Here is a 51,001-nt window from a genome sequence, read left to right on the forward strand (position 1 = left end):
CTCATCCGTCTCCGGCTTGACCTGCCCAGGGCGTGGCATCTAGGCACCTCCTGGACGCCACGCTAACAGCCAGGAACCTTAAGTCACTGGTATTGTCTCTAACCTCGATCTTGCATGACGGTCCACCGACAGAGTCGGTGGACCGTTTTGCTTCGGTGGCTGATGGCGGGCATGGCGGCCCGGGTGTCGCGTCGGGTGGGCGCCGGGTTCCACTGCTCCGGGTGGGGTGGTGCTGGTCGTCGGGACGGGTGGACGGCTGGTCAGCCGGGGTTGGGGAGTTGAGCGAGCCGGTCGAGTGCTGCTGTGATCTCGTGGGTCCAGGGCCAGTGCGCCGCGAGGCAGAAGATCCGCCGGCGCCCGGTGGTGACGAGCTGTCCGGCCGTGGTGAACAGGCGGAGCCGCAGGCGGCGGGGTTCCCAGAGCCGGGCCTTGCCGGTCAAGGCGAGCATGGGCATCCAGGCCAGCAGGTCCAACGCGATCTGCGCGATCTCCAGCCAGATGCGGTTCTGGGCGGTGTCGTGCAGGGGCAGGTTGCGCAGGCCGGTGGCCCGGGCGGCCCGGATGCGGTCCTCCGCGCGGGCCCGCAGGCGGTGGCGGAGTTCGAGTGCGGCGATCGGCAGGTCGGTAGTGTTCGTCGCGAAGCACGTGAGCCGCATGCCGTCCGCGTCGGTGAGCCTCAATTGGGCCCCGGGGTGGGGTCTTTCCTTGCGGACGATGAGCCGCATACCTGTCGGCCAGCCGGCCAGGACATCGCCGGTGAGTTCGGCGACCCAGGCTCCGTCACGGATGTCGCCGTCCGCCTCGACGGCCGGTGTCCAGGCCGATGCGGGGGCCTTCAGCACGTGGTGGTGGATCGCGTCGGTGATCACCATGCCGACCGAGTACGACAGCCAGCGGCCTCGTTTCGCGAGCCAGGCGACGAAGTCGTGGGTGCCGCCCGCGCCGGTACTTTTTCGGTAGCTGGGTGAGCGCCAGGCGGGTGGTGGTGATGTGGTCGGAGGCGGTGTTCGAGCCCGCGTTGCCGGGTCTGAGCAGGGCTGCGACGGGTTCCCCGGTGCCGCCCGGGCCGTGGTGGTCGACGAAGGCCACCAGCGGGTGGTGGCCGTAGGTCCTCTTCCAAGTCGGGGCAGCATCCTGCTTGTCGGAGTGCGTGATCACCAGCACCCCGTCCAGGTCGACGGTCACCATCCCATCCGCGTCCGGGGCCTTGCGGCCCGCCAACCGCCAGACTCTTTCACGGACTTCGGCCCGGGCAGCGTGGATCGCTCGAAGGGCGGTGTCGCCGCAGGCGGCCAGAGTGTCGATCAGTCGGGAGACCGTCGGATCGGAGGCCACCGGCCCGAACACGGCTGGCTCGGCCCGCAGCATCCCGGCATCGGCCAGGCAGTCACCGCCCAGCGCGACCGCGAGCGCCACATCCAGCAGGATCTTCCCCGGATCGTGCACCGCCCTCGGCTTCCGCCATGGTGCCAGCGCCGCCGTTATCGCCTGGTCCAGGTCGGTCTTGCGGATCGTCTCGACCAGCAGCACACCACCGGCCTGGGAGACCACCCCGCGACCATCGCCCTCGGTACGGACACGCGGGTAGAACCAGATACGCTTCTTCACCTGGAGAGTGCTTCTTTCCTGTGACGACCTGGACCCTAGACAAGTCCCATCGTTGCAGGTCAGGAGCACTCTTCGCGTTTCTGATCACCCGCCGGACACAATATGGGGCGCGAACTCTGCCGCCCCCGAGCGTCACACCAGCAAGGGAGAATTCCCGCGATGACAGACGAACACGAACCTGACGGCGATCTCTATGTCCTGTGGCACGCGCGCCATCTCGCGGTGGAGCAGGACGAACGGGTCATCCATCTCGATGCGGACGGCACCATCCACCTGGACGAGGAGGAGTGGAGGATCATCGGCATCTACCCGGACCAGGCAGTCGCGGAGAGGCAGCGGGAGATCTCCAGGAAGCTTCCAGGGTTCCGGGACGAACCTGATTGTTTCGAGATCGCACCCGTGACGGTGGACGAGGATCTGTGGAACCAGGGGTTCGTCACGGTGCACCCCGAAGGGCTTAGGCGAGACTGATGGACCGGACGCTCTACCTCCTGGTGCACAGGCATCACTTCGCGGACGAGCCGGGTGCGCCCACCACCGTCGACTTCATGGAAGACAGCGAACCGCTCTTCTGGGACGACAGCGAGGACAGCTTCACGTTCCTCGGCCTGTACTGGAGCCAGCAACGGGCGGAACAACGCATCGAGCAGGCGCGCACTCTACCCGGATTCAGGGACCATCCCAACGGCTTCCACGTGCACGAGTACACCGTGGGTCAAACCCACTGGGCCGAAGGATTCCTCGTCGGCGAACAAACCGACGGCTGAGCAGGCACCACCGCCTCCAGCCACGATTCTTCTCAACGATCCGCCGACTCCATAGCAGGACCGACCCGGCCTGCGAGGCCATCTGGCGGCCGTCTCCCTGAACACGGACGCGCGGGCACTGCCCGGCAGGCTCTGTCACCTGGAAAGTGCTCTTTCCCCTGCAGTCGATAGGACCCTCAGCAAGTCCCATCGTTGCAGGTCAAGAGCACTTTCCGTTTCCTGATCAGCCCTCGGACAGCCTGTTTCGTGAAAGCGCGAGGCTAACCACTCACTGGTCTCGCCGGTGGACGCTGGTGACGGCGATCGCACATGCGACGCCCGCCCACACCATGTAGACGGTCCAGGCTCCGCCGGTGCTCCACGGGAAGGAAACCGGGGAGTAGTTGACATCGACGAGCCGGAGCCACGCACGGTAGGGCAGGGTGTGCCCAGCGACCGCCGACCAATGGCGGCCGTCGGTGAGGAACAGCGGCAGCACGAGGATGACCACCACCGAGGTGATCATGGTGGAGGCGGTGTGCCGAATGACGGCGCCGAGCGCGAGGCCGGCGAGCGCGCACACCGGCGCGAGGAGGACGGAGGCCAGGACGACACGGAAAGCTCCCGGGTCGCCGATGGAGACACCCGCATCCCGGCGATCGAGAATGGCCTGCGTCAGAGCGAACGAGACCCCGACGAGGACCGCGCCGAAGGCGGTCGTGACCACGGTGACGACGACCGCCTTGGCCGCTACCACCGAACGGCGGGCCGGGACGGCCGCAAATGTCGTCCGATGGGTTCCCGTGCTGTATTCCCCGAGGATCACCAGGGCGCCAATGACACCGAGGGCGAGGGCCATGAGCAGGGCGGCGTTCGCGGTGAACGCATGGTGCAGCGCCATCCCGTCACCGATGAAGGCTGCGCGGTCCTTCGAGACTTGCAGCGTCCAGTGGCTGTACGTGTCATAGGCGGTGCCCGCATTGAAGCCGATGACGGCCAGGGCGGTGGCCCCGTACGCGATCCAGGTCGAACGCAACGAACGGTGTTTGATCCACTCTGCGGCGACCAGGTCGCGGAACCGGGCACGGGGTTCACGGGCGGATCGTTCGCCGCCGGAAACAGCCGTTGTCGTAGTGGTGGTCACGGTCATCGAGGCTCTCCTCCGGAGAACTGGACACGGTCGGCGGTGAGCTCCATGAATGCCTCTTCCAGCGAGGCGGAGCGGGTACTGAGCTCGTGTAGCGGCAAACCGTGCCGTCGGACGATCTCACCGATGCGCACCGCAGTCAGACCGGTCACGGTGAGCTGCTCGCCCTCCACGCGCACGGCCGCGCCCTCGGCCGTCAGCAGGTCTCTCAGAGCGGGCGCAGCGGGCGTGGCCACGGTGACGCTCCGCCGGTCGCTGCGGGCTGAGAACTCCGCAAGGCTCTCCGCCGCGAGTAGTTCGCCACGGCCGATCACGATCAGCTGGTCGGCGGTGTGCTCCATCTCCGACATCAGATGGCTGGAGACGAACACGGTACGGCCCTCGGCGGCGAGCCGCCTGAACAGCTCACGCACCCACTTCACTCCCTCGGGGTCCAGGCCGTTGAGCGGCTCGTCGAAGAGCAGCACCGGTGGGTCGCCGAGCAGGGCGGATGCGATGCCGAGCCGTTGTTTCATGCCGAGCGAGAATCCGCCGATGCGGCGCCCCGCGACCTCGGCGAGACCGACCTCCTGCATTACCTCGTCCACCCGACGTCGGGGGATGCGGTTGCTGCGCGCCAGCGCCGACAGATGCGCCGCCGCGCTGCGTCCGCCGTGTACGTCGTGCGCGTCGAGGAGGGAGCCGACATGACGCAGGCCGCGAGGGCGGTCACGGAAGGGCCGACCTCCGATGGTGACCATGCCGCTGGTGGGCTCGTGCAGGCCGAGGATCACCCGGAGTGTGGTGCTCTTGCCGGAGCCGTTGGGCCCGAGGAATCCGGTCACCTGGCCGGGGCGCACGGTGAAGGTCAGGTCTTTGACGGCTGTCGTGCCGCCGTATCGCTTCGTGAGTTCGTTGACTTGGATCACGGCGCCCACGGTGTCGTTCGACGCCCCCGCTCGTCGTCGGACCGGTGCTGACAATCACCGGGCACAGTGTCGACCCTGGTTGTACGACCACAGGCCGATGCCCTGTGGCACGTACGCGCTTATGATCTCGGCATGCTCGCCTCACCGCCACCGCAGTTGCCGCTGCTCAAGCGCATACCGCCGGGCCTGTGGACGGCGCTGGTGTGGGTCGCGGCAACAGTGCAGCCCCTTGTCGAGTACGTCCTGATGCCGCCGCGGCATGAGTACTCCCTCAGCTATCTCCGGGACGGCCTTGACTCGCTCATGACTCAGGCGTTGCTCACCCTCGCCTTCCTGGTGGTCCTGACCGGCAGCGCGCTGCTGCGCCGCCGGACGGCGGTGGCGTACGGTCTGGTGATCGTCGGCACGATCATCTCGTCGGTGGCCTGGCGGCAGGACGAAGTTTCGCCCTTGCAGTTTCTGGGGGTGGATGTCGCCCTCTGCTACGTCGCGGCCACCCGGCCCCGGCGCACCGCGATCACCGCGACCGTCGGAACGCTGGGCGTGCTCGCTGGGTACCTCGTCCCGCGGTGGGCCGCGGGAGGGGAATCCGGCACCGCCTCCGAACCGTTCGTCGCCCTGACGGTCATCATCGCCTGGCTCATCGGCAACTCGGTGCACCAGGCTCGTGCCCACACCGCGGAGCTGCACGCCCGGGGCACCGCACAGGCGATCACCGCCGAACGGCTTCGCATCGCCCGCGAGATGCACGACACGGTCGCCCACAGCATCGGCATCATCGCCCTGCAAGCCGGAGCTGCAGTCCGAGTGGTGGAGACACAGCCGGCCAGGGCCCGCGAGGCGATGATCACCGTGGAACAGGTAGGGCGTGAGACGCTGGCGGGACTGCGGCGGATGCTGGGCGCACTGCGGCAGGCCGAACAGGGGCAGGGACCCGCCACCCGGGATCAGGAACCAAACGGCCACGACCAGGGGCATGCACGGGCTCCTCTGCGGCCGACCGTCGGTCTGGCGGATCTGGAACGGCTCGCCGCGACGACCACGGCCGCCGGCGTCCGCGTGGAGGTGTGGTGGCAGGGCAAACGCCACCCGCTCCCCGCGGACATAGACCTCGCGGCGTTCCGCATCGTCCAGGAGGCGGTGACCAACGTCGTACGACACGCGACTGTTGATCGCTGTCAGGTGAAAATCGAATACCGCGAGGACGAACTCGTCGTCGAAGTCGTCGATCGAGGGACGGGCAGCGGCACGAACACGACGAACACGCACACCGGATTCGGCCTGGTCGGCATGCGGGAGCGGATCGCCTTACTGGACGGTCGCTTCACCGCCGGGCCGCTTCCGGGGGGCGGCTTCCGAGTAGCCGCCCTGATACCGGTGCCGACAGCGGCAGGCGACGAACCCGTAGCGAAGGCTGGAACCAAATGACCATCCGGGTAGTACTCGCCGACGATCAGCCCCTGATCCGCGCCGCCCTGCAAATGGTCATCACCGACACCGCGGACGTCCAGGTCGTGGGCGAGGCCGGAGACGGCACCGAAGCGGTCCGGCTGACCCGGGAACTCACCCCCGACGTGGTGGTGATGGACATCCGGATGCCCGGCATGGACGGCATCGAAGCCACCCGCATGATCACCACGGGCACCAGCACCGCACGCGTTGTTGTCCTGACGACCTTCGACGACGACGACCACGTCTACGGAGCGCTGCGCGCCGGCGCGTCCGGGTTCCTGGTCAAGGACATGGCCTTGGACGACATCCTGGCCGCAGTCCGTACCGTGGCTGCCGGGGACGCCCTCATCGCGCCGAGCGTCACCCGCAGACTGATAAAGGAGTTCGCCGGCCGCCCTACAGCGACGCCGGCATCTCGGACGGAACTCGAGCGCATCACCAACCGGGAACGTGAAGTGCTCACCCTGGTCGGCAAGGGCCTGTCCAACTCCGAGATCGCCGACCAGCTCTCCATCAGCATCGCCACAGCCAAGACCTATCTGACCCGACTGCTCGCCAAGCTCGACGCACGTGACCGGGTACAACTCGTGATCCTCGCTTACGAAGCGGGTCTAGTGGCGCCGTCCTACTGAGGTTTTCTCAGTGAAATGATCCACGCGGGCTGGTGGAGTCCCGGTCGTGTTCCGTCGGGTGGCGTAGGCCGTGAACGTCTCTGCGGGGAGTCCGGTACGGCACACACTGGCGAAGCGGCCCTTCCGGCTCGCTCGGATCCTCGAAGTCGTCGGCCGGGTCTCGGGTCATGCCGATCCGGCGCATCACTGCCCGGGAACAGAGATTGTTGACGGTTGTCGACCCAAGGACCTCCGGCAGCGCGAGGGTCTCGAAGCCGAAGGCCAGGCAGGCCAGGGCGGCCTCGGTGGCGTAACCGTGCCCCCCACACCGAGCGCGTCAACCGCCACCCGATATCCACCCCCCGAGAACGGCACGTCATCGCCCACCTCGTCCAAACCTGCGCGGCCGATGAACTCACCGGTCTCCCGTGCTTCGAGCGCCCGCCACCCAAAACCTCGCGCGTCGAACACGGCCTGTGTGGATGCCACCGCGGCATCGCTTTGCTCCCGTGTCAGCAGGTCCCCCAGGTGTTCTCGGACTTCGGGATCGGCGTTCATCGCCGCCCACGGTCCGAGGTCGGACTCCCGCCACCGACGGAGCAGAATTCGAGCTCGACATCAGCAGGGCGGATCCCGCACGACGGTATGAGACGTCTTCGACCGCTCGGCAATGGCACGGACGCGGGTGAGGACCAGGGTGCCGTCGATGACGATGCAGTAGTTGTCCTCGGCCAGGCCGGTTCATGGCGTCGTACAGGCTCGGCGTCCAGGCCGCGAGGACGTTCAGGTTGTCGTCGGCGTAGCGTCGGGTCGTTGCGGTCGAAGCACCGAACTCAACCGCGAACTGGGCGAACGTCTCGTTCTTGCGGAGACGGGCCAGCCGGAGGAGGGCCCTCCGGAAGCAACGGAGCCAACAGAGCCCCGGGCTGTCGGCAGTGTCGAGTGGCATCAACACCGTCAACAACCAGGGGCTCTGTCACGTCACCAACCCAGTCGACCAGGCCTTGCAGTTCTCCATGGGCAGGATCGAACCGATTCGCCGGACCTTTCCGGGCTGGGCAGCACTGCCCGCGAGTCGGATGGTCCTGCGCAACGGCGGAGCTCCTGGTCGGCGGATTCTCGATCAAGATCACCCATGTCTGCCAGGGCTTCCTGCGCTTGCCCGCCCCTTCCTGAGCTCTCGGATTAGCTCGGGCAGGGGAGATTTCGCTCGAACGGTCCGTCCAGCCCCACCCGGCAGTTCCCGACCCGGTGCTTGAAAGCCGGACGACAGGGATCGGGACCCGGTACGACGCCTTCCCGCCCGGAGACAGGCCCTGCTCGTCCTGGCCCACCTGCGGTCCGGTGACGCCTCCGCCCGACTGGCCGCCGGGTTCGACATCGGGACCGCAACCGCCTACCGCTGCAGATGCAAGCCGGTCAGGGCTCCGCGCGCGCCACCCCGTCCCTGACCGAGGCAAGGATGATGATCCGGGAGAAAAGGTCCGTCGTTCCCGACGGCACCCTGCTGCCGACGGCGCGCATCGTTGCCGACACTCCCCACCACTCCGGGAAGCACAAACGGCGCGGCACGAACGCACAGGTCGACAGATGCGGTCATCAGCAGGTGACGGTCGTCTCCAGGCCCACCGGTCGCGGCGACCACGGGTAGCTCGTCACGGCGAAGCTCGCCTTCACGGTCGAGCCGCAGGCGATGGCCCCGGAGATACCTCTGACCTCGACGGTCGAGGAGTTGAAGATCACCCGCCGGTTCAGCGTCCCCGCCGGCGCCTCACTGGTCAGGGTGGTGAACAACTCCTGCCCGAGCGGAGACGGGCTGCCAGGGCTGGTCGGGCCAGCCAGCGACACCCGGCCGTACACCTCGACCTGTTCGCCGGTGATGTCGGCGCAGACGCGGGTGCTGAGACCGGCCTGCAGACCCGGCGCACCGCACACCGTGGTGGTGGCGGTGGAGGCTTGAGCCGATGCGGTAGCGGGCGCGGCGGCGATCAGCACGAGGCCAACGACACCGGCCGCGAACACGAACGTGCGAGACATGAAGAGAACCCTTCCCTAAAGACCTTGCATTTCCGGACCATCCGGCTGTGCAATGTCACACTGCAACCTTACAATGATCACCAGGTGACCGAACAGCCACGAAGCAACGCACACCACACGAACAAACCGGATAACCAGCCTCCGTCCGCTCCCCCGATGACGCTTCGACAGGCTCCTCATCTGGTCCCGTCAAGGACGCCGCCCGGCGGCCTCGTCCGGGTCAGGCCGGAGGCTGGCGTTCTTCACCTCTCAATGCTCTCCCCGACCCCACGCACACGAGACGGCTGCGCCGCTCGCGCCAACCCTTCGGAAGCGCTGGAGGATCGGTAGCCCGCAGCCCAGCCCAAGGGCCCCTGAAGGCCAGGGAGATCGTCCTTCCGTTGGGCTTGGAGCCAAGGTCGGCGAAGGTCGAGAGGCTGCGCTCGAAGGACCGGTGTCTGAAGGACAGGGGTTTCTCCTGCAAGAGCCGTCGGGGCATTCGGCGTCGGTCGGCGGCCCCTGACCGTGTCGGGCGCCGGCCCACCCGCGTGACCACCGACCACCGGATCATCGCCTCGTTGCCGGCCGACAACGTCTCGTAGCCCCGGGCCGGCAGGCGCGCATGCATCAGCCACGCGAACGTGCGCTCCGCACCCCGGTACCTGGGGAGCGCGCCACGGACCCCTGCATGTCGTCCGCGCGTTTGGCGATCAGTAGGGTCAGGGCGAGTTCGTCCCGGCAACAGTCCGCAAGGGGGCCGTTGTAGATGCCGTCGGCCCAGACCAGGGCCAGGCCTTGATGCGGGCGGCGAGGTACTGCAGCAGGATCGCGGCGTCGTCCCGGTCGCCGTTGCTCGCGGCGGTGACCGGGACGACGACCAGGAGGAAGCCGAGGCGGTCGGTCACGATGCACCGCTTGCAGCCCGGCGCCTCCTTCCCGGGGGCGTGGCCGCGTGAGGTAACCGGCGCCGGCGCCGTGACCCGCGCCGACTGCGCATCGATGATCCCCACCACGGACTCGGCCTCACCGTCCTTGCGCTTCCTCGCCCGTCCGCGCAGTCGTTCGTGGAACTCGGCGATCAGCCCGTGCTCGCGGCATGGCGTTGGTGCTCTCGGGATTGCTGATCTCCGGAGTTTCGGGTTGCGAGGCGGTGCAGGTCCACTGTGGAAGAACATGCACGGGGCATGGTCATCCGCCGGCCCCTCACGAGATCAGGTACGACAACGGTCTGATCGTCTCGACGTTTCCCGGCTAGTGGGAACAGGGCGGGAAACGGGTGACCTTCCGAGTGAACCCGGAGAACACGGGAGGATCCACCATTCCTGCCGGCCGGGTGGAGGTTCAACTGTTTGAGGGCAAGCGCGGCTTCACGTTGCGCAAGTCCACCCAACAGTTCCGCCTTGGGCGGACGCCGCTACCCGTTGTCGGCTCTGGTGAACGCCGCGGCGGCGAGTGTCCTGGCCGACATCCCGTCGCTTGGGCCGTCTCCTTGAGCCGCGGTCCGATCGCCACGCCACCCATGTCGCACACCGTGCACATCGCCTTCAGCTCCTCATCCACCACCGTGGGGAACTCATCGGTGTGCTTGCGGTCGGTGAGGCTGGTCTCGGATTTCATCCGGTGGCGGCATCTGGGTCGGGTCCTGCTGCCATCGGGCACCGGCCGTGGACGGACGGGCGCCGGACTGCGGGAGTGCCTCGCCGCAGCCCGGAGGGACGTGCGATGGCTGGGGTGGGTCGCTCCCGTCCGGCAGTGGGACGGATGACGTTCGCCGGGGGCCCGCTGCCCCCGGCGAACCGGCTCACTCGGACTGCGTGGAGAGGCTCACGCCGCTGAAGTCCTGCGCGGCAGCGAGGCTGAAGTAGACCCAGCCGGAGGGCGGGTTGTCGATCGTCAGGGTCTCGCCGTTCCCGACGTTGGTCGACTTCGCCTGGTAGCTGCCGGTGGTCGCCCAGCTGCCGCCACCGTAGTACAGGTCGGCGTTCCCGGTGCCGCCGCTGCTGGTGATCGTCAACTGCTTGACGTCGGCCGGCAGGTACACGAAGTGGTAGCTGTAGTTGCCGGCGGAGGCGGCGAGACCGTCCCGGCGGCAGTTCTGGTCGAACTGGCGCGGGTCGCTGAAGGTGCAGAGCGGCGCGGGCTCGGTGGTCGCGGCGTCAGGGAGCGGCCCGCAACCATCGGTGGCGCAGCTGGTCGTCAGCCAGCTCGCGAAGTCCGCGTCGTAGGTGGTGCCGATGGTCTGCTTCAGGAAGGTGCGGGCTCCGGCCCAGTCACCGGTACGGTAATCGCCGAGCACGGTCTGGACGTCGACGGGGTGCTTCTGCAGCATGTAGCGGACGGCGAGCCAGCCCCAGCGGTAGACCCGGTTCGAGTTGACCTCCGGGTCCTCGTCCTGGCCGTAGACGGTGTCGAAGAGCTCGCTGAGCCGGTACGTCTTCTTGCCGGCCTCGGCGATGGCGTCCGCGTTGCGCTCGCCCCGGTAGCCGTACGAGATGTTCTCGGCGATGCCCTCGACCCACCAGATGGTCGGCGTGGTCATGCCCGCCTCGAAGTCGCCGTACATGTTGTAGCGGCCGTCGAGGTAGTGGGTGTACTCGTGGTTGAGGTTCCAGATCTGGAAGTCCGGACGCAGCCAGCTGGCCTCGTGGGCGATGAAGCGGGCCTGGTTGCCGGGGGCGGCCGGGTCGCCCTCCTCGTACATGCCGCCGTTGTCGACGTCGATGTCGTAGATGGCCCAGGCGTACAGCGCGTACTGGGTGTAGTCGTCGAAGGCGACGACCTCCAGGTTCGTGTTCACGTCACCGGGGATCGCGCCCTTGTCGCCGATGATCCGGTGGAAGTACGCGTCCTGCTCGACCAGGCTCGTGCAGGTGCTCTCCAGCTGACCGGGCGACATGTCCTGGGCACGGATCTTCAGGCCGGGGGTGCACGTGTGCTGGATCGGAAGGACCACGGGGAGCACGCGCTGCCCCAGGTCGCAGATGGCGTAGGCCGCGCAGTTGCCCCGGTCGTACTGGCGGGTGGCCCAGCCCAGGTTCATGGTGAGCGGTGCGGTGGGGCCGACGTTCGGGTACCGGTTGATCAGGTCCTTCAACAGCGGCCGGACCCGTTCCTTGAGCTCGGGGACGTCGAGGGCGTGGCCCAGGAAGCGACCGACGTTGCTCACGACGTCCAGGCGGTTCAGCTGCGCGCCGTTGCGTGTGACGAAGCCGGCCCAGGTGTCGAGGATGGCGGGGTCCGCCTTGAGGGCGGCCCGCCAGCCGCGCTCGTCGTCCTTGGCCTTGAAGCCGTTCTCGACGACCCATTCGACGTGCTGCATGGCGAGGTTCATCTGGCCGGGCCAGGTGCCGTCGTAGGAGCCGAGCAACCATTTCACGACGGGGGCGTACCGGCCCGCCTCATGGGTGCTGTCGATCAGTGTGACGACCTCGTTGAGGATCTCGCCGTTGGCGTCGGTGACGTCCTTGCTGCGCGGGGAGGCGAAGAAGGCGTCGAGCGCGCCGCGTGCCGCGCCCGCCAGCGCCGGGCCATAGTCGCCGACGGCGTCCGCGTTGTTGTCCTGCACGTAGTAGCCGGCGCGCAGGAACATCACCAGCTGGCCGGTGGAGGTCCTGTTGTCACCCGCGTACGCGGTGGAGTCGTCGCGCAACGCGTTGGCGACGGTGACCATCTGCGTCTCGCGGAAGGCCTTCCGTGCGTTTTCCCCGGTGAGGTTGAACAACGGGTAGGTACAGGTGATCTGGGGGAGGTCCTTGAGCTGCTGGACCAGCGCGCCACCCGTGGCGTTGATGACGCCGGAAAGGTCGCCGCACGCGTCCGCGGCAGCGAGCGAGGACCGCTTGGTCGCCTTGGCGGTGGTGGGGGCGGACGCCGGGCCGGACTCCTCGGCGCCGTCTTGTGAGGAGAGCCGGAAGCGAGGGTTCTTGCTGATGGCGTGAGGCGATTTGGGGACCGGGATCGCCCGTGGCGCCGGGGCTGCGGTGTCGCGCGCTGCTCCATCGGCCGGAGCCGCCGCGCTGACCGGGGCGGCCTGGCTCTGCTGCGCGAAGAGGCCGAGCGTCAGGAAGACCGCCGCGCCGAGCACGGGAAGTCTTCGTGCGCGGGTCCTCGATATCCGGGAGGGGTGCATCTGTGGGGGCCTCCGGGGCCGTTGGGGCCTCGTGCGGGGAAGCACGAGCTACTGACATGTGACGTGTAAAATTTCACATGTCGCATTGTTTGAAAAGACCTCTGACCGGACCCATCGGTCGTCGCGGGGAAAAAACCGACTGCGAGGAGGCGGCGGCGAGTTGATGCGCTCTTCTGCCACGGCCCGAGCGACTGGTGAGCATGACGGCCGGGGCATGCGGCCGTCGCGTTCGCGCCCTGAGGATTCGCGGGCGGCGGTCACCAGACGGGCGAGGGCACTGAGCGGCCTGACAAGCCGTTCGCCAAGCTCCAGGCCAAGCACGGAACCGTAATCGTCGTGGTCGGCCAACCGGCCCCGATCGGCGCCCTGCCGCTCTCGGTCGCGAGGGACAGGGGCTGCCCGGTCACCTACCTGCCGGGGTTGACGATGCGGCGGATCGCCGACCTCTACCCGGGCGAGGCGAAGACCGACGCGAAGGACGCGTTCATCACCGCCGGACTGGAGACGATCGTCAGCTTCGACGACGACCTGGCCGGCGAGGCCACCCGCGTCGCGAACCGGCTCCACGGCCTGCTGCCCCGGATCCGTCCCTTGCTGGAACGGGTGCTGGGGTCGCGGCTGCAGCCCCCGGCCGTCCTCACTCTGCTGGAACGGTTCGGATCCCCGGCGCACAGATGCGCAAGGCCGGACGACGACGCCTGATCACGCTGCTGCGGCCGAAGGCACCGAGGATGACCGAGCTACTGGTCGAGGAGACCTTCGCCGCCTCGGACGAGCAGACCGTGACGCTCTCCGCGACCGAAGCGAGCGCGCTGATCATCCCCGGCCTGGCCGCCCCGCCGCCTACGCCGGACTCGCCCCGGCCACCCGGAGCCCGGGCTCCCCGATCCGCGGCGAACAGCCCCCAGGAGAGGAAACAAACAGCTCAAACGGGTCTTCTTCCTCTCCGTCTTCGCCGCTCCGGGCGCCCCGGCCTCCCGGGCCTACTGCGACAGGAGGATCACCCAGGGCAAGCACCACGCCCAGGACCTGTTCTGTCTCTCCCACCGCAAGGCCGACGCCCTCTTCGCCATGCTCCGCGACGGAACCTTCTACGAACCGCGACCGTCGGCCTCGGTCACCTGGCCTGCGGGCCTGCGAGGAGGACCACGCGGTCGGCCTCGACGTCGAAGCCGAGCACCGGATGGCCGTAGTCGCCCTCCGGATCCATCCGCACCGGCTTGCCCAGCCGCCGACCGATCTCTCGGAGGAAGACGCAGAACACCTCCCACCGCTGCTGGCCCTGCAACTCCCTCAGGTCGACGTCGAAGTCGACTTCATCGGCGGCATGGAAGCGGAAGATCAGCAATACATCGGCAGTCGGCCAGACACGCAGGGCCGGGCACTCGGCATCCGCCGGGCGGGACAGCACGACCTCGGCCCGGGGCACCGGAAGCACCGTCTCTCCCTCGGAGTACTGCCACTTCCAGCCCTTCTCCGCAACAAGATCGAGGACTGTCTGCCAGTCCTCCACCGAGGCATCCGGGACACGCACATCCGGCAGCGCCCCCATCAAGTCCGGGTCGAAGAAGCAGGTCACGTCATCCCACAGCAGATCAGCCACCCCGCCATGCTGCGCCGGCTCACCGCAACCGACGCGACCGAACTCAAGAAGATCCGGGCCGCCTGCCCAGAACGCGACGCCACCGCACGGCACGTCCGCGACTTCGCCGACATGATGCGTGACCTCCGAGGTGAGCCGCTGACCTCTTGAACGGAACGCGTCCTGGGGCCACAGCGGCCCGTGCAGTCCCCACACCGTGCCCGGTGTCGCGAGCAAATGGGCCTGTCCGGCCACACAGCTAGCGCATGTCGGGCATGTCCCGCAGTTGTCGGCGCGAGGTGAGGCCGAGCTTGCGGAAGATGTTGCGCAGGTGCGCGTCGACCGTTCGCGGGCTGAGGAACAGTTTCGCCGCCACCTCCTTGGAGGTGGCGCCGTCGGCGACCAGGCGTGCGATGTGTACCTCCTGCATCGTCAATTGGTCCGATGCCTTCGCGGTGCGGCTTCGGGCCTGCGCGCCCGTGGCGCGCAGCTCACCCGCGGCGCGCTCGGCGAAGGCTTCCAGACCGAGGTCGGCCAGTGGCTCGTGCGCCTGGCGCAGCGCCGACCTGGCGTCGCGCCGCCGGCCCCGGCGGCGCAGCCACTCCCCGTACAGCAGGTGGGCCCGGGCTCGGTAGACGACCAGGGCGCTGTCGTCGAGCAGGCTGACCGCCTCCTGGTAGGAAGACTCGTCCTCGGTCACCAGGGCGCGGGCACATGCTTCGACGCCGAGCCCCCAGGCGTGCCCGCCTGCCCGTGTGCGCTCCTGCAGGACCGCGAGTGCCGTCGCGGCGGTCTCGGTCTCACCGCACCGCACCGCTGCCTCGACCAGTTCGGGCAGGGCGAGGCCGGCCGTGCCGACGGCACCGAACTCGACCGCTTGGCGTGCCGCGTCCAGCGCTGCGGGGTAGTCCGCCAAGCCGTTGTTGAGCACGGCAGTCGCCCATTGCACGCTGAGGCTCATCCGCCGGTCCACCGACGTGAACAGCTCGACGGCCTCCTGCCGCCGTCCGCGCAGCGCGGCCAAGTGGAGGCGGGGGTAGACCAGAGGTGCCGCGCCGGTGGCATCGGCGATGGCCTCCTCCTCGGAGATCAACTCCATCGAAGCGCCGAAGGCGCCGCTGTGCGCGGTCGCGGTGGCCTGCATGGCCAGTCCGATGGGCAGGGCGTGGAAGGAACCGGTCTCGCGGCCGGCGGTGACGGCACGGGCCGCGATGCCGTGCAGGGAGGTGAAGTTCCACAGCTCGGTCGCCAGCATGAAGCCCAGTGACGGCCGCTTGGACCAGACTTCGTGGTCGGTATCGGCGACGATCGGCCCGAGGATCTCCCCTGCTGCTCGGTGCCCTTCGCCGACGAGGCTGATCAGACCGCTCAGGACCGTGTCCGTGCCGGATGTCGGCTCGCCCGGCTGGAGCTTCCGGGCGGCTTCCACCACCTCGTCGAGACCGCCGAGCAGGAGCCCCATCTCGACGGCGTCCAGACAGCACTCTCGTGACCGGGGCGGGTCAGTGACGGCCAGCCGTGCGGCGGCGCTCAGCAGATGAACCATGGGGCCCTGGTCCCCGCGGCGGCGGACGAACGACAGTCTGCCGCGAAGCAGGTCGGCTCTGGCTTCCTGGCTCGGATCGTCGGTACGGACGGTGGTGAGCAGCTCGGCCGCCGTGTCGAAGTGCCCCACCGACAGCTTGGCCTGGACGGCGGCGAGGATCCGCTCGGCCCGCTGGGCCGGACCGAGCGTGAGCTCGGCCGAACGTTGGAGGAAGGCAGCCGCAGCTGCGACGCCGCCACGTTCCCGGGCACGTGTGGCGGAGGCCTCCAGTTCGGCGGCGACCTGCTCGTCCGGACCGGCGCTGGCCTGGGCGCGGTGCCAGGCCTTGCGGTCGGGGTCGGCGACGGGGTCGGTCACGGCGGCCAGCGCCTCGTGCGCCTTGCGCCGCTCGTCAGGCGGTGCGGCGTGGTAAGCGGCCGAGCGGGCGAGGGGGTGGCTGAACCGGATCCGGGTGCCGAACTCGACCATCGGGGCGGCCTGCGCGGCGATGGGCGCGTCGATGTCCAGGAGTTCGGCCGCACGCCACAGCAGGCCGGGGTCCCCGGTCGGGTCGGCAGCGGCGAGGGTCACCAGCAGTCGCGCCTCCGGTGGCAAGAGCTCCAGCCGGGACCGGAAGCTCTGCTCGATCATGCCGGGTACCGAGCCGGGCGGGGCGAATCCGCCTGCCATTCCGGCGAGCCCGGCGGTTCTGGGCAGCTCCACGAGTGCGAGGGGGTTGCCGCGCGCCTCGGCGAGGATCTGGTCGCACACCGGCTCGTCCAGTGGGGCGCGGACCGCCGTGGCCAGGAGCGCGCGGGCTTCCGGTTCTCCTAGGCCCGGGAGCGAATGGCTGGGCAGCCCGTCCAGTTCCGGCAGCTGGCTCGGCTCTCGCACCGCGAAAACCAGGGCGATCGACTCGGCCGAAACGCGGCGGGCGAGGAAGGCCAGCACCTTGGCCGATGCCTGGTCCAGCCACTGTGCGTCGTCGACGACGCACAGCAGAGGACCTTCCCTGACCGTTTCCACCAGAAGGCCCAGCGAGGCGACTCCGACCAGGAAGGGGTCGGGGGTGCCGCTGTCGAGGCCGAAAGCGATCTCCAGTGCCTTGCGGTGCGGCACGGGCAGGGCCGTCAGAGCAGCGCTGACCGGCAGGAGCAGCTGGTGCAGTGCGGCGAACGCCAGCTCCGTCTCGAACTCGGCGCCGGACGCCCGCATCACGGTGAATCCTGTGGCGGTCTCGGCCACGTGCCGCAGCAACGCGCTCTTGCCGATGCCCGGCTCCCCGCGCAGGACCAAGGCGCCGCCGTGGCCCTCCCGCGTGGATGCGAGCAGGGCGTCAAGCCGCCTCGTCTCATCCTGGCGGCCGACCAGCACATCCGCATACGTCTCAGGCATGTCCGAGAACCTATGTGCTCGAACGTCTCAGGGAAACAAGGGGGATGGCCTCGACCCGCCCGCGGAAATCCGGCGGTCGCCCGATGCCATGAGGAGGGAGCGGCACGGTCGCCTCCAGGGCACACCGTACCCCGAGGTGCGTGCGCATAGGTGACGATCACCGACGCGAGCGGCGAACGCCCGCTGCGAGGGTCTAGCCATGACCCGCACCGCAACGCAACGAACCGCTGCCACCGGCTGGGTACCGCTGGGAGTCCTGGCAACGGCCCAGTTCCTGGTTGTGCTGAGCACCTCGGTCGTGAACGTCGCCCTGCCCCAGATCCGGGCCGGGCTCGATCTCACGGACACGGGCCAGGCATGGACGGTCAACGCCTACGTGCTGCTCTTCGGCGCGCTGCTGCTACCGGGTGGGCGAGCGGGTGACGTGTACGGCCTGCGCCGTGTGTTCCTGCTCGGCACCGGCTTGTTCGCCCTCTCCGCTCTGGGCGCGGCGCTGGCTCCCACGGCGGGCGCGTTGATCGCCTTCAGGGCGGTGATGGGAATCGGCGCCGCCTTGCTGGCGCCCACCGCGCTGGCTCTCGTGTTGACGCTCCACTCGGGCACCCGGCGCGGCACCGCCCTGGGGGTGTGGGGTGCGGTTTCCGGCGCCGGCGGCGCGGCGGGGGTGTTGTTGGGCGGGCTGCTCACCAGCCTGTTCGGCTGGCGTGCGGTGTTCGTCGTGATGGTGCCCCTCGCACTTGCCGTGCTGGTGGCGACCCGGCTGCTGGTCGAGGCCGATCGGCCTCGTGGCGGAAGCATGGACGCACCGGGCGTGGTCACGGTCACGGCCGGGCTCGTTGCGCTCGCCTACGGCCTGACGGGTCCTTGGCCCCTGACCGTGGTCGGTCTGGGGCTGCTCGGCCTGTTCGCGGTGCTCCAGCGCCGGTCCGCCGACCCGTTGCTGCCGGCGCGAATGAGCGTGGTGGCGGTTCCCCACCTGTTGATGGCGCTGCTGGGCGCGGTCTGGCTCGGGCTGTTCTACTTCCTTCCCCTCTACCAACAGCGCTCCCTGGGGTACTCGCCCTGGAGGCCGGATTGACCCAGCTCCCGCTGGCACTCGCGATCACGGTTTCTTCGTGGGTCACCGGCAGGACCTCCGGCCGCCGGGTGCTACCCCTGGGCCTGCTGGTCCTCGCCGTAGGACTGGCCTGGCTGTCCCGGACCCCGGCCGACGGCACCTTCCTCACCGACCTGCTCGGCCCGACGCTCCTCATCGGCGCCGGTCTCGGGGTGGCCTTCGTACGGCTCACCGCAATGGCCTCCACGGGGGTCCGAACCGCCGACAACGGCCTGGCCGGAGGTCTGGTCAACGCCACGCGGCAGATCGGCGGAGCCCTCGGCCTGTCCTTCCTGACCCTGCTGCCCTCCCCGGGCGCGGCCTTCCTGGCCAGCGCCGTCCTGACCCTCTTCGTCTCGGTTCTCTCGACCCGAAAGGCCTGAACGTGTCTCTCGACAAGCCCTACATCAGCGGTCACTTCACTCCCGTCACGGACGAGGTCACCGGACACGCACTGAAGGTGCGCGGCGTCCTCCCGCCCGAACTGAACGGTCGCTACTTCCGCAACGGCCACAACCCGAAGCCGGGCGTCACACCGACCCACTGGTTCCGCGGCGAGGGCATGCTCCATGGAATCCGCCTCCAGAACGGTCGAGCCGAGTGGTACCGCAACCGTTGGGTACGCACCCCCTACTTGGACGGCGTGCCGTTCACCGGAACCGAGGTCGAGGTCAGCGCCGCGGCCACCAACGTCATCTTCCACGGGGGCCGCTATCTGGCCCTCCAGGAGGCCAACCTGCCCTGGGAGGTCAGTGCCGACCTGGACACGATCGGGGTCTACGACTTCGGCGGCAAGCTCACCGGTTCGATGACCGCCCATCCGAAGGAGGACCCGGTCACCGGCGAGCTGCACTTCTTCAGCTACAGCCCCTTCCCTCCCTACCTGACCTACTACGTGGCCGACGCATCCGGCGCCATCGTCAGGTCCGAAGTCATCGACGGCTCCGGTCCCTCGCTCATGCACGACTTCGCCGTCACCCGCCAGCACGTCGTGTTCATCGACTCACCCGTGGTCTTCGACCATGCCGAGCACTCCGGGATCCCCTACCGCTGGCACGACGACGTTCCGCTGCGCCTCGGGGTGATGCCGCGTGCCGGGGGCGAGACCCGGTGGTTCGAGGTGGCCGATCAGGCGGCGCTGCTGCACGTCGCCAACGCCTACACCGACGCGCGGGGCCGGATCGTCCTCGAAGCTCCCCGTTTCGACCGCTCCGCTTGGGAGGGATCGTGGAAGTGGTGGGTCGGTTCTCCCGGCTACGGCACCACCCCCAACGCCGGCTCCACCTTCCACCGGTGGACCGTCGACCCGGACACCGGAGGGGTCACCACCGAGTCCCTCAACGACCTGGTCACCGAGTTCCCCTCGATCAACGAGGCCCTCACCGGTTCCGACTACCGCTACAGCTACTCCGTCGCCTTCCCGGGCGCGGGCCTGTCGGGTTACCACACCGCCAAGCTGGACTCGAAGACCGGCCGGCAGACCCTGCTCGCACACGGCGAGGGACGGATGCCCGGCGAGGCCGTCTTCGCCCCCGCCGAGGGCGGAACCACCGAGGACGACGGCTACCTGCTCACGATCGTCAGCGACCTCAAGGCCGATGCCTCGGAGCTACTGGTCCTGGACGCGCATGACCTGAGCACCGTGGCCGCCGTCGAACTCCCCCACAGGGTGCCCGCCGGCATCCACGGCGACTGGATTCCCGACGGGGAACCGTCCGCCTGACCGTACCTGACCGCTTGCCGCACCCAGCCGCTCGGGCCACCGCTGCCCCCAGTGGCGGCCGGGACTCCCGAGACCGAGGAATCGCCATGCCGTACCCCACGACCATCGACCAGAACGCCCCCATCGTCGCCAAGCACACCATCCGGATCGCCGCTCCCCTTGACCGGGTCTGGCAACTGCACACCGCGATCGGCTCGTGGCCCGCATGGTTGTCCGCCATCACCGAGGCCCGGATCGACGGCCCCGTTGCCCCCGGCACCACCTTCCACTGGGTGACCGCGGGCCTGTCCATCGACTCCACCGTCTACGAGGTCGATGCTCAGCAACGGATTCTGTGGGGCGGCCCCGCACACGGCATCACCGGCGTGCACGAGTGGACCTTCGCCGAGGACGGCGAGGGCGTCCTGGTCCACACCCAGGAGTCCTGGGCGGGCGAGCCGGTCGACGCCGACCGGGACAACCTCGCCGCCGCGCTGGACGACTCGCTCGTCATCTGGCTCGACGCCCTGAAAAAGGCGGCGGAGCAAGACCTCCCAACGGAATGAGCCCATCCGCTGTGCGCCGCGCCCCGCCCAAGGGGCGGGCCTCGCGGCATCGCACGCTGAACGCCCTTGCGAGGAGGCTGCCGGTCGGCGGTCCGTCACCTGCTCGAAGGGTGCTGGCACCTCGGGTTCCTCGCTAGCAGCTGCGCGGCTTCCCGGTCGCGCTGGATGCTGTCGACGAGCCCGGCCAGCGTGTCGGCGGACTCGGAGGTGAGTCGGTAGAAGCCCTGGAGGCTGACGGAACGCTCCAGACGGCCGTCCACGACGTACTTCGGGTCGCGGGTCTTGCCCCGGGCGTTGCGCCAGGTGAGCGCCTCGAGCAGGTCGCCGGGTATCGGAGTGTCGAAGCGTACGGATGTTGCGTCCACATGAACCGCGCTGGCGCCGCAGCCGCCGGCTCCGAGCATCCACCAGGCGTCGTGCCCGGGGAATGACGGATCCTGCCACGTCGTCTGGGCGGCGCCGCAGCAGTCGCCGCGTTCCATGTCGATGACGCGCATGCGGGACACCACGAATACCTCGCACCGGTTGACGTGCAGTGCGTACACCTCGTCACCGGCACGGGCTCCCGACCAGGTGGGCAGGGATTGGTGGAGGCCGGAGTAGGCGACCGGTGGCCGCTCGCCCACGCGGCCCGCCTTGCGCAGGGCGCGGACGGAGCCGCAGGTATCTCAGATGTACGCGAAGTGCCGGTCGTGCCAGTACGCCTTTCCCACCTCCTCATCGTCCTCGTCTTCGGCCGCCTCGCCCGCAGCCGCGAGCGCCGCGACCAGTTCCACGTCTCGGTGCGCCTCCAGGAACGACGGTCCGTCGTACGGTTCACGGAGCAGCTCGGACGGAACGAAGGTGCACCCCGCCGCTGCACAGACGCCGTCGAGCCACGTCACGAACTCCTCGGGCAAGCCCGCTTCGCCGCTGGGCACCCCCTCGCCTCCCACCACTTCAGCAGTGACGAAGTAGCTACCGAAGTTGCCCGTCGCGACACTCATGGGGCGGCCAAGACCCGTCGCGTCCGCCGGGACATGGATAACGCCGTAGAAACTGGCGTCCTGAGCCAGGCCCCTTGAGCAGGACGGCCCGAAGCGTTCCTTCAGGGCGTTCACCAGTCGGGCGAAACATTCCCGCGAAATGTCCAGGTCGAAATCCGCGGGGCGTTCCAGGTGGTGAGGGTCGTCACGCTCCAGCAGGAGCGCCCGGATCTGGTCCAGTGGGAGTGTGTCGTGCCCTTCCGTCAGTTCTCGTGCGGGGAAGGGTGGTGGGCCCGGGGCCTGGGCACGCCACCTGATGAAGTCAGGAGCGTGGACTCGCCCCTGCCGTCTTGGCCACCAGGTGTTCTGTCCGGGCAGGTTGCGGACGTCTACCCGGGGAAACGACGTCTTCCACTGTCCGGGACATGGGGTAGATGCGCTCCGTAGGAAACAGTCGTTGCGCCTTGGTGGCGTGCCCGGTTTGCATGAGCGTCGAAGCTTTGCGGACCTGGGGGGTGCAGTCGGTGAGACTGACGATCCAGTCGTCGGTGAACGTGCGGATCAGGTGGCGGCCGATGCCGACCTGGATGCTGTAGTGGTTCAGGGCCGCTCCGCGCGGCGAGCGCTCCGGGTCCCACTGGACATGTACGGCGGCCTGGGCCATCGCCGCCGGGTCGGCGGTCGTCAACACGGCCTGGGACAGGGCCTCCTCCCAGCCCTCCCGAGTAATCCGCACCGCGAGAACACGTTCCTGGCCAGGTTTGCGGGCCCAGTTGCTGCGGTGCATCAGCCACATGAACGACGGCTTGATCCACGTCATTCGGTGGAACGAGAACGGCGCAACGAAGCGGCCCGCCCGCAGTGCCGCGTCAGCGATGGCAGGCGAGTAGGCCTGATAGACCACGATCGTGCGAGCGTCGTAGTCGGCACGAATCTGATATTGGGGCGCCATGCACCGCACCCTGCCATCTGGTCCGTTGGCGGGGCGATCCATTTCGCCTTGCCGTCCCCGGAGGCAGGTTCGCATGCGCGGCTCAGAGCCACTCGTCGATGGCCGCGACAAGGACGGTTGACTCGTAGCGAACCGCGAGCGTGTCGCAGGGCGTGGCCACGGCCGGTGTCTCTTGAGGCGGTTGATACCGCACTCGACCGCACGCCACGCCTTGTGATCCTGCGGGCCGGACTTTGGCGGCCGGCCGCCGCGCGCGCCGCGTTTCTTGCGGTTGCCGGCCTGGTCGACCTTGTCCGGGATGGTGCAGCGGATTCCACGCCGCCGCAGGTAGGCGCGGTTGCGACGGGAGGCGTACGCCTCATAGGGATCGAGGTTGGCTGCTGCCGGCCTTGGCAGGGGCCGTGCGAGACGTCTGCGCCGTATGCCGCGCCTGGGAGTGCTGCGACGAGAGGGACGCGCGCACGGCCCCTGTCCCTGCGACCGCGACGGCCGTAGCGTGCCGTGGTTCGAGCCGTTTCCAGGGCCAGCTCCCGAGCACTCGGGGCTCAGGGCATGAGCCGGTGCGCGCCCCACCCACCCGGTGCCGAGGAGGCAAGGCCGTCCCGCCCCGTCAGCCCTCTTTAGCAGCCCTCCTCGGCGATGCGGCGCAGCAGGCCGAGCACAGGGTTCGATATCCCCGGCTCTCCCATGGCCACGAAGTCCGCGCGGACCTCGTCGGCCGGCAGTACGCCGGTCACCACAGCCCGATAGCGCACCATTGCCCACAGGAAGACGTCCATGCTGCTGAAGCCGCTCCACTCGTACCCCTCCACTCCCCCGGAGTGATCCCAGGCCATGACCCGGCCGTTCGTCATCATGAGGTAGCGGTTTCCGCCGCCGTCGACACCGAGCGGCCAGACGTCATCGGCGGAAACCGCTTCTTCGGGATTCCCGGCCAACAGGTCTTCGGCCCCCTCGGCGCGGAAGTCGAAGCCGTAGTCGCCTTCCGGCCAGTTCTCGTCGATGAAGTTCGGCATCTGACCCGAACGGACCCTCGTGTCGAAGCTCACCAGCGCTCTCGCAGCATCGGGCGGCAGCTTGGCCAGAAACGGGGACACTTGCCGTACGACCGGACTCATCCGTTCCAAGCGGGGAAACCAGCGGGCCAGATCGCCGTCCAGATCGCGCTCGGTGTATCCGGACAACCGGTCGGCAGTGACGGGAAGGTGCTCCACGAGAGTCTCCACAAGGGGAAAGAGGCGGCTGTCATCGCCGGCATCCTCCCGCAGCCGCCCGAAGGGACGAGACCGCCGTCCAAATCGCCACCCCGAGCCGGCCACGGCGTGGCCGGTCGGTCGGTCCGGCGAAGGCACGGGGGTGCATCCGTGCTGCGTCGACCACGGCACGATGCACGCCGTCCCCCTTCACGTGGCAGTCGCGGCGGCTTTCCAGGTCTTCATGCGGGCGAAGACGTGCTCGGCCCGGGCGGGCACCCCGCCACACATCGTCGCGGTCACTTCGACTCGACGGCCCGCGCATCCACTGCGAACCGAGCAAGAACCCCACGGGTTTGTGACCAGTAAGCGCCCTGATCGCCGCCGACCGAACGGTGCCGGCCCCCTACGTCATGGCCACCGGCTCCATCAGCAACCACCATGTGTCCGACAAGCCGCTGGGGCGCGCCTCGCGTTCACCCGGCCCTGCTCCTCGGTCAACCCCGCACCACGATCGCCGAGTTCCCCCGCACTCACACCTGCACCATCAGGCGACTACAAAACGTCTCAAAACATTAAAAATATCTCTCACCGGAAGGTGCGGTGGCCTGTTCCCTACCAACAAGTGACGCTTGAGAAATGAAAGCTTGAAAAAATCCCAACCTTCTGGTTGGTTTTCTAATGGCTCGATGCGAGGAGAATCAGAGCCGCCTGACTCTATGAACTACGGAGGCAGCCGTGGCACGACAAGAGCGTGCAGTTCGCACCCGCCGCACGGTCTTGGAAGCCGCAGCCGCGGTCTTCGACGAGCGCGGTTACAAAGCAGCAACCATCGCCGACATCCTTGAACGGGCAGACGTCACCAAGGGCGCACTGTACTTCCACTTCGCATCCAAACGCGCACTCGCCCAAGGCATCCTGGACGAACAGTTCAGCCAAGCCGAAGTACCCCCACGCGAGTACCGCATGCAAGAACTCATCGACACCGGCATGCTCCTCGCACACCGCATGCGCCACGACCCCCTCCTCAGCGCCGGAGCCCGACTCTCACTCGGCCCCGACATGAAAGAAATCTTCGACGGCGGATCCCTCCCCGGCTGGATCCAGGTCACCGAGCAGCTCCTCACCCAGGCCAAGCAACAAGACGAGCTCCTCGCCCACATTGACCCCGCCACCACCGCTTGGACCCTCTCCGCCTGCTGGACCGGAGCGCAAATCTACTCACAAACCCTCAATAACCGAGAAGATCTCGAACGCCGCATCGCCGATATCTACCAGCACATCCTCCCCACCATCGTCACCCCCACCGTCCTCGCCCGCCTCGACCTCACCCCCACCCGCGGAACACACGTCTACGCCGAAATAACCACAAAGAGCGATCCCGGCCAACGCTCCGGCGCGACGTCACGCTGACCCAGAAGAAAGCCAAACCGCTCACTCGGGGCCTACGAAACCCGCTCCCCGCACCGCCCTTGATCGGCCTCACTTCCCCACCTTGAGCACCAGGGTTCGCCAGGAGCAACGAGCGCCGACGGCACTCGCACTCGAGCAATCGACCGGACACCCGTGAGGTTCTCGTCCGGGACGTAGCGGACGCGCGGGTCGCCGGAGCAGCCGCGGACGGTGTGCGACTGACGCTGGGGTCGGCGGAAGAAGCAGCCCGTCTCCACACCGAATTCGTCCTGGTCGCAGGCTCGGTGCGCTGGGGCAGGCTGTGCTCGAGGTTGGCGTTGAACGGAAGTACCGCCCCGGTCGGTCGTGCGGTTCCCGCCCAAGGGGGACCGTCCGCGGACCTCCGGGTCAGGGCGGAGATCCGCGGACGGCCGATCCGGGTCAGTAACGCGGAGCGTGGTGCTCGACGTACTCCTTCAGCCGGGCCAGGTCGTGCTGTCCGGCGCCATTGGTCCTTGCCCCGTAGGTGCGGTCGGCGGTCACTGGGGCCACGGTGATGTGGCCCCGGCCGAGCAGGGCGGTGGAGTCCGCGTCCCTGACGGTCTCGGTGCAGTCGCTGGCCGGCTCGTTGTCACAGATGCCGAACGTGATGTCGAAGAGGTCACCGTCCGACTCACCGGGCGTACGAGCCTCATACGCGTGCCAGACGACCTTCCCGTGTCCGATGCTCGCCCACACGGGGGACTTGGCCCTCCGCCCTGCGCTCACATCCGGGTAGTCGACCTTGAGCGCGAACCGGTCGGTGAACAGGCCGCGCTCGCGCAGCCCGCCGAGGAACCCGGCGGCGAAGCGCGCGTGGGCCCGGTAGTTGGCGACCGGGAAGTTGAACTGGCCCACGTCACCGGACGAGGAGAAGGCGACGGCGGGGACGCCCTCGTCGAGAGCCGCGAGCGCGCCTCCGACGGTGCCGGAGTCGTTGACCTGGGCACTGACGTTGGGGCCGGAATTGATCCCGGTGACGACCAGGTCGGGGTAGTCCTTCCAACCGACCTTGGCGGCGAGGCCACCGCGCAGTGCGAACTTGACGGTGTCCGTCGGGGTGGCGCTGGGCGAGTCCGGGCCGCAGGGCCCGGTGGCCAGGCACACGCCGTAGACGGGCGATCCGGAGGGAGTGCCGGAACAGTCGTTCTCGTATCCGGCGGGGAGCTGGGTGCGGCGGCGCAGGGAGAGCGTGCCGCCGTTGGTGACGGCCGTGCCCTTCCCGGACTGCACCTGCCACGGCGCGATGACGACGACATCGGCGCCGGCGCCACACAGGGCCTTGCGGAGCTCGTACAGGCCCAGGCCGTCGGAGTTGCTGGGCTTGACGGCCCTCATCGAGTCGTCGTTGGTGAGCAGGACGTGCAGCCCGGCAAGCGGGAGGGATCGATCGGACCGGAAGTGGTCCGCTGCCGGGACCGCCATGGAGGCCGCCGTGCCCGTGCAGGTCAGGGTGGCGGCCGTCATGAGGGTAAGGAGGGTGCGTCTGCGGCGCTGGTTGTTGGTCATGGCTGTGGTCCTTCTGTGCGGCTCGGCTGCTCGGGGGTGCTGTGGTGTGGGCGGGGGAAAGCGGGGGCTGTCAGCGGGACGGTTCGGGCGGCGCGTTCGAAGGTCTCGGGCATGACGGCGGGCTGTCCGAGGTGGAGGAGGAGCAATCGTCCGCAGGGGGCCTGCCGGAGCGGCCAGCGGGCGCCCCTGCGTGGGGGCCTGGGTCTCGGGTCTGCTCATGACGGCCTCCTTGGAGCGCGACGGAGCCCCGGTGCGGGGAGGGGAAGGACGGTCGCAGCACGGCAGGGCAGGGTGCCGTGAGCGCGACCACTCTTTGGTTACACGTGTCACTTCAAAGCTCCCCTTGTCTAACACCGGTGCGGCTTCCTGCCTAGGGGGCGAGCAGGGTTCGCCGAAAAGCCGCTGGAACGCGACTGACTGGGATCGCGCGCCATGGCGCCCTTCGTACCGAGCGACACCACAGGACGGTCGGATCGACGGGAGCGCACCGTTCTCTGCGAGTTCTCTGTGAAAACGCCCCCAGCACCGCCGGGGGCCTGGCTGCCCGTACCCGGTGATGCACGATGGTCGCCGGAAAACGGAGACGGGGAAGACGGAGCCCGAGCCGTGCCCGGAAGGCAGGAGAGAGCAATGTCCGGTGCAGGGGATGCAGACGTGCGCCACATCCTGGTGGTGGACGACGACGCGGCGATCCGCCGTTCGCTGGCCCGGGGGCTGAGATTGGGCGGCTTCTCCGTGGACCTCGCGGAAGACGGTCGGTGCGCCCTCGAGAAGGTGGCGTGCGACCCGCCGGACGCGCTCGTCCTGGACATATCCATGCCCGGCCCCAGCGGCATCGAGGTCTGCCGCACCCTTCGGGGGAAGGGCAACGACGTTCCGGTGCTCATGCTGTCCGCACGGGACGAGACCGCGGATCGGATCGCGGGGCTCCAGGCCGGGGCGGACGACTACCTCGTCAAGCCCTTCGCCCTCCAGGAGCTGTCCCTGCGACTGCGGGCCCTGCTGCGCCGCCGCCCCCCGGAGGTCTCCGGCCGGCTGCGAGCAGGCCCGCTGACGGTCGACCTCACCAGCCGTGAGGCGCTACTGGACGGCACCGTACTGCAACTCACCCGTCGGGAATTCGAGCTGCTCACCATGCTGGCGCGCAATGCCGGCCTGGTGCTCACCCGGGAGCAGCTCTTGGAGAGGGTCTGGGGGTACGACTTCGACGTTCGCACCGGGGTGGTGGACACCTTCGTCAGCTACTTGCGGCGCAAGTTGGAAGCGGATGGTCGGCCCCGGCTGATCCACACCGTGCGCGGTGTCGGCTTCGTCCTGCGCCCGGACGCCGGAAGCAGCGCCGTCGTCCCGGGGAGCGGGGCGACGGGCCGATGAGGTTTCCCGGCCGTGTGGGGCCGACCCGACGCATGCGGCTCTCCCTCCGCATCGCCCTCGCCGTGGGGACGGCCGTACCCCTCCTCGTCCTCAGTGCCGGTTGGCTGCTCGTACGCCTGGTGGCGAGCGACCTGCACACGCAGCAGGACACGCACCTGCGCCAGCGCGCCGTCGCCGTCTCGCGGAACGCCCGCGGGCTGCTCCAGGCCATCGCGGCGGATCGGTCACCGGCCGTGGAGAGGTCACGAGAACGCCGTCTGTACAACTCGGCGCTCGACGTCGGAATTCGGTTGATCGGCCCTGCCGGGACCGCTTCGGGCGGGCCCCAGCCCTCCGCATCGGTGCCGCTGCCGGAGGCCGCCCCCGAGCCGATCACCGTCCGTGACGGAGATGCCCGGTGGCGGGCCATGTCCGTGCGGATCACCGGGCTGTACGAGGGAGTGGACGGCACCCTGTGGCTCTTCTCGCCCGACACCGCGGGCGACGAGCAGCTCCGGTTGGTGCGTGCCCGGGTCCTCGGCGTGGCCGGGGTGACCGCCCCCCTTGCCGGTCTGCTCGCCGGCGTCCTGGTCACCCGTGCCACCCGCCCGCTCGAACGCCTGCAACAGCGCACCAGTGGGCTCGACCCCCGCTCGACCGCAACACGGTTGGAGCACACGCCCACCGGGGTCGTCGAGGTCGACGACCTGGCCCGCACGCTGCAAACGGTGCTCGCGCGCTACGACGAGCAGGCCGCCCGCACCGCCGAGGGGCTGGCCACTGCCAGGTCCTTCTCTGCGGCGGCCTCCCACGAGCTGCGCACCCCCTTGATGAGCATGCGGACCAACGTGGACATCCTCACTTCCCACCCGGACCTGCCTCCCGAGGAGAAGAACGAAGTCCTGGAGGACCTCACCCGGGAGCACGAGCGGTTGTTGGGGCTGTTGATGATGCTGCGTGAAATGGGGCGCGGTGATCTGGTGGAGACGGAGGCGTTCGGTCCGGTGGATCTGGGGGACGTCGTCGAAGCCTCGGTGGCGGATCTGCGGCGCAGACGGCCCGATGCCTCCATCGAGCTGGCCGGCGAAGCGGTACCCGCCCTGCACGGATGGGAACCGGGGCTGCGCACCGTCATCGACAACCTGCTGGCCAACGCCGTCCTTCATGGCCGGGAGGGGACGCAGCCCGCCCGGGTGGCCGTGGCCTTCGGTCCGGCAGCGGGGTCGCGCGGACGGCAGGAGGCGGTCCTCACGGTGGACGACCGGGGGCCGGGCATCCCGCACGACGCGCGGGAGGACGTCTTCGGGCGCTTCAACCGGGGGCCCGACAGTCCGGGCTCCGGCTTGGGGCTCACCCTGGTTGCCCAGCAGGTCGCCCTGCACCGGGGGCAGGTCCGCGTCCTGGACGGGCCGGGTGGCACGGGGACCCGCTTCGAAGTGCGGTTTCCCGTGGGCACGACGGAGCAGCAGGTGCTTGAGGAGCGTGCCGACGGACGCAGGGGGGTGCGCCGCAGAAGCTCCGCTGCTCGCGGAGCCGCTGGCTCTCCGGTGGCCGTGCGGACCGGCACCGGTGGTCCTGGCTTCGGGCCGGAGGCACCGCCACGGCGGGACTGGATGATCGAAACCGCCGCGCACCCCCGTCCTGGCGAGCGGTCCTCGGAGGACGGGCACCCACAAAGTTTCCACAAGGAAGGTTCCTAGTCTCCGGTGCGAGACGGGCAGTCCGGCCCGTTCAGGACCCTTCGTGGAGGATTTCCCATGCCAAGGTTCAAGAAGGCCGCCGTGTCGTTGGTCGTGCTCGGCTCCTTGCTCTCCGGAGCCGGGACCGCCGTGGCCGACGGTGGCTCTCCGTCCCGGGAGACCGGCCGTTCCGGCGACGGCGCGGAGGCCCTGTGCAAGCGCGTCCCCAAGATCGAGAAGCGTATCCAGCGGGCCCTGGAGCGGATGAGCGGCGATGCCGACGAGCGGGGGTCGCTGGCCCGCCTGGAGGGCCGGGTGGCCGCTGCCGAGGAGGCCGGTCACGCCGAGGTCCACACGCTTCTCGATCACCGGCTCACTGCGCGCAAGGCCCTCAGGACCACGCTTGAACAGCGCCAGAAGGATGTGGCCGCGGTCAAGGGTTGGTGCGAGGCGAACAAGAACGGCAGCCAGAACTGATGCGACCGTCTCGTCGAGGCCGGCGTGCCGCCCTGGTGGCGGCCACGCTGACCGCGCTCCTCCTCGGAGGCTGTGCCGGAGGGGCCGGTGACACGGACGGCCGGGCGCCGGAGGGCAAGGGCGGCGGGCCGGCGAACACCTCGGGCTCCGCAACCGTCCAGGACACCACCCGGTCCCCTGCCGTGAGTGGTTCCCCCGCGGGTCCCGCTCCGGTGGATCAGGAGGAACTCGCGCGGATGCAGGAGCTCTTGGACGGTGCCGAGTCCGTCGCGAACGACGCCGACGCCGACGCCGACTCGGACGGGTAGCCCCCCCGGACGGGAGACCGGGCTGGTCCGGGCGAAGCCACGGCTGTCGCCGGCCGGCCCGGACACGAGCCAGGCCGGGGCCGGGTGCCCCGCACCGGGCTCCGTGCCGGCCGGAGACGCCTCCACCGGCACAAGGGGCCCGGTGCGGGGCAATCCCGGCAAGCACCTCGGCGACCGCACGGGGTCATCAGGGTGGCCGGATGCTCCTGGCCCGATGGGAGCTGCGGCTCCTCCCGTCTCCGAGCAGTGTGTTTCCGTCATCGCCGCCCTGCAGCACCGCCCTTCCGTGCGACGGGCCGGCCGACCGGAGCACCGGGGTCCTCGGGCGGCTCCGGGGCCGGGCCCCGTCCATCGGACCGGTCCGGAGTGACGGTGCATCAGCACGGGGTGTTGGCGGTCTCGTTGCACGTCCGGCCGGAACGCCCCCTCGCGGCCGGAGGAGTTCAGGCGGTCCGGCGGACCGGCGAGCGCACCGGGACCGCTTCGGGAAGCAAGGTCCGCGCCGTGACGGATCGCACCTCGGCCGGGACGGACGACCCGTGCCCGACCGGACACCCCAGGCCGAATTCTGGTCTGGACCTGACAAGCAAGGCCCGTTAACGTGACGCGCAGCGTTTCTTGAGAGCGCTCTCACCGTTACGGCTCCCCACACCAGGAGGTCTCGTGCAACGCACCACTCCCCTGCGCGCCGCCGTCACCGCCCTGCTCCTCGGCCTTGCCCTCGGCGCCGCCCAGACCGGCGCCGCAAAAGCCTCCGAGATCCCGGAGGCAAGGGCCGGCCAGCCGTCCGCATCGGCCGGGCTGCTCGACGCCATGCGTCGGGACCTCGGCCTCACCGCTTCCCAGGCCGAAGAACGACTCCGCGCCGAAAAGACCGCCGCGGACATCGAGAAGGCCGCCAAAGAAGCCGTCGGCGGCGCATACGGCGGCTCCTGGTTCGAGCCTGCCACCGGCCGCCTCGTCGTCGCCGTGACCGACCGTGCGGAGGAGGCCGAGGTGCGGGCGCTGGGCGCGGACACGCGGCTGGTCCGGCACAGTGCCGCCTCTCTGGACCGGGCCAAGGCACGCCTGGACGGACTCGACGCACCCGCCGGTGTCGCCGGCTGGCACGTCGACCCCCGCGCCAACAGCCTCGTCGTCACCGTCGTACGGGGCGAGCGGGAGGCGCCCTCCGTGCGCGCCTTCGTCGATCGCGCCCGGGCCGGCGGCCCCGTGACCCTCGCCGAAACGGCCGAAGCGCCGCGCACGCACGCGGCGGGCACCGTCGGCGGCGACCCGTACTACACCGGCAACGTCCGCTGCTCGATCGGCTTCTCCGTGTACGGCGGCTTCGTGACCGCGGGGCACTGCGGACGCGCCGGAGACGCGGTGCGGGGCTGGGACGGATCGGCCATGGGAACCTTCCGGGGCTCCTCGTTCCCCGGCAACGACTACGCGTACGTGGGGATCCACAGCGGCTGGTGGACCGTACCGGTCGTGCTCGGTTGGGGAACCGTCCCGGACCGACTGGTGCGGGGCTCCGCCGAGGCGCCGGTGGGGGCGTCCATCTGCCGCTCCGGATCGACGACCCACTGGCACTGCGGCAGTGTCCTCGCCAAGAACGAGACCGTCAACTACAGCCAGGGCGCGGTTTACCAGATGACGAAGACCAGCGTCTGCGCAGAAGGCGGTGATTCCGGCGGCTCGTTCATCAGCGGCGACCAGGCGCAGGGGGTCACCTCCGGCGGTTGGGGCAACTGTTCCTCCGGCGGCCAGACGTGGTTCCAACCGATCAACGAGATCCTCGGTCGCTACGGTCTGACGCTGCACACCGCCTGAGCCCCTGCGACCGTCGCACGGCCTCGCCGCCGACGAGGGGAGCGAGGGGATTCGACGCCGGCACCGCGCCCCTGCACGACCTCGCGGTGCGGGCGCCCGGCAGTCCCGGGGCCGGGAACGGCTCGGCCCCGGGACTGCCGGACTGCACACGGCCGCGACCGTCCGCCGGAGAGCGTGCGGCCCGGGCCGCTTTCCCCGGGCAGGGCAACAGGCCCCCCGGGGAGGGCCGACAGGAGGGCTCAGCCCTCCTCGCGCAGGCCCCAGGGCGCCCCGTAGTCGGCGAGCAGGTCGAGGAACGGACGCGGCGGCAGGGCCTCCGGGCCGAGGACCCCGCTGGCCTTCCAGACACCGGCCGCGATCAACTCCAGGGCGATCACCGGATTGAGCGCGGTCTGCCAGACCACGGCCTGGGAACCGTACTCGCGCATCGACCACTCGTTGTCGACCACGTGGTACAGGTACACCTCGCGCTCCGTGCCGTCCTTGGTCCCCTTGACCCAGGTGCCCGCGCAGGTCTTGCCCTTCATGCGGTCGCCCAGGGTGGCCGGGTCGGGCAGACAGGCGGCGACCACGTCGCGCGGGGAGACCCGGACCGGTCCGTCGGCTCCCGGAACGGTGACCTTCGCCGTGGAGTCGAGCCCCAGCTGGTGCAGCGTCTTCAGCTTCGCGATGAAGTCGTCTCCGAGGCCGTACTTGAACGTCACCCGACGGGCATCGACCCAGCGGGGCATGAGGAGGACCTCCTCGTGCTCGACGTTCACGCACTCGACCGGGCCGATGCCCTCGGGGAAGTCGAAGACCTCCGGTTCGCTGAACGGCGCCGTGGTGAACCAGCCGCGCTCCTTCTCGTAGACGACGGGCGGGTTCAGGCATTCCTCGATGGTGGTCCAGATGCTGAAGGACGGGGCGAAGTCATGGCCCTCGACGGTGAGGTTCGCGCCGTCGCGGACTCCGAGCTCCTCGATCTCGTCGAAGAGCTCATCGGCGGCGTACCGCGCGAACACGTCGGACAGTCCCGGCTCCACGCCGATGCCCACCAGGGCCAGGCGGTCGGCGTCCTCCCACGCCTCGGCCAGGGCGAACTGCTCGTCACCGAGCTTGACTCCGCACTGCTCGTAGGGCGCGGCCGGGTGCGGCACGGAGAGCGACATCGCCATGTCCATGTAGTGCGTGCCCGCCGCGAGCGCGGCGTTGAACAACGGCATCACGAACCGGGGGTCGGTCGCGTTCAGCAGCACGTCGCAGTTCTCCTCGCTCAGGAGCCGGGACACCGCGGCCTCGTCCGAGGCGTCGAGGCGACGCGCGCTGAAGCGGCCGTCCGGGTCGTCGAGCGCGGCCACGGCCGCCTGCGCGCGGTCCGGGTCGTAGTCGGCGACGACCATGTGGGTCAGGAAGTCACGGCGGGCCGCGATACGGGTGACGGCGGTTCCGACGCCGCCCGCACCCACCAGAAGTACACGCATGTCACACACGCTTTCGTCGAGACGATCCGGGACGGAACCCGGGGACGGCTCGATGCAACAGGATGCGGTTGGTTAAGGTCTACGGCGTTGGCATAAGCGCTGAGGGAGCGGAGACGCGGTGCCGAAGAAGGTGGTTCCGGAGGCCGAGCGGCGCAGACGGCGGCCGACCCGACAGGGCACCGTGCTGTCGGAGCGCCTGATCGTGCAGACGGCCCTGCGGATGCTGCGCGAGCACGGCAGTGCCGGGCTGACCGCCCGCCGGCTCGGTGCCGCGCTCGGCGCCGATCCGAGCACCTTGTACCGGTACTTCCAGGGCCTGGACGGATTGACCCGGGCGATCGGCGAAGAGCTGATGGGACGGGCCCTGGACAGTTGGACGTCCACCGGGAATTGGCGTTCCGACCTCCGCGCCCTGGGCCTGGCCGTCCACGCCTCCTACCTCGCCCATCCGCAAGCCGCCCTGTTGACCGCCAGTCGCGTCACCGGCCGCCCCCGTGAGATCGAGGTGGACGAGACGATCCTGGGCATCCTGCGCGGTGCGGGGTTCAGCGACGTCGACGCCGTCGGCGTGTACCACGCCTTCATCGACCTGACGCTCGCGTTCGCCGCCCTGGACGCGGGCGCGCTGGCCGTCAAGGACGAGGTCAGGGAGGCGGACGAGGAGATGTGGACCTCCACCTACGCGCGATTGCCGCCCGAGACCCATCCGCACATCGCCGCCGTCGCGGGGCTACTGGCGGACCGCATGAACGACAGTGCGTACCCGGTCGTCCTGGACACCCTGCTCCACAGGGCAGAGGCGCGACTGGTCGACGCGCGCGAGCGCGTCGACGGGAAGTGACGGCGCCCGCCCGCGGAGCGGGGCGTCCTCGCCGTTGGTCGCCCGTCCCTGCCTCTCCGATCGCCGCCCGACCCCGCCGGGAGCGGGCATCAACTGCTGCCCCAGTCGGGGTGTAGCCGGATCTCGATGTCTTCGGAGGGGGGCTCGGGCACCGGTTCTGCAGTCACGCGGACGCCCAGCGGGCGCCCGCCGTCCGCCTCGACGAAGGACAGGGGCGGATGGCCTCCCTGGAGGTACTTGTCCCCCCACTGGATCAGCGACAGGAACACCGGCAGCAGGTCCTCCCCCGCCGCGGTCAGGCGGTATTCGTCACGAGCCCGCTTGCCGGGCTCCCGGTAGGGCGTGCGGATCACCACTCCCGCGGACTCCAGCTGCTTGAGCGCGCGCGAGAGTGCCGGTGCGGAGGTCCCGACCCTCGCCACGAAGTCTTCGAACCTGGTCGTTCCATAGAAGCACTCGCGCACGACCATGAAGACCGTACGGGTGCTCAGCAGGTCGAGCACCCGCCCCGCCGAGCAGCCGTCGCCGATCGACCAGGCGTCACGGTCACGGAGCCTCTCTTCGAACTTCATTGCCACCCACCCATTTTAACTAATGCTTGCGTTACTCAGCCATGCCGTGCTTGCATCTGACTAATGAGAGCGTTACCCAGCAAGGGGCTCCCCCAGGTGCCCCTGTCCCCGTCGCCCGCAAGCCGGACCCCACGAAGGAGCACCGAACCGCCATGCCACTGTGGACCATTCACCACACGCCGGGCGTCTTCTCCGACGAGGAGAAGCAGCGACTCGCCTCGGCCATCACGGATCACTACGCGAAGGTCGGCCTGCCCAGGTTCTACGTGATCACGCTCTTCCACGAGACCCGGCCGGAGGACTTCCACGTCGGAGGTCTCCCCACTCCACTCGGGGTCCGCATCAGCATCGACCACATCGCCCGGCACAATCCCGACGAGGAGGGAAGGCGGCGCACGGCCCGCTGGATCCGGCAGATGCTGCGACCCCACCTCGAACGGCACACCGCACTCCACTGGGAGTTCCACGTGGACGAGACCAGTGACGACCTCTGGATGATCAACGGACTGGTGCCCCCTCCGGGGGGCTCGACGGCCGAACGCCATTGGGCGGAAGAGAACCGGACGACCCCCTACTGAGCCCTCCCGGGGCCACTTCCTCGCAGTGGGGATCGTCTGAAGCCCGACCGACCGGCAGCGCGGACCTCGATGGCGCCGCTTCTCCACAGCAGGCGGAATCGAGGCGCGAGGGCCCCACGCCCCCTCCGTCCCGCCCCTCCGCCCTGCCCGCAGAACCCGACCCTGCACAATGACCCCCGTGGACGGCTCCTTCGCATCCTTCAGGCCCCGCCGGATCCCGCTCGGCGAGCATCCGCTCCTGGACACGGCCCTCGCCCTCGTCAACCGTGACCTCACGGCGACCTTGCCCGATCAAGAGCCCCTGCAATTGATGGGGCTGCCCTCGGACCACGCGGACGAGGCCGAGGCCGTCCACGTGGCCCTGGCCAACGGCCAATGGCACGGCAACTCCCTGATGCCGGAATCCGACGACGACCCCGCCCAGGCGCTGCGGGCCGTCGCCGACGCCGCGCAGGACACGATCACCGAGCTCCTCTGGCAGGCGTGGCCCCTGTGCGACGAGCACGACCTCGGCATGCACCCGTGCGAGGTGGACGGACGGCTCTCCTGGTGGTGCGCCGGCGACCGGCCGAGCGGCCCCGCCCACATCCGTGCGGCCGTGGGCGATCTCAGCGCCCCGGTCCGTCCGCGTCACCCCCGGGGCAAGCGGCAGCGCAACGGGAGGACTGCCGGACCGTGACCGGCGACGTGACCGACGACGTGACCGCCGGGCCCGACCTCGGGACAGCGTCTCGACGCCCCGATCATCGCTTGCCCCTCGGTTCGGCTGCGGGTTCCCATGACCGGCATGGCCGCCCGAGTGACCGGCATGACCGCCCGAGTGCACGATGGCGCGCTCCGGGGAGCGAACCCCCTCGGTCGCGGCCCGTACGCTTCCCGGGCGGGCCACACCCACATCGCCCCTGAGGAGACCCGAAGCAATGAACACGCCGAAGAACGCACCGTGTTCTCCGTTCACGGACGGGAAGGCGGACCGCTCACCCGTGCGGGTGGGCGCCCTCGTCCCCTTGTCGCCGCCGGGCTGGGTCGAAGCGGGTCGCCACCTGCTCGCAGGACTCGACCTGGCCGTCCGCGAGGCCAACGACGCCGGTGGAATCGGCGGCCGGCCGCTGGAACTGGTGGTCCGGGACACCGCGGCCGACCCGGAGCGGGCCGCGGCGGCCGTGGAAGAACTGACGGACCTGGGCGTGGCCGCCCTGGTGGGCGAGTACCACAGCGTCGTCGCACGTGCCGCTGCCACCCGGGCCGACGCCCTCGGCGTGCCGTTCCTCTGCTCGTCGGCCGTGCTCGACGCACTCACCGAGGGGACGACGGAGTGGGTCGCGCGCGTGGCTCCGGTCCAATCCCGCGGCTGGCGCCTCTACGCGGACTTCCTCCTCGCCTCGGGCCGGAAGCGGATCGCCCTGGCAACCCAACCGAGCGTCTACTGGGCCTCCGGTGCGCGTGTCCTCCGGGACCGACTCGCCGTCCACGGGGGAACCGTCGTGGAACTCGACGCCCATGCGCTCACCCCCGAAGCACTCTGTGACGCCCTCGTCGCGCACGAGGCGACGGCACTGCTCCTGCTCGTGGGCCATCCGGAACCGGCGGTGTCCCTCGTCAAGGCGGTGCGGAGTGACGGTCGACTGGCGGAACTCCTGATCGGCGCCCCTGCGGGACAACCCGAGTTCGCCGGATGGGTCGCCCGGCTGGGCGGGGCCGGCGCCGGGGTTCCGTTCCTTCGCTATCTGCCCGCGCACTTCGGCCCGCTCGCCGAGCACGTGGAGAAGCAACTCGAGGGCGACCTCGGCGAAGCGCCCTCCTTCGTCGCCTTCGAAGGCTGGGACACCGTCACCGTTCTCGTCGAGGCCCTGCGTTCCCACGGTACGGACCGGGCGGCGATCGCTGCGTCATGGCCGCACCTGCAGGTCGAGGGGACCCGCGGCCCGATCGGCTTCTCCCGCACGCCGGAGACCGGTGTCCGGCAGTGGACATGGGCGCCCGTCCAGATAGCCGATCGCGACCCTGCGGCACCCGGCCGCTTCCGGGTCCTCCACACGGACTGAGCACCCGCGTCACCAGCGGGGCCCGTGTAAAGGGCTGAGTGCTGGCGGCGTCAGCGCACGGCGGCCTCGGCGCGCGTCCCCGCGGCAGCCGACGGACCGGCCCCGGAGGCCGGAGAGGAACGCTTCCGAACGTCCCCCGGACCCGGCGTTGCGTCGACGGGGCGGGAAGACCCCCCGGAGATACCGTCGGCCCCATGGTTGCTGATCGCCGGGGATGGCTCCCGTGTCTGCTCGCCGGGGCCGTGTTCATCGTGGGCATGACCGGCACCACGCTGCCCACCCCCCTCTACCCGCTCTACCAGGACGAGTTCGGCTTCTCCGAACTGACCGTGACCGTCGTGTACGCCGTCTACGCCTTCGGCGTCATCGGGGCCCTGCTCCTCGCGGGCAACGCCTCCGACGCCGTCGGCAGAAGACCGACCTTGTACGGGGGCCTGGGGTTCGCCGCGGCGAGCGCCCTCTGCTTCCTGTTCGCCGACGGTCTCCCCTGGTTGTACGCGGGGCGGTTGCTGTCGGGCCTGTCGGCGGGTCTCTTCACCGGTGCCGCCACCGCGTACGTCATGGACCTCGCTCCGCCCGGCGGAGGGTCCCGGGCCACACTCGTGGCGACGGCCGCCAACATGGGCGGCCTGGGGTGCGGCCCCCTGCTCGCCGGGGTGCTCGCGGAGTACGCGCCCGAGCCGCTGCTGCTTCCGTTCGCCGTGCACCTCGCCCTGGTTGCCCTGTCGGCCGTCCTCCTCCTGGGGCTGCCGGAAACGGTGCGCGAACGGCAGCCGTGGGGCGCCGTGCGACCGCAGCGGCCGGCGCTGCCGATGCAGGTCCGACCGGTGTTCGTGCCGGCGGCGATCGCATCGTTCGCGGGATTCGCCCTGTTCGGCGTGTTCACCTCCATCAGCCCGGCCTTCCTCTCCCGTTCCCTGCAGGTGGACAGCCACGCGGTGAGCGGCCTCGTCGTCGCGCTCGCCTTCTTCGCCTCCATCGCAGGTCAGCTCGGAGTCAGCCGCTTCGGAGTGGCCCGGTCCCTACCGCTGGGCTGTGCGGTGCTCTTCGCCGGTCTCTCCTTCCTCGCGGGGGCACTCGTCGCCTCCCTGTTGGTCCTGGTGGTACTGGCTGCGGTCATCGGCGGAGTCGGGCAGGGACTCTCCTTCCGCGCGGCCTTGTCGGCCGTTGCCACGGGCGCACCGGTCGAGCAACGTGCGGCAGTGATCTCGGCCCTGTTCGTGGTCGCGTACACGGGCATCTCGATCCCCGTCATCGGAGTCGGCGCACTGTCCGAACCACTCGGCCTGGAAGAGGCCGGTCTGGTGTTCACCGGCTGCATGGTGTTGCTGGTCGCCTCGGCGACCGCGTACCTGCTCGGGCGGACGGGCCGGCGATGAGGAGCAGCGTGACGGAACGGGCGACGGGGAACCGCGCCCGTCCGGGTCCTGCCGGCCCCCTGCTCCAGCGGTGCGGACGATCGCTCCGTTCCCTTCTCGACCGGAGGGCTCCTCCTGAACCGGCCGCCGCGGCCCGTACCGGAGCACCGGGCCGCGGTGCGTCGCGGTGGGCGCACCGGACTTGCCGGATGGAATCGCTCCGGATCGTGAGCGGGCGGAGCCCTTGCTCACGACCGTCCTCTCGCACATGATCGTCGGGTTCCCGTTCGACTCCGGAAAGGCAATGGACCACCCATGCGCGTCAAAGCCCTCGACCACCTGGTGCTCAACGTGACCGACGTGGACAAGGCCCTGGAGTTCTACACCGGCCTGCTGGGGCTCGCACCCGAGCGGGTCGAGGAATGGCGGGCCGGCAAGGTGTCGTTCCCTTCCGTGCGCATAGACGGGAGCACCGTCATCGACCTCTTCTCCCGTCCGCGGGGCGAGTCCAACGTCGATCACATCTGTCTGGTCGTGGACCCGCTCGACTGGCAGGAGGTCATCGATTCCGGCAGCTTCGAGGTCCTCGAAGGCCCGGTGCCGCGCTGGGGCGCACGTGGCTCCGCCGAGTCGATCTACGTGCAGGACCCCGACGGCAATACGGTCGAGCTGCGTTGGTACCCGCAGGACGTCGAGGCCGGTTCCGGGGCTCCGCGCGCGAACGGGTGACGCACCCGCTAACGTACCCGTGAGTAGGGACGGGTGGGGTGTCGCACGGGGCGAGGGGAGCGGGTCATGGGCCGGCAGTGGAGCCTGGAGGAGAGCACGATCGTCGACGCACCGCCGGCGGCCGTCTACCGCCTGGTGTCGGACCTGCGGAACATGGGGCGGTGGAGCCCCGAGTGCCGGTCCGTGTGGGTGTTGCGGCCTCCCCTCCGCGCCGGCAGCCGGTTCATCGGGTTCAACCGGCGCGGCCCGTTCGTCTGGCCCACCCTCGGCCGTGTGACCCTGATGCGCACCAACAGCGAGTTCGTGTTCGACATCGGCGCCTTCGGGCTGCCGATCGCGCGCTGGGGCTACCGGTTCGAACCCGAGGGTGCGGGGACGCGGATCACCGAGTTCTGGCAGGACCTGCGGACCACCGGGCGCCGGGCCCGCGTCGCCGATTTCCTCGGAACCGTCTTCGCCGGGACGAACCCCACACGCCGGGTCGCCCTCAACCGGTCCGGAATGCGCACCACCCTCGAACGCATCGCACGGGCCGCGACCCCGACGTCCTGAGTGCGTTCCGCACCGCGTCGCGGGGTCGAACGGGGTGGTCCAGGGCGGGACACCGCTTGGGCGCCCGATCACCGCGGACGGGGCGGCACGACGGACTGCCCGCCACGGGCGACCGGTGTGCCCAGCCGGGCAGCCGATGACATGATGATCGTCACCGGTGGATTCCCTTCGGCGGCAGTCCCGTTGGCCCGACGGGGCCGTCCTCCTCCGATCCACCGCCCTGACCGTGATGTTCGTCGACGTCGAGGGAGAACACGTGCACGACAGGTCGCGGCAGAAAGCGGCGCGTCTCCCCGTGGACGCCGACGAGCGGGATCCGGTGCACCGCCCCGCCGCCTCCCTCCCCCTCGTGGGTCCCGGCGGCACGAAGGGACCCGAGCAGTGAGCCGGCAGACAGAAGCGACGGGGCCGCGGGGTGCGTCCGCACCACCGGCGCTGCCGACCTGGGCCACCTGGTGGCAGCGGCCGTTCCCCAACGCCAACACGCTCCTGCTGGCCGGAAGTCAACCGGCCCTGGTCGACTCCGGGTTCGTCAGTGACGCCGCGGACACCGTGGCCTGGGCCCGGGCGCACGCCGGACGCATCGACCTGGTCGTGAACACGCACTGGCACGCCGACCACGTCGGCGCGAACGCCCTCCTCCGGGCGGGCGGCGCCGCCGTGGCCGCCGGCGCTCCGGAGGCCGAGGCGATCTCACGCCGGGATCCGGGCTGCTGTGCGGCGGAGTACTTGGACCAACCCGTCACGCCGTACGACGTGGACGTACCGCTCGACGACGGACAGCTCCTCCGCCTCGGCGACCAGGACTGGGAGGTCGTCCGCACCCCCGGTCACACGCCCGGCCACCTGGCCCTGTGGCATCCGGAAGAACGTCTGCTCATGGTGGGCGACGCCCTGTCGGACCACGATGTCGGCTGGGTCAACCTCGCTGTCGACGGGCCCGGGGCTGCGAGCATCGCGCTCGCGTCCCTCCACCGCATGGCCGACCTCGATCCGCGCGTGATCCTCCCCTCCCACGGCCCGATCCCCACGGACCCCGGGGCCGCCCTCGCCGCCGCCCTCCGCCGGGGCCGGAGACTCGTCGACGACCCCGACGGGGCCGTCTGGTACGGCGCCCGTCGGATCTTCGCCTTCGCCCTGATGATCCGTGACGGCATGCCGGTGGACGAGGTGGAGCAGTACCTCCGTGCACGCGCATGGCTGACGGACGCCGCACGCTTGCTACGGCTCGCGCCCGAGGCCCTCGTCACCGAGTTGGTCACCACCATGTTGGCCAGCGGCGGGATCGTGCGGCGTGACGGTCGGCTGCGCGCAGCGGCGGGCCACACCCCCGTGGCGGCCGAGTCGCTGCGCGTGCCCTACCCGCGTGCGTGGCCGGTGTCAGAACCGCGCTGACGTGCGCGCGGTCGACACCGACTCCGGGCCCGCACGGGTCATCGGACGTCACACACGGGGTCGTCGATCGCGCTCACGGTGTAGGGGGGCAGGCCCGGCGGCTCGTCGAGCTGGCTGTTGACCACGTAGAGGCGGCAGTCGTGCCTCGCAAGGGTGGTCGGCAGGTCGAAGGGACCGTCGGTGAGGCGGTGGGTCACCGTCCCGGTGCGCAGCCCCTCGTCGAGTCGGGCGATGTAGACCCCCTGAGGAGCGCCGTAGTTGAGCACGGCGTACAGCGTCCGCCCGTGCAACACCATGCCGTCGGGGCCGAAGGACTCCTCCCCCAGGTCGAGGCGGCTGACCGCCCCATCGGTCGTGTCGATCCGCCAGACGGCCTCGGTGCCGTTCGACGCCACCAGGAGCGTGGTGCCCGTTTCATCGGCGACGATGCCGTTCAGGAGCCAGTACTGGGCGGGGAACTGCGGGAAGGCGGCGCGGATGTCGAGCCAGGGTTCGAAGGGCCCGAGTTCGGAGCCCTTGATTTCGGCCCGGTGGATGACGGGGTTGGCCCAGTCGGTCGCGTAGACCGCGTCCTTGGTCACGACCAGGTCGTTCAAACGGGGCGGACCGAGCGGTCCGCTGCGTGCCGTGCGGAGGGCGAGGAGCCGTCCGTGGCCGTCGTGGACGGTCAGGGTCGCGCCGCCCACGGAGAAGACGCGCCCGCGCCGGTCGGTGTGCACACCGAGCGTGCTGGTGCGGTGCTCGAGGCCGTGCGCGGGGAAGGGCTCCAGCTCCGGCCCGTCCACGCGGCCCCGGAACAGGGTGCCCCGCCCGTCCGAAGAGACGTACACGGTGCCGCCGGGAGTGATCGTGATCCCTTCGGGGAGCACTCCGGGAGCTCGGGAGACGACGTAGGCGTCGGGCAGGTCTCGTGCTGCGGCGGGAGCGGGAGCGCTCGCGAAGGCCGTGAGCAGGAGCGCGGCGGTGAGACGGACGGTTCGGGCGGTGGTGCGCTGCATCGGCACGGCCTCCGTGGGGATCGTCGGGTGAGGGGGACGAACAGGAGCGTGCGGTGTCATCGCGTCGGGCGCATGGCCTTTCATGTCTGGCTGAAAGGGTTCTCGCCCGCCCCTGGGGAAACGGGCCCGTCCGACCGATAATCGGCCGACATGATCCGCCTTCACTTCACGGCCGCCGACCTCCGCCGCATCACCCTCGCCCCAGCGGTCAACGCACTGGCGGAAGCCGCCCTCAGTCTGCGCCTGGGCATGGACCTGGACCGTGGTCCCGGGGGCCGCGGCACGGGTGTCGGGCTGCTGCACCGTCCACGGCCGGCCGCCCGCCAGTGGCACCGCTCCCTGCACGGAGGCCCCGGCCCCCGGGGCGGCGTGCTGGTCGAGTTGCTCGCCGAGGAGGGGTTCGTACCGGACTTCCTCCTTCAGCCGGCGGTGCACGACTTCGCCGGCGCACTGGACGCCGCGGCATCGACGCCCACCGAACGGTTCGCACGGGATCTCGGGATCCCGGAGGTTTCCGGTTGGAACGGCGGTCTGCACCGACCGGGCCGCTGGGCCCGCGAACTCGCCCAGGGTTCTCCCACTGCGTGCCGGGTGCTGCGCGAGGACGCCCGGCGCTACTTCGAGACGTCGGTGGAGCCGCTCTGGCCCCGCATCCGCCGGGACGCGCTCACGGATCGCGCGCTGCGGTCCGAGATGCTGCTGCGGGGCGGCGTGGACGCCTTGCTGACCACCCTGGGGACGACGTGGAGGTGGCAGCCCCCGACGCTGCACCTGCCCTCTGCGTCGACGTACGACATTCCGCTGTGCGGGCGGGGGCTGCTGCTCGTCCCCTCGTGGTTCGCGACCGGTCCGATGGTGATGTACCGGTCCGAGGAGCCGACCGTCCTCGTCTACCCCCTGCACGACGACGGCAGTGCGGTCCCGGCGGGCGGCGGCGATGACCGGCCGGATGCGCTCGCGGCGCTGTTGGGCCGCACCCGGGCCCGCGTGCTCGCGCTCCTGCGCTCCCCCGCCACCACCACCGCCCTCGCCGACCGGGCCTCCATCTCCCTCGCGGCAGCCAGCCAGCACGCGGGCGTGCTGCGGAGCGCGGGCCTGGTCGACACCGTCCGGACCGGCACGGCGGTGCTCCACAGCCTCACTCCCCTCGGCCGCTCCCTACTGGCCGGGCTCTGAGCGTTCCGGACCGCACGACGGGGACGTCGAACGGGTCGGAACCGCGGCGAGGCCAGGAGCAACGCACAGAGATCGCAGGGTGGTTACGGCCGACCCGCTGCACCGCGGCTCTGGCTCCGCGCGGAAAGGATCCGTCCCAGCGCCAGGACGCTCAGCCCGAACATCAGAACTCCGAGCGGAACGTGGAGGGACGGCACCCGGGCGATGCCCAGCACGACCTGTAGCGAGGCGAGGAGCAGGAAACCCGTCGCGTAGAGGATCTGACGGGGCGATCCGCCGCCGGGACGCCAGGCCAGGACGGCTGCCAGCACGTACAGCATGGAGGCCGCGTACATCACCCGCGCCCCCACGCCGTGCAGCGTCTCGCCGTAGGAGGAGGACAACAGGATTCCTGCCGTGACCGCTTGGCAGAAGAGGAAGAGGGTCTGCAAGGCGATCGCGACCTGGAGGAAGGTCCGGTTGCCGGTTCGAACTGCCGTGGTCCGTACGGTGGTGGCCATGAGGTGCTCCTTCTTCTGCCTCGCGGCGGTGGCTCAGTACTGTCTCTCCCGTCCGACGACGCAGCGCCGTGGAATGTGAGGCGGACGCCTGCGCGGTCGTCCGATGTGTCGCCCGACCGTGTCGTCCCGCCGGGGAAGCGGGAACGACGTCGGTCCGAGAAGCCCCGAAGAACCACCGAGGAACCCGGAGAACGAGCGCCACCATGAACAGCCTCAGCGAGTTCGTGCACGACCGGTCCGAGCCGGACCCGAGCAGGATCGTCGGCGAGCAGCGCCAACTGCTCAACCTCGGTTACCGGATGCTCGGTTCACTGGCCGAGGCGGAGGACGCCGTCCAGGAGACCTACGCCCGTTGGTACGCGATGACCCGGCAGCAGCGGGAGGCCGTCGCGTCGCCCGGGGCCTGGCTGACCACGGTGGCCAGCCGTGTCTGCCTGGACCTGCTCGGCTCGGCTCGGGCGCGACGCGAACGCTACGTCGGGGCATGGATACCGGAGCCGCTGCCCGACCGCACGGAATGGTCCAGCGTACGCGGCGCCGGCGATCGGTCCGATCCCGCCGATCGGGTCACCCTGGACGAGTCGGTGAGCATGGCGTTCCTCGTGGTGCTGGAGGCGATGACTCCCGCCGAGCGCGTGGTGTTCGTGCTGCACGACGTCTTCCGCTATCCCTTCGTCGAGATCGCCGAGATCGTCGGCCGGTCGTCCGCGGCCTGCCGACAGCTGGCGTCCTCGGCACGGCGGCGCATCCGCGCCGAAGCGGCTCCCCCCGTGTCGACGGTCGAACAGGCTTCCCTGGTGAGGGACTTCAAGGAGGCGTGGGAGGCGAAGGACATCAAGAGCCTCGTCGGCCTGCTGGATCCGGACGCCAGGATGACGGCCGACGGCGGAGGCATGGTCGGAACCGTGCTGCGGCCCGTCGAAGGCAGCGGGTCCATCGCCCAGTACATCACCCACATCGCCGACAAGGCCCCCGGGCTCAGGCTCCTGGAACGCTCGGTCAACGGCCTGCCCGGCCTGGTGGCCCAACACTCAGGCATCACGGTGACCGTGGCGGCGTTCCACCTCTCCGAGGGCCGCATCGACCGCATTTGGGCGGTCCGCAATCCGGAGAAGCTGCGCGCGTGGAAGGAGGACCGACCGCACTGAGGTCCTCCGGGTGACGCCGTCCCGAACCGGACGCCCACGCGGTGCCCTCGCTGTGACTGGTGGCGGGCGGCCGAACGCGATCGGGACGGCGGCGATCGGCGGGCCGGTCTTCACCCGGAAGGAACGTGCGGCTCACGTCCGGCGGGCGAGCTGCTCGCGGACCCAGGTGACATCGGGGTTGACGTGCGGCCGGCCCGCCACGACGACCGTCGGCACGGTTTCGTTGCCGTCGTTGGCCTCCCGCACCGCCGCCGCGCCGGCAGGGTCCCGCCAGATGTTGACCCAGTGCAGCTGATGGGCATCACGCCCCAGCCGGATGCGCAGGCTCAGGCAGTACCTGCACCCGGGACGCCAGAAGACGATCGGCCGTCCGTCCGCCTCGCTGCGGCGTCGCGCCTCCAGGACGCCGGTCGACCTCGGGAAGACCAGCGGCGAGTTCAGTACCGCGAGCAGCACGAAGAACAGCAGCACCACCACTGCTGCGGCTCGATCCCCCTTGAGGAACATCCCCGTGGCAACGAGAGCGCCGCACAGGGCGAACAGCATCGACGGGTTCCAGGCACGCATCATGGGGCAAGAGGCTACCGACGGCTGTGGTCCGCGCGCGGACCCGGTCCCTTCCGGGCCTTCACCGGTCCCCCGGGGACGAACCGACGTGATCCGCAGAAGCGTTCGGGCCGTGTGGCCACCGGGGCCGTCGCCACGTCGTTTCCGGGACGCCTGCCGTATGGGCGGCACCCGTTCCGGTGGAATGGCCGAACTCTTCGTAGACCAGATAGGTGCCTGAGGCATGTAGTGGAGGTGGCACCACCACCCTGACCGTCAACGAGCCCCAGCGAGGCCCCCGTGACGAAGGCCGAAGCCGTAGCAGAAGCCGCGACGCAAGCCGTGGCGTTCCCCCAGGACCGGACCTGCCCCTACCATCCGCCCATCGCGTACCCGCGCCCCCGGGAAGAAAGCCCTCTGTCACGGGTCACCCTGTGGGACGGGCGCCGGGTGTGGCTCGTCACCGGGCACGCAGTCGCCCGCACCTTGCTCGCGGACCAGCGGTTGTCCACCGATTCCACCCGGACCGACTTCCCCTTGCCGACGGAACGGGCCGTGGCCCTGCGCAGGCGACGGCGTGCGGCCCTGCTCGGCTGGGACGACCCCGAGCACCGTGCCCAGCGCCGGCTGCTGATCCCCAGCTTCACCCTCAAGCGCGCCGAATCGCTGCGGCCCCGCATCCAGGAGACGGTGGACCGGCTCTTGGACGCGATGGAGGCGCAGGGGCCGCCGGCCGAGCTGGTGAGCGCGTTCGCGCTGCCGGTGCCCTCGATCGTCATCTGCGACCTGCTCGGCGTGCCGTACGAGGACCACGACTTCTTCGAAGAGCAATCGCGCCGACTCCTCCGTGGTCCGACCGGCGCGGACACGGAGGACGCACTGGCACGGCTGGAGGGCTACCTCGGCCATCTGATCGACCGCAAGCGGTCTAAACCCGACGTCGGCGTCCTCGACGACCTGGTGGCACGGAGCGAGAACGGCGGCCCCGATCGGGCCGAACTGGTGCAGCTCGCCACGATCCTGCTGGTCGCGGGGCACGAGACGACCGCGAACATGATCTCGTTGGGCACGTTCACGCTCCTGCGGCACCCCGAGCGACTGGCCGAGCTGCGCGCGGATCCCGGGCTCGTTCCCGCCGCCGTGGAGGAGCTGCTGCGGTTCCTGTCCATCGCGGACGGACTGCTCCGGGTCGCCCGCGAGGACGTCGACGTCGCGGGGACGGTCATCCGAGCCGGCGAGGGCGTGGTGTTCTCGACCTCCGTCATCAACCGGGACGCCTCCGCCTACAGCGATCCGGACCACCTCGACTGGGAGCGGTCCTCCCGCCACCACGTCGCCTTCGGTTTCGGCATCCACCAGTGCCTCGGGCAGAACCTGGCCCGCGCGGAGCTGGAGATCGCCCTCGGGACCCTCGTGCGCCGGCTGCCCACGTTGAGGCTGGCCGCTCCCGCCGAGGAGATCCCCTTCAAACCGGGCGACACGATCCAGGGGATGCTCGAACTCCCCGTCACCTGGTGAGCCACCCGACAGGCCACCGGGCGAAAGGAACCCTTCACGTGCACGTCTCGATCGACCAGAACGTCTGCATCGGTGCGGGGCAGTGCGCCCTGACCTCGCCGGACGTCTTCGCCCAGGACGACGACGGCTTCGGCAGCGTCATCCCGGGACGGGAGACCGTCACCGCCCCCTTGGTCCGGGAAGCGGCACGCGCCTGTCCCGTACGAGCGATCACCGTCCAGGACCTCGCCGGCGAAGTACCGGGGTGAGGTTCTCCGGACGCACCGGACACCGTGCCCCCGCGGGTCGACGCAGCAGGTGGCACCGACCCGCGGGGGTACGGGGGAAAGCGCGGGGAAAGCGCAGGGGAAGGTGCGGGGGAGGCCCCGTCACCTTGGTCGCGGTCACGGCGTCCGGCATGGCAACGACGACCTGGACAGTTTTCCGCACGACCAGTACCGTCCCCTCCATCTATTCATTTAGTTGACTAATTGCGGGGATGAATATGAAGGCGTTCCGTCAGGCCGTCGAGGCGAATGACCACGAGGCGATCGAGGCGTTGCTCGCCCACGAGGTCGTCTTCACCAGCCCGGTGGCCTTCACGCCCTACACCGGCAAGGCCATCACGGCCGCCATCCTGCGAGGGGTGTCGCGCGTCTTCACCGACTTCCACTACGTACGGGAGATCACGAGCGAGGACGGGCGCGACCACGCACTCGTCTTCGAGGCGCGGGTCGGCGACCGCACCATCAACGGCTGCGACTTCCTCCACCTCGACGAGCAGGGCCTCATCGACGACTTCGCCGTCATGGTCCGCCCCCTCTCCGCGGCCCGGGCGCTGGCCGAGGCCATGGGATCCCAGTTCGACCGCATCGCGGCCGAGGCCTCCGGTGCCGTCGAGACGGCGGACTCCACACACCCCGAACCCTCATGAGCAGATCCGCCCCGTCCGGGCAGGTCGCCGGCAGGCGTCCGCACCGGACGTAGCGGGATGCACGGACGTCCCGGACGCCCCGAGCGCCGCCGGAACAGAATCAGTGCGTCCATTCCTTCAGGGCATCTGCGATGCGTCGCACGTCGGCGCGCCCGGCAAGGACCTCCTCGACGAGTTCGACGGCCTCCTTGGGCGTGACCCGGATCGGATGCCCGGAGGCGTGGAGGTAAGCGGCGGCCACGGTCATGCCGTACAGCTCGTTCGAATGCTCCAGGGCCGGGATCCGTACCAGTTGTTCCAGGAGGGCGGCGGCGCGGTGGTGCGGCTGGTCGTAGACCGGGGTGTCCATCACCCGGAACGCGTGCCGGGCACGAGCCGCTTCGAGTGAGCCCCAGTCGGAGATCTCGGGATCGCCCGGGATCTCGCGCTGGGCGATGTCGAGCAGGAAGGAGAGGTCGATCTGCAGGAACATGCCGAGCGCTCCGGATCAGGCGGCGTCGGCGCCGCGGCCGGCAGGGCCGCCGAAGCGGTCGGCGAAGACCTGGCCGTGCTCGGCGACGAACTGCCGCGCCCCCTCCAGGAAACGACTTCGCGTCAGGTCTGCGTCCAGCACCCTGCTCGCATACGCCTCGGCATCCACGCGCCTCTCGGCGGCGGCGCGCTCCAGCGCCTCGTACGCCTCGTCGCTGATCTCGATCCGGATCTCCCGTGCCATGCCACCACGGTAGCGGCACGTCCCCGGTACCGGGAGGCAAAGGGGCGAGCGAAGTCCTCCACCGGCTGCTCCCGCAGGGGGAACGGGGCGGGGTGGCCCGAGCAACCGAATCCCCGGTGCCCGTGACCGCCCATCAGCGCTCCGGTGGAGCGTTCACCAGCGGGCCGGGAGTCTCCCCCGCCGATCCGGGGCCCACGTCCCCGCCCCGCTTCCGGACCGGCCGGGGATGTGATCGGCTTCGACGGACACCCCAGCGAGGGAAGGACTCCCGTGCCCGACGAAGTGACGAGGTGGTTGGCCGATGCCGCACTGCCGTTGGCCGGCGTCCGCGCCGGTGGGCCCACTGTCGATCTTCAACCGCTGAAGGAGGTGCTCGCCGGAGTACGGGTCGTAGGCCTGGGCGAAGCCACCCACGGAACGAGCGAGTTCTTCCAGCTCAAGCACCGCCTCTTGGAGTTCTTGGTGACCGAGCTGGGCTTCAACGCCTTGGCCATGGAGGCCAGCGCTTCGGCCGGACCGGCCGTCGACGCGTACGTCCGTCACGGTGTCGGCGACGCCGCACGGGCCATCGCCGGGTTGGGGTTCTGGACGTGGCGGACCCACGAGGTGCTCGCCATGGTCGAGTGGATGCGTGCTCACAACCGCGGGAGGAGCGAGGAGCAGAAGGTGCGCTTCATCGGCATCGACCCACAGCGGTGCGGCAACTCCCTGGTGCTGATCGACTCCTTCTTGCAGGAGGCGGCCCCCGATCGGGTGGTGAAGCTCCTCCGCCCGCTCCGCGTGCTCGCCACGGCGCATCCGGGGTCACGGCCCGACCCCGAGCGACGCCTGGTGTGCCGGGCCCGAGAGCTGCTGGAGTTCCTCCGGGAACGTTTCCCCGATGCGGCCGAGGCGCTGGAGCACGCCGGCGTCCTGCTCCGGGCGGCCGATCTGGTCACCCGCGACAGGCACCAGGCAGCCCCGGAAGGGGCGCCCTTCGCCGTACGGGACCGGTACATGGCCGATGCCGTGGGCACGGTGCTCGACGAACCGTCGGCCAAGGTCGTCCTCTGGGCGCACAACGGGCACGTCTCCACGAGCCTCCGCGGAGGCGCACCCGCCTTGGGCCGGCACCTCCGTGTCCGTTGCGGCGCGACCTACTACGCGCTCGGCCTGCTGTTCGGCAGCGGTTCGTTCCGCGCCCGGCGCATGCGGTCCGGCCCGTGGCGCGCTCCCCGGGGAGGCCCCGTCGTCACACATCGGATCGGTCCCGCCCCCGCCGGCACCGTGGAGGCCCGACTCGGCGCGGCCCGCCCGGACGACCACTTCGTGGACCTGCGCGGTGCGGCCGCGGCACCGACGGCCGTACGGGAGTGGCTCGTCGGCAGCCACGGCACGCGGAGCTTCGGCGCCATGGCGCCGCGCTGGTCCTACCGACGGCAGGTGCGCCCGCTGTCACCGGCCGCTGCGTTCGACGGGCTCGCCTACGTCGCGCGGTCGTCCCCCTCCCTGCCGTTCCCCGCCTGAGCACGGAGCAGTACCGGAGGTGCGTTACCAGGACGCTTCTCGGGGAGGGCCCTACAAGATTGCGGGCTCCATGCGGGAAGAGGCCGTTCCCGTCGGGAAGGCGAAGGCCCCTTCCCGACGGCGGCGAATCGTCCCGGCCCTCACCCGGCCTCGATCGGAAACGCGTCGCGGGGCGGGGGCGGGCGGGGGGCGCCGGCGGGGCGCCCCCGCCGGGCCCCCCCGGGGGGGGCGCGGCGCCCCCGCCGGGCGCGGGGGCCGGGGGGGGGGGGGGGGGGGTGAC

Annotated in this window: 48 protein-coding genes and 5 pseudogenes; 32 read left to right on the forward strand and 21 right to left on the reverse strand. The window is 70.0% G+C overall.

Annotation, left to right across the window (positions count from 1 at the left end; genetic code table 11):
• Window positions 1-260: 260 nt before the first annotated feature.
• Window positions 261-1,608, reverse strand: a pseudogene (locus ACFW22_RS28460) (IS1380 family transposase).
• 159 nt (window positions 1,609-1,767) lie between these two features.
• On the opposite strand from ACFW22_RS28460, the gene ACFW22_RS28465 reads away from it, so the two are divergent.
• Both ACFW22_RS28465 and ACFW22_RS28470 read left to right on the forward strand, forming a co-directional pair.
• A complete protein-coding gene (locus tag ACFW22_RS28465; protein WP_386409806.1) occupies window positions 1,768-2,079 on the forward strand; it encodes a hypothetical protein in 312 nt (103 codons plus the stop codon).
• On the forward strand, window positions 2,079-2,375 hold the full coding sequence (locus ACFW22_RS28470) for a hypothetical protein (protein ID WP_386409808.1): 297 nt from the start codon (window positions 2,079-2,081) through the stop codon (window positions 2,373-2,375). The genes ACFW22_RS28465 and ACFW22_RS28470 overlap by 1 nt, the downstream gene beginning before the upstream one ends.
• A gap of 268 nt (window positions 2,376-2,643) precedes the next feature.
• On the opposite strand, the gene ACFW22_RS28475 is transcribed toward ACFW22_RS28470, so the two are convergent.
• Both ACFW22_RS28475 and ACFW22_RS28480 read right to left on the reverse strand, forming a co-directional pair.
• Window positions 2,644-3,504: an ABC transporter permease subunit gene (locus ACFW22_RS28475; RefSeq protein ID WP_386409810.1), complete on the reverse strand. Its 861-nt coding sequence runs from the start codon at window positions 3,502-3,504 to the stop codon at window positions 2,644-2,646.
• The gene (locus ACFW22_RS28480) at window positions 3,501-4,409 is read right to left on the reverse strand and encodes an ABC transporter ATP-binding protein (RefSeq protein WP_386409812.1); all 909 of its coding nucleotides are present in this window, start codon (window positions 4,407-4,409) and stop codon (window positions 3,501-3,503) included. The genes ACFW22_RS28475 and ACFW22_RS28480 overlap by 4 nt, the downstream gene beginning before the upstream one ends.
• A 132-nt stretch (window positions 4,410-4,541) precedes the next feature.
• On the opposite strand from ACFW22_RS28480, the gene ACFW22_RS28485 reads away from it, so the two are divergent.
• Together ACFW22_RS28485 and ACFW22_RS28490 are read left to right on the forward strand one after the other, a co-directional pair.
• Complete coding sequence (locus tag ACFW22_RS28485) at window positions 4,542-5,837, forward strand: sensor histidine kinase (RefSeq protein WP_386409814.1); 1,296 nt, start codon at window positions 4,542-4,544, stop codon at window positions 5,835-5,837.
• Window positions 5,834-6,493 (forward strand): response regulator, encoded by a 660-nt coding sequence (locus ACFW22_RS28490; RefSeq protein WP_386409816.1) that lies wholly within the window; start codon window positions 5,834-5,836, stop codon window positions 6,491-6,493. Before ACFW22_RS28485 ends, ACFW22_RS28490 begins: the two co-directional genes overlap by 4 nt.
• A 7-nt stretch (window positions 6,494-6,500) precedes the next feature.
• Here the strand turns inward: ACFW22_RS28490 and ACFW22_RS28495 are convergent.
• A pseudogene (locus tag ACFW22_RS28495) lies at window positions 6,501-7,030 on the reverse strand (GNAT family N-acetyltransferase).
• Window positions 7,031-7,761: 731 nt separating this feature from the next.
• On the opposite strand from ACFW22_RS28495, the pseudogene ACFW22_RS28500 reads away from it, so the two are divergent.
• Window positions 7,762-7,879, forward strand: a pseudogene (locus tag ACFW22_RS28500) (transposase family protein); the annotation flags it as partial.
• A gap of 79 nt (window positions 7,880-7,958) precedes the next feature.
• Window positions 7,959-8,057 (forward strand): annotated as a pseudogene (locus tag ACFW22_RS28505) (IS5/IS1182 family transposase); the annotation flags it as partial.
• Window positions 8,058-8,071: 14 nt separating this feature from the next.
• Here the strand turns inward: ACFW22_RS28505 and ACFW22_RS28510 are convergent.
• From ACFW22_RS28510 to ACFW22_RS28520, 3 genes are all read right to left on the reverse strand, one after another.
• Window positions 8,072-8,509, reverse strand: coding sequence for a hypothetical protein (locus tag ACFW22_RS28510; RefSeq protein ID WP_386409818.1), 438 nt, complete (start codon window positions 8,507-8,509; stop codon window positions 8,072-8,074).
• Between the two features lie 698 nt (window positions 8,510-9,207).
• Window positions 9,208-9,663 carry a transposase gene (locus ACFW22_RS28515; protein WP_386409820.1) on the reverse strand — a complete coding sequence of 152 codons (456 nt, stop codon included), beginning with the start codon at window positions 9,661-9,663 and terminating at the stop codon, window positions 9,208-9,210.
• A 626-nt stretch (window positions 9,664-10,289) separates the two neighbouring features.
• On the reverse strand, window positions 10,290-12,572 hold the full coding sequence (locus ACFW22_RS28520; RefSeq protein WP_386409822.1) for a collagenase: 2,283 nt from the start codon (window positions 12,570-12,572) through the stop codon (window positions 10,290-10,292).
• A gap of 208 nt (window positions 12,573-12,780) precedes the next feature.
• Here ACFW22_RS28520 and ACFW22_RS28525 point away from each other — a divergent pair.
• Window positions 12,781-13,733, forward strand: a pseudogene (locus tag ACFW22_RS28525) (transposase); the annotation flags it as partial.
• Between the two features lies 1 nt (window position 13,734).
• On the opposite strand, the gene ACFW22_RS28530 reads toward ACFW22_RS28525, so the two are convergent.
• Window positions 13,735-14,220 (reverse strand): hypothetical protein, encoded by a 486-nt coding sequence (locus ACFW22_RS28530; RefSeq protein WP_386409896.1) that lies wholly within the window; start codon window positions 14,218-14,220, stop codon window positions 13,735-13,737.
• 238 nt (window positions 14,221-14,458) lie between these two features.
• Window positions 14,459-17,119 (reverse strand): ATP-binding protein, encoded by a 2,661-nt coding sequence (locus ACFW22_RS28535; protein WP_386409824.1) that lies wholly within the window; start codon window positions 17,117-17,119, stop codon window positions 14,459-14,461.
• A 199-nt stretch (window positions 17,120-17,318) separates the two neighbouring features.
• Between ACFW22_RS28535 and ACFW22_RS28540 the strand changes: the two genes are divergently transcribed.
• From ACFW22_RS28540 to ACFW22_RS28555, 4 genes are all read left to right on the forward strand, one after another.
• On the forward strand, window positions 17,319-18,197 hold the full coding sequence (locus tag ACFW22_RS28540) for an MFS transporter (protein ID WP_386409826.1): 879 nt from the start codon (window positions 17,319-17,321) through the stop codon (window positions 18,195-18,197).
• Window positions 18,194-18,598: a hypothetical protein gene (locus ACFW22_RS28545; RefSeq protein ID WP_386409828.1), complete on the forward strand. Its 405-nt coding sequence runs from the start codon at window positions 18,194-18,196 to the stop codon at window positions 18,596-18,598. Before ACFW22_RS28540 ends, ACFW22_RS28545 begins: the two co-directional genes overlap by 4 nt.
• 2 nt (window positions 18,599-18,600) lie before the next feature.
• Window positions 18,601-19,938: a carotenoid oxygenase family protein gene (locus ACFW22_RS28550; RefSeq protein WP_386409830.1), complete on the forward strand. Its 1,338-nt coding sequence runs from the start codon at window positions 18,601-18,603 to the stop codon at window positions 19,936-19,938.
• Between the two features lie 86 nt (window positions 19,939-20,024).
• A complete protein-coding gene (locus tag ACFW22_RS28555) occupies window positions 20,025-20,483 on the forward strand; it encodes an SRPBCC family protein (RefSeq protein WP_386409832.1) in 459 nt (152 codons plus the stop codon).
• A gap of 95 nt (window positions 20,484-20,578) precedes the next feature.
• Here the strand turns inward: ACFW22_RS28555 and ACFW22_RS28560 are convergent, their stop codons facing one another.
• From ACFW22_RS28560 to ACFW22_RS28575, 4 genes are all read right to left on the reverse strand, one after another.
• Window positions 20,579-21,109, reverse strand: a complete 531-nt coding sequence (locus tag ACFW22_RS28560; RefSeq protein ID WP_386409834.1) for a hypothetical protein — start codon at window positions 21,107-21,109, stop codon at window positions 20,579-20,581.
• A gap of 42 nt (window positions 21,110-21,151) precedes the next feature.
• Complete coding sequence (locus tag ACFW22_RS28565) at window positions 21,152-21,583, reverse strand: hypothetical protein (protein ID WP_386409836.1); 432 nt, start codon at window positions 21,581-21,583, stop codon at window positions 21,152-21,154.
• A 187-nt stretch (window positions 21,584-21,770) separates the two neighbouring features.
• A complete protein-coding gene (locus ACFW22_RS28570; RefSeq protein WP_386409838.1) occupies window positions 21,771-22,400 on the reverse strand; it encodes a DUF4291 domain-containing protein in 630 nt (209 codons plus the stop codon).
• Between the two features lie 620 nt (window positions 22,401-23,020).
• Window positions 23,021-23,614 carry a hypothetical protein gene (locus tag ACFW22_RS28575; RefSeq protein ID WP_386409840.1) on the reverse strand — a complete coding sequence of 198 codons (594 nt, stop codon included), beginning with the start codon at window positions 23,612-23,614 and terminating at the stop codon, window positions 23,021-23,023.
• Between the two features lie 717 nt (window positions 23,615-24,331).
• Between ACFW22_RS28575 and ACFW22_RS28580 the strand changes: the two genes are divergently transcribed.
• Window positions 24,332-25,006 (forward strand): ScbR family autoregulator-binding transcription factor, encoded by a 675-nt coding sequence (locus ACFW22_RS28580; RefSeq protein ID WP_386409842.1) that lies wholly within the window; start codon window positions 24,332-24,334, stop codon window positions 25,004-25,006.
• 420 nt (window positions 25,007-25,426) lie between these two features.
• Here the strand turns inward: ACFW22_RS28580 and surE are convergent, their stop codons facing one another.
• Window positions 25,427-26,533 (reverse strand): 5'/3'-nucleotidase SurE, encoded by a 1,107-nt coding sequence (gene surE / locus ACFW22_RS28585; protein ID WP_386409844.1) that lies wholly within the window; start codon window positions 26,531-26,533, stop codon window positions 25,427-25,429.
• 630 nt (window positions 26,534-27,163) lie between these two features.
• On the opposite strand from surE, the gene ACFW22_RS28590 reads away from it, so the two are divergent.
• The 5 genes from ACFW22_RS28590 (at window position 27,164) to ACFW22_RS28610 (ending at window position 32,168) form a co-directional block, all read left to right on the forward strand.
• Window positions 27,164-27,907, forward strand: a complete 744-nt coding sequence (locus tag ACFW22_RS28590; protein ID WP_386409846.1) for a response regulator transcription factor — start codon at window positions 27,164-27,166, stop codon at window positions 27,905-27,907.
• Window positions 27,908-27,921: 14 nt separating this feature from the next.
• A complete protein-coding gene (locus ACFW22_RS28595) occupies window positions 27,922-29,586 on the forward strand; it encodes a sensor histidine kinase (RefSeq protein WP_386409848.1) in 1,665 nt (554 codons plus the stop codon).
• 57 nt (window positions 29,587-29,643) lie between these two features.
• Window positions 29,644-30,042 (forward strand): hypothetical protein, encoded by a 399-nt coding sequence (locus ACFW22_RS28600; RefSeq protein WP_386409850.1) that lies wholly within the window; start codon window positions 29,644-29,646, stop codon window positions 30,040-30,042.
• The gene (locus ACFW22_RS28605; protein ID WP_386409852.1) at window positions 30,042-30,350 is read left to right on the forward strand and encodes a hypothetical protein; all 309 of its coding nucleotides are present in this window, start codon (window positions 30,042-30,044) and stop codon (window positions 30,348-30,350) included. The genes ACFW22_RS28600 and ACFW22_RS28605 overlap by 1 nt, the downstream gene beginning before the upstream one ends.
• Before the next feature lie 663 nt (window positions 30,351-31,013).
• Window positions 31,014-32,168: a S1 family peptidase gene (locus ACFW22_RS28610; protein WP_386409854.1), complete on the forward strand. Its 1,155-nt coding sequence runs from the start codon at window positions 31,014-31,016 to the stop codon at window positions 32,166-32,168.
• A gap of 239 nt (window positions 32,169-32,407) precedes the next feature.
• Here ACFW22_RS28610 and ACFW22_RS28615 read toward each other — a convergent pair whose 3' ends face one another.
• Entirely contained in the window at window positions 32,408-33,631 is a 1,224-nt protein-coding gene (locus ACFW22_RS28615) for a saccharopine dehydrogenase family protein (RefSeq protein ID WP_386409856.1), read from the reverse strand.
• A gap of 118 nt (window positions 33,632-33,749) precedes the next feature.
• Here ACFW22_RS28615 and ACFW22_RS28620 point away from each other — a divergent pair, with 118 nt between their 5' ends.
• Window positions 33,750-34,472 (forward strand): TetR/AcrR family transcriptional regulator, encoded by a 723-nt coding sequence (locus ACFW22_RS28620; protein ID WP_386409858.1) that lies wholly within the window; start codon window positions 33,750-33,752, stop codon window positions 34,470-34,472.
• 89 nt (window positions 34,473-34,561) lie between these two features.
• Here ACFW22_RS28620 and ACFW22_RS28625 read toward each other — a convergent pair whose 3' ends face one another.
• Window positions 34,562-35,044 carry a winged helix-turn-helix transcriptional regulator gene (locus tag ACFW22_RS28625; RefSeq protein ID WP_386409898.1) on the reverse strand — a complete coding sequence of 161 codons (483 nt, stop codon included), beginning with the start codon at window positions 35,042-35,044 and terminating at the stop codon, window positions 34,562-34,564.
• A 152-nt stretch (window positions 35,045-35,196) separates the two neighbouring features.
• Between ACFW22_RS28625 and ACFW22_RS28630 the strand changes: the two genes are divergently transcribed.
• The 8 genes from ACFW22_RS28630 (at window position 35,197) to ACFW22_RS28665 (ending at window position 41,701) form a co-directional block, all read left to right on the forward strand.
• Window positions 35,197-35,622: a tautomerase family protein gene (locus ACFW22_RS28630; RefSeq protein WP_386409860.1), complete on the forward strand. Its 426-nt coding sequence runs from the start codon at window positions 35,197-35,199 to the stop codon at window positions 35,620-35,622.
• 169 nt (window positions 35,623-35,791) lie between these two features.
• Window positions 35,792-36,301 (forward strand): hypothetical protein, encoded by a 510-nt coding sequence (locus tag ACFW22_RS28635; protein ID WP_386409862.1) that lies wholly within the window; start codon window positions 35,792-35,794, stop codon window positions 36,299-36,301.
• A gap of 241 nt (window positions 36,302-36,542) precedes the next feature.
• Entirely contained in the window at window positions 36,543-37,667 is a 1,125-nt protein-coding gene (locus ACFW22_RS28640) for an ABC transporter substrate-binding protein (RefSeq protein ID WP_386409864.1), read from the forward strand.
• Between the two features lie 194 nt (window positions 37,668-37,861).
• Window positions 37,862-39,046, forward strand: a complete 1,185-nt coding sequence (locus ACFW22_RS28645; RefSeq protein ID WP_386409866.1) for an MFS transporter — start codon at window positions 37,862-37,864, stop codon at window positions 39,044-39,046.
• A 294-nt stretch (window positions 39,047-39,340) separates the two neighbouring features.
• A complete protein-coding gene (locus tag ACFW22_RS28650) occupies window positions 39,341-39,754 on the forward strand; it encodes a VOC family protein (RefSeq protein ID WP_386409868.1) in 414 nt (137 codons plus the stop codon).
• 66 nt (window positions 39,755-39,820) lie between these two features.
• A complete protein-coding gene (locus ACFW22_RS28655; protein ID WP_386409870.1) occupies window positions 39,821-40,306 on the forward strand; it encodes an SRPBCC family protein in 486 nt (161 codons plus the stop codon).
• A gap of 157 nt (window positions 40,307-40,463) precedes the next feature.
• Window positions 40,464-40,691, forward strand: a complete 228-nt coding sequence (locus tag ACFW22_RS28660; RefSeq protein ID WP_386409872.1) for a hypothetical protein — start codon at window positions 40,464-40,466, stop codon at window positions 40,689-40,691.
• Entirely contained in the window at window positions 40,688-41,701 is a 1,014-nt protein-coding gene (locus tag ACFW22_RS28665; protein WP_386409874.1) for an MBL fold metallo-hydrolase, read from the forward strand. Before ACFW22_RS28660 ends, ACFW22_RS28665 begins: the two co-directional genes overlap by 4 nt.
• A gap of 38 nt (window positions 41,702-41,739) precedes the next feature.
• Here ACFW22_RS28665 and ACFW22_RS28670 read toward each other — a convergent pair whose 3' ends face one another.
• Window positions 41,740-42,699 (reverse strand): hypothetical protein, encoded by a 960-nt coding sequence (locus ACFW22_RS28670; RefSeq protein WP_386409876.1) that lies wholly within the window; start codon window positions 42,697-42,699, stop codon window positions 41,740-41,742.
• A gap of 150 nt (window positions 42,700-42,849) precedes the next feature.
• Here ACFW22_RS28670 and ACFW22_RS28675 point away from each other — a divergent pair, with 150 nt between their 5' ends.
• The gene (locus ACFW22_RS28675; RefSeq protein WP_386409878.1) at window positions 42,850-43,875 is read left to right on the forward strand and encodes an ArsR/SmtB family transcription factor; all 1,026 of its coding nucleotides are present in this window, start codon (window positions 42,850-42,852) and stop codon (window positions 43,873-43,875) included.
• A gap of 83 nt (window positions 43,876-43,958) precedes the next feature.
• On the opposite strand, the gene ACFW22_RS28680 is transcribed toward ACFW22_RS28675, so the two are convergent.
• A complete protein-coding gene (locus tag ACFW22_RS28680; RefSeq protein WP_386409880.1) occupies window positions 43,959-44,375 on the reverse strand; it encodes a hypothetical protein in 417 nt (138 codons plus the stop codon).
• 203 nt (window positions 44,376-44,578) lie between these two features.
• On the opposite strand from ACFW22_RS28680, the gene sigJ reads away from it, so the two are divergent.
• Window positions 44,579-45,523, forward strand: a complete 945-nt coding sequence (sigJ, locus tag ACFW22_RS28685) for an RNA polymerase sigma factor SigJ (protein ID WP_386409882.1) — start codon at window positions 44,579-44,581, stop codon at window positions 45,521-45,523.
• A gap of 132 nt (window positions 45,524-45,655) precedes the next feature.
• Here the strand turns inward: sigJ and ACFW22_RS28690 are convergent, their stop codons facing one another.
• Complete coding sequence (locus ACFW22_RS28690; protein WP_386409884.1) at window positions 45,656-46,093, reverse strand: glutaredoxin domain-containing protein; 438 nt, start codon at window positions 46,091-46,093, stop codon at window positions 45,656-45,658.
• 276 nt (window positions 46,094-46,369) lie between these two features.
• Between ACFW22_RS28690 and ACFW22_RS28695 the strand changes: the two genes are divergently transcribed.
• The 3 genes from ACFW22_RS28695 (at window position 46,370) to ACFW22_RS28705 (ending at window position 48,500) form a co-directional block, all read left to right on the forward strand.
• Window positions 46,370-47,587 carry a cytochrome P450 gene (locus ACFW22_RS28695; protein WP_386409886.1) on the forward strand — a complete coding sequence of 406 codons (1,218 nt, stop codon included), beginning with the start codon at window positions 46,370-46,372 and terminating at the stop codon, window positions 47,585-47,587.
• A 38-nt stretch (window positions 47,588-47,625) separates the two neighbouring features.
• A complete protein-coding gene (locus ACFW22_RS28700) occupies window positions 47,626-47,835 on the forward strand; it encodes a ferredoxin (RefSeq protein WP_386409888.1) in 210 nt (69 codons plus the stop codon).
• A 236-nt stretch (window positions 47,836-48,071) separates the two neighbouring features.
• Complete coding sequence (locus ACFW22_RS28705; protein WP_386409890.1) at window positions 48,072-48,500, forward strand: nuclear transport factor 2 family protein; 429 nt, start codon at window positions 48,072-48,074, stop codon at window positions 48,498-48,500.
• A 100-nt stretch (window positions 48,501-48,600) separates the two neighbouring features.
• Here the strand turns inward: ACFW22_RS28705 and ACFW22_RS28710 are convergent, their stop codons facing one another.
• Window positions 48,601-48,972: a fic family toxin-antitoxin system, toxin component gene (locus tag ACFW22_RS28710; protein WP_386409892.1), complete on the reverse strand. Its 372-nt coding sequence runs from the start codon at window positions 48,970-48,972 to the stop codon at window positions 48,601-48,603.
• A 15-nt stretch (window positions 48,973-48,987) separates the two neighbouring features.
• Window positions 48,988-49,215 (reverse strand): hypothetical protein, encoded by a 228-nt coding sequence (locus tag ACFW22_RS28715; RefSeq protein WP_384887814.1) that lies wholly within the window; start codon window positions 49,213-49,215, stop codon window positions 48,988-48,990.
• A 270-nt stretch (window positions 49,216-49,485) separates the two neighbouring features.
• Between ACFW22_RS28715 and ACFW22_RS28720 the strand changes: the two genes are divergently transcribed.
• Entirely contained in the window at window positions 49,486-50,721 is a 1,236-nt protein-coding gene (locus ACFW22_RS28720) for an erythromycin esterase family protein (protein ID WP_386409894.1), read from the forward strand.
• Window positions 50,722-51,001 lie beyond the last annotated feature (280 nt).

Source organism: Streptomyces sp. NPDC058872, from assembly GCF_042743065.1.
In the GTDB taxonomy this organism is placed as follows: domain Bacteria; phylum Actinomycetota; class Actinomycetes; order Streptomycetales; family Streptomycetaceae; genus Streptomyces.

Excerpts from the sequence above, each read along its gene's own strand:
- ACFW22_RS28465 (WP_386409806.1), top strand. The coding sequence starts at position 1,768 with ATGACAGACGAACACGAACCTGACGGCGATCTCTATGTCCTGTGGCAC.
- ACFW22_RS28470 (WP_386409808.1), top strand. The coding sequence starts at position 2,079 with ATGGACCGGACGCTCTACCTCCTGGTGCACAGGCATCACTTCGCGGAC.
- ACFW22_RS28475 (WP_386409810.1), bottom strand. The coding sequence starts at position 3,504 with ATGACCGTGACCACCACTACGACAACGGCTGTTTCCGGCGGCGAACGA.
- ACFW22_RS28485 (WP_386409814.1), top strand. The coding sequence starts at position 4,542 with ATGCTCGCCTCACCGCCACCGCAGTTGCCGCTGCTCAAGCGCATACCG.
- ACFW22_RS28490 (WP_386409816.1), top strand. The coding sequence starts at position 5,834 with ATGACCATCCGGGTAGTACTCGCCGACGATCAGCCCCTGATCCGCGCC.
- ACFW22_RS28510 (WP_386409818.1), bottom strand. The coding sequence starts at position 8,509 with ATGTCTCGCACGTTCGTGTTCGCGGCCGGTGTCGTTGGCCTCGTGCTG.
- ACFW22_RS28515 (WP_386409820.1), bottom strand. The coding sequence starts at position 9,663 with ATGTTCTTCCACAGTGGACCTGCACCGCCTCGCAACCCGAAACTCCGG.
- ACFW22_RS28535 (WP_386409824.1), bottom strand. The coding sequence starts at position 17,119 with ATGCCTGAGACGTATGCGGATGTGCTGGTCGGCCGCCAGGATGAGACG.
- ACFW22_RS28540 (WP_386409826.1), top strand. The coding sequence starts at position 17,319 with ATGACCCGCACCGCAACGCAACGAACCGCTGCCACCGGCTGGGTACCG.
- ACFW22_RS28555 (WP_386409832.1), top strand. The coding sequence starts at position 20,025 with ATGCCGTACCCCACGACCATCGACCAGAACGCCCCCATCGTCGCCAAG.
- ACFW22_RS28570 (WP_386409838.1), bottom strand. The coding sequence starts at position 22,400 with ATGGCGCCCCAATATCAGATTCGTGCCGACTACGACGCTCGCACGATC.
- surE (WP_386409844.1), bottom strand. The coding sequence starts at position 26,533 with ATGACCAACAACCAGCGCCGCAGACGCACCCTCCTTACCCTCATGACG.
- ACFW22_RS28590 (WP_386409846.1), top strand. The coding sequence starts at position 27,164 with ATGTCCGGTGCAGGGGATGCAGACGTGCGCCACATCCTGGTGGTGGAC.
- ACFW22_RS28600 (WP_386409850.1), top strand. The coding sequence starts at position 29,644 with ATGCCAAGGTTCAAGAAGGCCGCCGTGTCGTTGGTCGTGCTCGGCTCC.
- ACFW22_RS28605 (WP_386409852.1), top strand. The coding sequence starts at position 30,042 with ATGCGACCGTCTCGTCGAGGCCGGCGTGCCGCCCTGGTGGCGGCCACG.
- ACFW22_RS28615 (WP_386409856.1), bottom strand. The coding sequence starts at position 33,631 with ATGCGTGTACTTCTGGTGGGTGCGGGCGGCGTCGGAACCGCCGTCACC.
- ACFW22_RS28625 (WP_386409898.1), bottom strand. The coding sequence starts at position 35,044 with ATGAAGTTCGAAGAGAGGCTCCGTGACCGTGACGCCTGGTCGATCGGC.
- ACFW22_RS28630 (WP_386409860.1), top strand. The coding sequence starts at position 35,197 with ATGCCACTGTGGACCATTCACCACACGCCGGGCGTCTTCTCCGACGAG.
- ACFW22_RS28635 (WP_386409862.1), top strand. The coding sequence starts at position 35,792 with ATGACCCCCGTGGACGGCTCCTTCGCATCCTTCAGGCCCCGCCGGATC.
- ACFW22_RS28640 (WP_386409864.1), top strand. The coding sequence starts at position 36,543 with ATGAACACGCCGAAGAACGCACCGTGTTCTCCGTTCACGGACGGGAAG.
- ACFW22_RS28645 (WP_386409866.1), top strand. The coding sequence starts at position 37,862 with ATGGTTGCTGATCGCCGGGGATGGCTCCCGTGTCTGCTCGCCGGGGCC.
- ACFW22_RS28650 (WP_386409868.1), top strand. The coding sequence starts at position 39,341 with ATGCGCGTCAAAGCCCTCGACCACCTGGTGCTCAACGTGACCGACGTG.
- ACFW22_RS28655 (WP_386409870.1), top strand. The coding sequence starts at position 39,821 with ATGGGCCGGCAGTGGAGCCTGGAGGAGAGCACGATCGTCGACGCACCG.
- ACFW22_RS28670 (WP_386409876.1), bottom strand. The coding sequence starts at position 42,699 with ATGCAGCGCACCACCGCCCGAACCGTCCGTCTCACCGCCGCGCTCCTG.
- ACFW22_RS28675 (WP_386409878.1), top strand. The coding sequence starts at position 42,850 with ATGATCCGCCTTCACTTCACGGCCGCCGACCTCCGCCGCATCACCCTC.
- ACFW22_RS28680 (WP_386409880.1), bottom strand. The coding sequence starts at position 44,375 with ATGGCCACCACCGTACGGACCACGGCAGTTCGAACCGGCAACCGGACC.
- sigJ (WP_386409882.1), top strand. The coding sequence starts at position 44,579 with ATGAACAGCCTCAGCGAGTTCGTGCACGACCGGTCCGAGCCGGACCCG.
- ACFW22_RS28690 (WP_386409884.1), bottom strand. The coding sequence starts at position 46,093 with ATGATGCGTGCCTGGAACCCGTCGATGCTGTTCGCCCTGTGCGGCGCT.
- ACFW22_RS28705 (WP_386409890.1), top strand. The coding sequence starts at position 48,072 with ATGAAGGCGTTCCGTCAGGCCGTCGAGGCGAATGACCACGAGGCGATC.
- ACFW22_RS28710 (WP_386409892.1), bottom strand. The coding sequence starts at position 48,972 with ATGTTCCTGCAGATCGACCTCTCCTTCCTGCTCGACATCGCCCAGCGC.
- ACFW22_RS28715 (WP_384887814.1), bottom strand. The coding sequence starts at position 49,215 with ATGGCACGGGAGATCCGGATCGAGATCAGCGACGAGGCGTACGAGGCG.